The organism is Brevibacillus sp. Leaf182 (assembly GCF_001423865.2).
In the GTDB taxonomy this organism is placed as follows: domain Bacteria; phylum Bacillota; class Bacilli; order Brevibacillales; family Brevibacillaceae; genus Brevibacillus; species Brevibacillus brevis_C.
In genome coordinates this window covers 113,084-154,493 of the sequence record NZ_LMPN02000027.1, presented here as the reverse complement: position 1 = coordinate 154,493, position 41,410 = coordinate 113,084, and the positions used below count along the sequence as shown (strand labels likewise).

Genomic DNA, 41,410 nt, shown 5'->3' with positions numbered 1-41,410 from the left:
GCCATCTTTTCTTTTCGGATCATGCGATCCAAAAACCTATCCGGTATTAGCATAAGTTTCCCTTCGTTATCCCAGTCTGAGAGGCAGGTTGCCTACGTGTTACTCACCCGTCCGCCGCTAGCCTCCGAAGAGACTCGCTCGACTTGCATGTATTAGGCACGCCGCCAGCGTTCGTCCTGAGCCAGGATCAAACTCTCCAATAAAGTTTGAAGATGAATCTGACTTCAAGTAAAACACAAGCTTATTTCACAGATTAATTCTATTCCGGTTTTCAAGGAGCATTTTATTCCATCTGTGCCTCAAGCAGAGGCGACGTTTTTTAATATAGCATAGACTAAAACCTAATGCAATAGGGAAATCTAAATAAGTTAAAAATAACGTCAAAACAAAGGAAGTGAACGAGGGTGCGTGTAGTCAGCTACAACATTCATAGCGGCCGTGACCTCTGGTGGCGAAAACGCCTGAACGAAATGACTTTGACTTTAAAGGACTTGAAACCAGACATCATCGGCCTTCAGGAAGTCCACCAAAACGGGAAGTATGGGTATCAAGCAAGCTACATCGCTGATCAATTACAATATCACCTGGCCTTCTCCCCTTCGATCGCGATAGGAGACGGGTATTACGGCAATGCCCTGCTATCGAAGTACGCGCTTGAAAATGTCGACGCCATTGTTTTGCCGGCTAGAAAAGAGCAGCGGACACTCCTGTATGCATCCTTTCAAGGATTCGGTCGTACGATTACGCTTTGCGTTACACACTGCAGCTTAAATCAAGTAAGCAGACTGGCCCAGCTACAGCTCATGTCGAATTTGATACAGCAACACGCAAAAGCCCCATTACTTCTAATGGGGGATTTCAACGCGAGTAATGTGTCCTTTACTCCGCACCTGATGGACTGTGCTCTTATCTCAGGTCAGGAAAAAAGACCAACACTTCCAGCCTTCCGCCGTCGTCTGGACTATATTTTTGCTTCTCATCACTGGAATATTGAGAACTACGAGTTGCTACCGGTCAATTGGTCGGATCATGTCCCCGTCATTGCGGATTTGAGGCTGACGGAATCCCCAGCTCTCGAAGAATAAAACCTTTGACATCTACCAGTCTTGCCGGGAGCGGAAACATCTCCGAAGCACCTGCAATCACTAACGGAATTAGCGAATCTTGCTTATGCAGTGATCCGTGACTTCCTCCACCTAAATGCGTAGGAGCACTTTCCGATAAAAATTCATAGCTCTTGGCAGCAGTAACGACTACCACGTCAACGCTCTGCGAGAACAGCGACCCATATAGTCGAGAAAAAGCATCTGGATATGTATCAAAAGAAAGACACTCTCCATCATATTGCACATCCAGCACGGAAACGTCCCCTTCAACAGACCAAGAAGAACCGTACGCATCTTGATACTCCCCATTGCGCCAGAAACACATTTCCTGTTGTGTTCCACCCCGACGCACCTTTACCTTCTCGCCCTCTTTCCAAGCAATTAAATCAATTCTTTCTTCCACACTAACCGCTTCTACAATAGAAAGTGGATCCGTTCCATTCACTGGGTACAAAAAAGTCATACGCTCATTATTGCAAATGACCACTTCCACGTCCGGAGTCACGTCAGTACCGAGCGCATGGATCGAAAAATTCGCCAGGAGATAATCCAACGGAATATTGTGGTCTTCACTTTCTCCAATGACGGTTTGTCCATGATCACTAATCAAAATACATACGTTTCTCTCCAGCATTTGTTCCCATGACGCGAAGCTATCCAACAAACGGGCCAATTGCTTGTCCACATCTGCCAAGTGCTGTACGGCATCCTCCGGGGAATTGTGGAGTTTATGATCATTCTCTGGCAGATAGACCAGCGTAAAATGTGGCTGCTGACCGCTGCGAATTACCTCAATCATAACATCGATTGCATACGCATCATTAATTCCATAGCCTTCCAAAGTGGATTGGGAGAAATCCCACGGGACGGTACGAAATAACGCCGGGCGCACCAGCGTCCCCATACTCATGATCGTTGGACCACTCACATGCTCTCTCAGGGAAAAAGATGTGATTGCATCAAGCAAGGTCGGCATTTTCACCTTATGCTGCTTATGTCCCCGATGGGCGATAACGTTGATGGAACCCGAGACGAGATTATTTTCTTCCAGCACCTCATGAATGGTTTTGACATCCTTGCTAAGATGACGTTCATTCAAATCAAACAGGACATTTTCTGCACAACTCGAAACCCCTATTTTTCGGACGGAATTGGCTCCATTAATATAATTCACCATCTTTTTCTGCTCTGCATCATACCAAACTAACCCCGGTACTTTGTGCTGATCGGGGTAAACACCCGTAATGAGGGAGCAATCTATCGAAGCCGTCATCGTAGGGAAAACGGTCACACAATCTGGTATGTACTGGCTATGCTCCATGAAAAACCGAAGTGCCGGTGCTTGATTGGCAGCAATGCATCGCTCCAGAACATCAGGCATCATGGAGTCGATCAGGAAAAGTATGACCTTTTTCATCCGGCTGCCACCCTTCTTGTCGTAGTAGTCATAGTCGCACTTGATAGTGTTCGATTTTCCATTACCGAGTATACGCCATGAAAAAGAAAAAGCCCCTGTTCGCCTAAAGCTACAGGGGACCATGCTCACGAAGTAAATGTGAGGGTGTTGATACCATTATTCGTTTGCAGTTTTAGTGCAGGGTACTTCTTCAAGTACGGAGCAAATTCCACATAATCTTTTTCACCAATGGACGGATCACCCAGTAGATGCGAAAGTACAGCAGCTCGGATATGCAGTCCTTGAGGTGTTTGTTTAAAGAGAGGATCTACCGTCGGGAAAGGAATTCCATTGATGACTGTATCACCTTCTGCATCACTGAGTTCCCACGTAGTGACGTTCAATGAATGGAGAGCTTCTACTACTTGTGCTCCATAATCCTCCACAACCATATCTGGTTGGAGCCCTACGTGGTTCACCACAGTATGCTTAGGAGTAAAATATTCATTCAGTGTAAGCTTCAGTGCGTCACCGTCCGACAACGGAATAACTTGTTGGGCGCTCCCTTTTCCAAATGTTTTGGTGCCCACAAGTTTGGCGATGCCATGATCACGCAACGCACCTGACAACAGCTCAGATGCAGAAGCTGTTCCACCGTTTACCAAAATTCGCACTGGAATGCCGATATCCTGCCCATTTCGAACCCACGTCTCTACCTCTACCCCATTGCGATTCGTGGTGTACATAAGCAAGCCTTCTTCCATAAAGAGGCTCGCGATGTCCCGCGCTGTCGACAAGTATCCCCCGCCATTATCCCGCAGGTCTAACACCAATCCGGACAACGGTTTTTGCACACGGGAAAGCTCTGCAAGCTTATCCCTTACCTGGATGGCTCCTTCTGATCCGAAAGTTTCAAGACTGATATAACCAACTGCGCCTTTCGTAAACATCTGTCCTTCCGCTTCCGGCAAGGTCATGGAGGCACGCTTCAGCTTTACCTGGTGCTCCCGTTTGTCGGATGGACGATACACAGTAAGAACGGCTTCGGTCCCTTCGTTGCCCTTCAAATAAGCATACGCTTCTTCAAAAGTCTTTCCGACCAGCGAGGTCTCATTTACTTTGATTAATTGATCGCCTCGTTGCAAAGAAGATGCTGCTGCTGGAGAATTCGGAACGATTTCACGGATGATAATATGTTCATTTTGCAGCCGCAGACGAAAGCCGAATCCAACAAATTGATTCTCAACGTCAGATTGGAACAAACGCAATTCATCTTGAGTAAAAAATACGCTGTGCGGGTCATTGAGTGTGGAGAGCATTCCTTCAATCGCCCACGTGTTCATCGTCGGCGTATCAAACCCGCCTTTCTTCTGCCATTCTGCAAGCCTCAATTCCAACTCGTCCCACGTATCATCTTCTTCAGAAACTTTGAACTGAAGCTGTTTTTTCTGATTAGCCTGCTCACTGACCACCTCTAGAGCCCCTTTTACCAATTGGTTGGCTGCCGGTTTGCTCAAGTGGCTCTCCATGACGTGCTGGAACACTTCTTCTGTTTCTTCGTAAGGATACTCTGCCGCTTGCACAGGAAGAATAGTTGTGAGTAGCAGGACAGTTGCTACTGCCCATTGACTAATTCGCTTCATGGTGCCACCCCTTTTCGAACATCATCAGGTATCGAGAATGCAACATTGCTTGTAAAGTCGTAATTGTCGGTACCCGAATAGGCTACATATTCGTCGCCCTCATAAATCTCTTCATAACGCCACGTATGTTTAACAATTTTGTCGCTAACCCGATCAATATAATACTTGTTCATGAACAACGGAACATCTTTCACTTTTCCTTGTCCAAGCGTGACCTTCTTGGATTTCTCTACTAGCATAGACCCCGGAATCCACTCCGTAATGACATCGTACTCCCCGTATGATTGTTTGTAGTAGCGAGCATGAAGCTCCTTGGCACGATCGGCTACCTTGACAGCACCAACCCACTCGTGCAAAAAGTCAACGTTGTCCGTTCTATTCTTGTCCCATGTATGCCGATCCGTATCATACGAGTATTGCGTATTTGTTTTCCCGTCTGTATAGGAGAGCAACTTGTCTGATATTAGTTTTTGCGGAGATTGATAAAAGCCGGATATTCTGCTTATTTGTTTCTCCTTGTTAATATCCTGCGTGTATGAGAACGTCAATCCACTCAACACCGCTTCACCCTTCACCTGGTAGGTGTCGGCATTGTCCAACTGGCGCAAAGAGTATCCCAAATCAGAAATAATAGCTGGCTGTTCTTTTAAAGACGCGAACTCTTGACGCAACATTTTGTGCAACTGATTCATTCTGCTGTCTGACGCTTTCGGCTTCATCGCAGCAAGAACTTCTTCTGCTTCCTGAATACGCCCTTCCTGCAAATAATAGTAGGAAGTATTCAACAATGCCTCCGGGCTCCTGTCGGCAAATCGCTGGTAACGTTCCAACGCCAGTTCTATCTGACCACTCCTGATTTCCAGTGCCCCGACATACAAGGCGAGCGTTTCCCATTCTTTGGAATCTTGCTTCACTTTTTGCTCATAAGCACTGAGTCGGTCGAGTACTTTTTTGTATTGGCTTTGATCCTTGTTCCCTAGCTGCAAGGCAATATCATACACATTGGCACTCAATAGCCCGAGTGTATCAGGGAGAATGATTTTGTCTTCGAAGTAAGCGTCGATAGCAAGGAAAGCTTGCTCCAGATTGGTTTCAATCGGTGTTTCAGGATTCCAGCTTAATAAATAGTGAACACCTACTTGATTCGGGAAAGAGGAATCGGCCAGCTTGCGTAACTGTTCGAATGTCTCCTCACTATCATTTCTACTGCGAATAGCGGCAGCCGCATCTACATAAATCTGCTCTTCTGTTGTTTTGGGATCTGTATAGGTTGCGAATAACGGCAATACCTCTTCGATATCCGGGACCATCGGGAACTTTTTCCCATCGTAATCCAGCAGAGGCATGATTCCATCCTGAAGGAAATAATTCACCATGCGATCAGCTGCGACAGCAGCATCTCCCCGCTTCACCCGATCCGTTTTTTCTCCCTCTAGCCATCCCCAGGAGCGCACTTCTTCCCAAGCATTTTTACTATCTGGAGACATCGTGAACATTTGCAATATCTTGGCAGCCTCTTCGTTGGTGATCGGCTGATTCGGCTTCATCATCTCACCAGGAAATATGTACTGAATTGCATTTGGACCGTACAGTCTATCCAAGATCGTGGAAATGCGCAGCGTTGGTTTGTACATCCATGTCAGGCGATCGACATCTTTATACGGCAAATACGGTTCCTGAAAACCTTCTGCTCGCGCCCACTCCGAATGCTCGGATAAGAAAGTAAGCGGATAGATATGGTACTGTCCACCGTAATAAAGACGATCGATCATAGCGAGAAATTCTGCACGCGTCATATCACGATTTGGGTAAAACTTCGAAACATTTGGACCAGCTTCAAACAAACCGAGCTGCACACCTTGAATGATTGCGTTTCTCGCCCAGTGCTTGCTGATGTCATTGTATGGCAATAAGCCCCCAGCCGCTGATGCGACGCCGGGGGTGAGTAAGCTTAACGTCAGTAATCCACAAGAAATCGTCCGGATTAGTTTCTGCACATAAAATCCTCCTACACTTCATCTGGCAGGAAACATAAGGTTCATCCTGCTACGTCTTATACAAACTGGAACGGATCTGTGTGCACGCGCGAAGGAATAACCTCTGTTTCGTAACCATTTGCCTGCAATTGTTCAAGTAAGATGGTCGCCAGTTTTTCCTTCATGATTTTTTCGATATTGTGACCAGCATCTACGATTGACAAGCCTTCTGCTTGCGCATCGTGTGCGGTGTGGTAACCAATGTCTCCGGTTAAATAAACATCCGCGCCTTTAAAAATAGCTTTGGAAACAAAAGAGCTACCGTCGCCACCTACTACCGCTACTTTCTTGACTGTCGCATCCAAGTCACCAACAACGCGCAGGCCATGGAGGGAAAACCGTTCTTTGACGAGCAAAGCAAACTCACGCAGCGTCAGTGGTGCAGGCAGAGTACCGATTCGCCCAATGCCGTATGCAGTTCCGGACTGCTCCAAGGGAATGATGTCATAGGCGACTTCCTCGTAAGGATGGGCAGCAAGCATTGCTTTGACCACAGCCGATTGCTTGGACGCGGGAACTATCATCTCGATGCGAACTTCCTCTGCTATTTCCAGTTGACCTGTCGAACCGATATGGGGATTCGTTCCTTCCCCAGGTAAAAAGGTTCCAGTGCCTTCTGTCTGAAAAGAACAGTGGCTATAGTTGCCTACATGCCCTGCACCCGCTTCAGCAAGTGCCGAAAACACTACTTCCTTATGGGTAGCGGGTACGAATACGATGAGCTTCTTCCAAGCCTCTCGTGAAAGAACATCTAATACATCTACGTCAGTGAGTCCAACCGCTTCTGCGAGCCAATCGTTCATTCCCCCATACGCAACATCCAAATTGGTATGGGCCGTGTATACCGCAATGTCGTGCTTGATCAGCTTTTCGAACACGCGTCCTGCGGCGAGATCCGTCCGGAGGTGTTTGAGTGGTCGATAAATGACGGCATGGTGAGCCACAATTAGGTCTACACCCTCTGCAATTGCTTCATCCACCACAGATTCCAGCACGTCTAGTGCGATCATCACTTTTTTCACCTTTTTTTGCAAGGTTCCAACATGAAGGCCAATCTTGTCGCCTTCCATCGCCAACGATTTAGGTGCCAGACGTTCTACATATTGGATTACTGTTTGTCCGTGCGCAAGCATGCGATCACCTCATCGATCCATTTTACTTCTGCTTCGATTTCTTTAATTCGTTCTGCTGCTTCCGGCTTGTCCGAACGCTTTAATTGAACGATGACCTTTTGCCATTTTTCTTGCTCATGCAGCCATTTCTCTCGTAAAACCTCTGATTTTTCTTCCCAAAGAAATGGACCAATGCGCAGGAGCTCATGCTGTGTACGATCTTTGCCCTCATATGGCAAGATAGGATTGCCTCGTTCTGCGACGAGAATCTCATAAATCACGCCGTCCTCCTGCAAAATGGACTCCGCGATTAACTGCCAACCATTCTCTATCATCCACAGGCGAACCGCTTCTTCCCCTACGTTTGGTTGCAGAATCAGGCGTTGCACACCTTCCAGTTTGTCTTTTCCTGCTTCCAAAATGGAAACGATCAATTGGCCTCCCATTCCAGCAATGCAGATCACATCTGCTTCGCCAGGCTGTACTACCGCGAGCCCGTTTCCTTTACGCACCGAAGCGCGATCTTTAACCTGCAATGTATGTATTTGTTTTTGTGCCGCTTGAAAAGGCCCTTCATTCAACTCACCTGCGATCACGAAAGAGGCAATTCCTTTTACAAGCAAATAAGAAGCCAACAACGCATGATCCGACCCGATGTCGGCGACGCGGGCTCCTTCTGGACAATAGCGGGCAATCGTTTGTAGCCGCTTGGATATTGATACTGATGTCATCTGTATATTCACCTTCCGTTGCCTCTATTCTACCCTATTTGGCAGCAATTGCGAAATGCTAATTCCCTAACAGATGATCAGCAAAGAACGACAAAATCCTCGCTCTTGCACCCGGCAGGGACCAGGCACTAACCGGGACCCTTGGATAGCAGTCGGGAGGCTTACAGGTGGCCATACCTTGGATGAAGTGTTCGGAATTATAAGCAATTTTTTTAAATATAATCATGTTTTATGGTATTTTATGTAATTTAACTTAATTTTTAGGAAATTGTGAACTTTATTTTAATAAATAAATATTTACAAATTTTTTACAGATATGTATATTAACGCCATGCACATCATGAACTACACAAACTAAATATCTTTAAGGAGGAGATTAGTTTGAAAAAAAGAACCGGCAAGTGGTGGGCAATGGGATTACTTTCTTCGGCGCTAGTGATGAGTGTCTTCACTGGTGTGGGGGCAGCCAGCAATGATTCAACCAATGAATTCAGTGGATTAGGTAGTGCACGGGTATTAATTCAGTCAGATTCGGATGTGAGAACGGGTTATTTTGCTGGACCGTTGGAAGTACGCCATGATTTTGGAGGAGAGGGCTTTACCCTCGATGTAGATAGCGATCAACTTAACCAACTGAAAAGCGATCCCAACGTAAAAATTACCGTGTTGAAAAAATTAAAGATCGCTGAGTATATAGAAGAAGATCAGGTAAGCGAGCCAGAATTCTCTCCTGCGGCAGTCGTTCCGTGGGGAATTAAAGCAATCTATAAGAACCAGTCCCTCTCCGCTGCTACTGGCGGTGCAGATGTTCGTGTAGCAGTCCTGGATACTGGCGTGTATACACAGCACCCCGACCTAACCGCTAACGCAGAGCAGTGCAACGATTTCACACAAGCTTCTCCTGTTGTTACTGGTGCTTGCAATGATGCGCATGGTCATGGAACACACGTCGCTGGAACTGTACTCGCTGACGGCGGCGGTGGCGCTGGTATTTATGGTGTAGCACCAGATGCGAAGCTATGGGCATATAAAGTATTGGATGATTCTGGCTCCGGCTATGAGGATGACATTGCCTATGCCATTCGTTACGCTGCGGACCAGTCCGCTCAATTAGGCGTGAAAACGATCATCTCTATGTCCCTTGGCTCTAGCGGTAAGAGTACCCTAATGGCAAATGCCATCACTTATGCAAACCAAAAAGGTGTATTAGTCGTCGCTGCGGCTGGTAACTCTGGACCGACAGTGAATAGCATTGGCTACCCTGGAGCATTAGTGAATACCGTTGCCGTGGCAGCGTTAGAGAATGTTCAACAAAACGGAACCTACCGTGTGGCTGACTTCTCTTCTCGTGGCAAGAGCGGGCAAGCGGGAGACTACGTGATTCAAGAGCGCGATGTGGAAGTATCGGCACCAGGACGCGCGATTCAGTCTACATGGAATAACGGAGGCTATAATTCCATTAGCGGAACCTCCATGGCAACACCGCACATTTCAGGTTTGGCTGCAAAAATCTGGGCATCCAATCCATCTTGGAGCTATCAAGATGTTCGCGTAGAATTGCAAAAACGTGCGAAAGCAAATGACATCAAAGGTGGCTCAAACTCTGCTGTAGGCGACGATATCGCTAGCGGATTTGGATTCCCAACTGTCCAACCTGGCGATCAATAAAAAGTAAAAAACAAAAAAAGAGCCATGGCTGTCAGTTTTCGCTGGCAGTCATGCTCTTTCATTATCAAACACGAAAAGGCTAGCAACCGATTTCTCTTGCGATGACATTACGTAAAATCTCTGAGGTCCCCTCGCCGATCTCCAGCAGCCGGGCATCACGGAAAAATCTCTCTACCTGATACTCCCGCATATAACCATAGCCACCGTGAATCTGAATGGCCTGATGAGTAGCAGACATGGCAATCTCCGAAGCATACAATTTTGCCATTGCTGCTTCTTTCGTAAATTTGCGACCATGATCCTTCAACCACGCTGCTTTATACACCATCGTTCTCGCCAGCTCAATTTGCATCGCCATATCCGCCAGCTTGTGCTGAATCGCTTGAAAATGACTCAAGGAGTTACCAAAAGCCGTACGCTGCTTGGAGTATTGCAGCGCCTTGTCGTAGGCAGCCTGTGCAATTCCTACTGCCATAGCCCCGATCCCGATTCGCCCACCATCAAGTGTAATGAGGAACTGCTTGAAGCCTTCGCCCCTCTTCCCAAGGACGTTTTCCTCTGGCACCCGGACATTTTCAAGAACGAGCTCGGTCGTATTGGAGCTGTGTAAGCCTAGCTTTTCATAGTTCGCCAGCACTTGAAAACCAGGGGCATTTGTCGGAACGATAAAAGCAGTAATACCACGTGAGCCCTGCTCTTTGTCAGTCACAGCTGTCAAGGCGAGAAACGAAGCATAGGAGGCATTGGTAATGAAGCATTTGGAGCCGTTAATCGTCCACTCCCCGTCAGCCAAGACCGCATTCGTCCTCGTACCACCTGCGTCAGACCCTGCATTCGGTTCCGTCAAGCCAAACGCACCAAAGCTTTCGCCCGAACAGATTTTACTTAAATAGTTCAGCTTCTGCTCTTCCGTTCCGAACAAAGCAAGTGGAGCGCCACCTAACGAAATATGCGCCGAATACGTGATTCCTGTAGATCCGCATGCACGACTAAGCTCTTCTACAACGATCGCAAAACTCGTAGAATCGGCTCCCGCACCCCCGTATTTCTCAGAGAAAGGAAGCCCCATCAAGTTCAGCTCGCTCATCTGCTTGAATATTTCGACAGGAAATTGTTTAGTTTGATCGCGTTCATCTGCTCCTGGTGCCACTACCTCATCAGCAAATTCGCGCATCATTTTTTTCAACATTTGTTGTTCTGAAGTCAAATCGAAGTTCATAATCTCTGCCCCCTTGAAAACGCTTTAGTAAAGAACCATCAAGAAACACACAATTTTGACTGAGCGTTTGTTCAGAATACTCTTACCATTATACACCACGATTTGAAATTCATGTGGTAAATTCTCAAAAAAAACACGCCTATGATCGGCGTGCTCCTAATAAAATCGCTCCCAAAAAAGATACAGATGCTGCTATGAATCCGAGACTGTATGTATTTACACCTATAAACTTGGCTACTGTTTCTCCACCCAGAAAAAAAGCCGCTAGCAAAATACCGATTAATACTTTCCACTTGTTGTTCATCTATTCACCCCGTTTGCTCTCTTCTGAAATTGTAACAGATAAGCAGGGGGAGGAAAACGAGAAGTCACGCAGAGTGCTACAGTCGCAACCACGCATACCAATATCCTCGCGTGAAGAAAAACAAAGTTGATGCGATGAACACCTTAATGAACAGCAGTAATTGAATCATGTCCCGCTTCGCTGCTGGAATATACAGCGCCTGTATCTCTGCACCAAAGAAAAAGGCAAGTCCACATACAGCAAATACTCCCGCCCATTTCGCATTGGCCTTGTTCATCAAGAAGCCCATACCTGTGAGTAAGCACGCAAGCGGTACCCAGTACAACTCCGATGTCCACCACGTATAATCCATCCCTACCCGATGCACGGTCGTAATGCCATACAAGATAGCCAAACCCAGTAACCCTGCATAGAGCAAATAAGCATATCCGAAGACTATGGCGCTGATGCACAGTAACATGCAAACGAAGCCTAAATAGAACAGGACAAACGGCGCGCTACCTTCCAATTTTTGGATACAATAAACGCCGCCCGCAATCAAGATCAGAAAGGACAAAGCCAGGAATAAATGCGTTAATGGCGGGGCCGACCTTCGATATGCAAGTCCCAGAATATAGAAAAAAAGAGCGAAACAGGCAAAGATGGTAATTTGCATTGGGGTTTGAAAACGGTTAAAATGAAAAGCAAGTAAGATCAAACCAGCAATGACAAAGGCACCAAGGAGCCATGCCACTACCATTTTCCCCGTCACTGGAGAGACAGTTCTAGGTGCATATGTATTTGTGACAGACGATGTTGAATTGACTTTTCCTGACAGCACACCCGGTGCCGTTCCCATTCGCTCATTCCCGCCTGCGGACGCCGGTGTATTTGGCCGATCCCCTTCTGTATACAGATTTAACAAGAAGATGCAGTAATGTTCAGGCAGTAAATGGTTGCGCCGCCAGTTTTCAATTTCGGCGATAATCGTGCGCTTGCGCTGGTCGTCCAACGCGGCCCCTCCTAACTACGACAAAAAGTGTTTACTTTCATGAATAAGAAAAGCCTACGTCGGCTAACGTAGGCCACATACTTCTTATATCGGTTATTCCAAGAAATCTTTTAAGCGTTTACTTCTACTCGGATGACGCAATTTGCGAAGCGCTTTTGCTTCGATCTGACGAATCCGTTCACGGGTTACGCCAAACACTTTCCCTACTTCTTCTAACGTCCGTGTACGACCGTCATCTAATCCAAAACGCAGACGCAGTACATTTTCTTCCCGGTCTGTTAATGTATCCAAAACGTCTTCCAACTGTTCTTTCAAAAGTTCATAGGCAGCTGCATCAGATGGCTCCAATGCATCCTGATCCTCAATGAAATCACCTAAGTGGGAGTCGTCTTCTTCCCCAATTGGAGTCTCCAGGGATACTGGTTCTTGAGCAATCTTCATGATTTCCCGAACTTTTTCCGGAGTGAGATCCATTTTTTCAGCGATTTCTTCTGGCATTGGTTCACGACCTAGCTCTTGCAGAAGCTGGCGGGAAACGCGGATCAATTTATTGATCGTTTCCACCATATGAACCGGAATCCGGATCGTTCTAGCCTGGTCTGCAATAGCACGGGTAATCGCTTGACGAATCCACCAGGTCGCATACGTACTAAACTTGTAGCCTTTGCGATAGTCAAACTTTTCCACCGCTTTAATCAGACCCATGTTCCCTTCTTGAATCAAGTCGAGGAATAGCATGCCGCGTCCTACATAACGCTTCGCAATCGATACAACCAATCGCAAGTTCGCCTCAGCCAGACGTCTTTTGGCTTCCTCATCACCTTGTTCAATTCGCTGTGCCAGTTTAATCTCCTCTTCTGCGGAGAGCAGAGGAACTCGACCAATTTCCTTCAGATACATCCGTACAGGGTCATTGATCTTGATTCCAGGCGGAACGGAGAGATCGTCAAAATCAAATTCTTCGTTGTCCTCGTCCTTGATGATCATTTGATCGACTTCATCGTCGTCATCTTCATTCTCATTGTTGTTAATCTCAATGCCTTGATCACCAAGATATTCAAAAAACTCATCCATTTGATCAGAATCCTGCTCAAAACCTGCCAGACGAGCAGTAATCTCCTTATACGACAGTGCGCCGCGTTTCTTACCTAATTCGACCAGTTGTTCCTTCACTTGTTCGATGGACGTTGCTTCCATGTCGGAAGTAATATTTTGCTTGTTCATCTACTTTCCCTCCTTCCCCGGGAATGATCTGAAGCTACCCTTCTTTTAAAGCATTTTCCAATTCAAGAATCTTCATCCCTGTAACGGCTGCTTGAAGTTCAAGTTGTTTGCGCGCATCCTCGCTGTCCGCTGCGGCCGCTTGGAGGTGTAAGCTCCGCTGCTCATCGCGCAATCGTTCCAACTCGGCACGCTTCGGGTAGTTATTCACTTGTTTGATGTAGTCACCGATCTCTAATTCAGATACGTCGTTGTTGCACTCCATCATGGCCAATCCCGAGGCTAATTGCTTTAACAAATCGTCTTGCACATAATGTATAAACTTTCCAGGGTCTTCCGGGTTTCCCTCTGCATAGTAGGCGTACAGGTAGGCAGCCAGCGCATCGTGTTCATCCACTTGAAAGTGGGCGCTGCATTCATGTTGGACTCGGGCGGCTATTTCTTCGTTCCGCATCATGTAGTAAAGCAGCATGCGCTCAGCCGTGTGATAAGCGGGTGGCAGTGTTTTCGCGAGCGTAACTTTGCCATTATTTATACTATTATTCCATGCTGGCGTCACTTTATCCCTTTGGCGCTCACTTTTTTGCTGATTGTAAGCACGTTTGGACTCCCATTTGAGATCACCGAGAGTAAGGGAGTATTCTTCTGCCAATTGCCGTTGATACATGTCCCGTTCCACCGGGCTATTGAGTTCGTTGATGATTTCGACCGCCTTCGCGATTAAGCGAGCTTTGTCCGTCTCATCTTTTATTACGAACTGACTGCGTAAATGTTTCAGACGGAAAGCCGTAATTGGCATCGCCTGTAACAATACCTGCTGGGAAAATGCTTCAGCCCCATGCTGGCGGATGTAATCATCCGGGTCCACTCCTTGTGGAAGTGGAGCTACTCGAACGATCAAACCGGCTTGCTGCAAAACGTGAATCGCTTTGCTCGTTGCTTCTTGTCCTGCAGCATCTCCGTCATAACAGAGTACAACTGACTCTGTATTGCGACGAAGAATTCTGGCCTGCTGCTCCGTCAAGGCTGTTCCCAAAGTGGCAATACCTTGCATAAAACCCGCCTGCCATGCCGATATGACATCGACATATCCTTCAAACAACAGCGCCTCTTTTCTCTTTCTAATAATGGGGCGCGCACGATGAAGATTAAACAGCGTAGCGCTTTTGTTGAACAAAAGGCTTTCCGGGCTATTCAGATACTTGGGTTGAGACTTTTGGTTGGAATTGGGCTTCGATCCTTGCAGTAACCGCCCACCAAATCCGATGACGTTACCTTGGGAATCCTGGATCGGAAACATGATACGACCTCGAAAGCGATCAAAGATTTTTCCTGCATCGCTCCTGGCCAAAAGCCCTGCCTCCACCATCAATTCCTGTGAAAATCCCCGCTTTGTCAACTGCTGCGTCACGAAATCCCAGGAATCCGGGGCGAATCCGATTTGGTATTCGGCGATTGTCGCCTCAGACATTCCGCGCTTTGCGAGATACTTCATCGCTTCTGCGCCATAAGGAGTTTTCGTAAGCACGTAGTGGTAGAGGCGTGAAACGAACGTATGCGCTTCCTGCATCGCATGTTTCATCCGTTTTTCAGGTGATTCCTCTACCTGCTGCGGCTGGGGCACAGATATCCCGGCACGCTCCGCCAATTTGTGCAGTGCCTCTGGAAAAGTCAATTGCTCCAGTTTCATTAAAAAGGAAAAGATATCCCCGCCTGCTCCACAGCCAAAGCAATGAAAAAACTGTCGCTCTGCATTTACGTTGAAGGAAGGGCTCTTTTCAGAGTGAAACGGACATAGACCGAGAAAGGCACGACCGCTTTTTCTCAGTTGAACGTACTCTCCTACAACGTCTACGATGTCGACAGCGGCACGCACTTGATTTACAAATTCATCTGAAGTGGGACCAGTCATGTCTTTCCACCTTTATAAGGAGAATCGCACGTGAGAATATTTAGTTCGTCAAAATTCGTCAATTTCCTTCTTTGCATCAAACTTCTTTTCTTCTTTTCTACTTTTCCACATTTCTAAGGGCAATAAACGCTGAGAAACTCACGCTATGATAAGTACCTCGGCTAATTGATTTTCTACAAAAAACGCCAAAATCCTTCTTTCGGCCTATTTCCTTTCATTACGGAGATTGTTTTTTCGAATCATCTCCAAAATGATGTTTGCCGTTTCTTCCACTGCCTTGTTGGAAACATCAATAACGGTACATCCGAGGCGCTCAATAATGCGCTTGGAATAAGCCAGTTCTTCGGCAATCCGTTCGAGATTGGCGTAATTTGCTTGTGCTGTCAATCCCAGTGCCTTCAGACGCTCTGTTCGAATGCCGTTCAGTTGCTCCGGATTGATGGTAAGCCCAATACACCTTTCTATTGGCAGTTGGAACAATTCTTCTGGCGGCTCTACCTCAGGGACAAGCGGAACATTGGCAACCTTAAGTCGTTTGTTAGCCAAATACATGGAAAGAGGCGTCTTGGAAGTCCGCGAAACGCCAATCAAAACCACATCTGCGCGCAACAGGCCGCGTGGGTCCCGTCCATCGTCGTATTTGACGGCAAACTCGATGGCGTCTACTTTGCGGAAATACTCTTCATCCAGACGGCGTACCAAGCCCGGTTTTCCTGTTGGTGGCTCTTTCAACATGCCCTGCAATGTATTCATCAACGGCCCCATAACATCGAGAGCCGGAATTCCGTGAAGAGCAGCTTGTTGTGTAATATACGCATTCAGCTCTGGAATGACCAGAGTGAACACGATCATTGCCCGCGATTCTTTTGCCGATGCAATGATTTCATCAATCGATTCCTTGTCTTCTATATACGGATACTTTTGTACATCAAACAAAAAACGATCAAACTGACTAGCTCCTGCGCGAACGACAAGTTCGGCCGTTTCGCCGATGGAGTCTGAGACTACATAGATGAGCTGTCCTTGCTGTTTACCTTGCATCGCTTCTCCTCCTACACTTTCGGTTCGCTACCCAATTCTACAAATGCTTTCGCGATCGTCGTCTTGGTGACGCGCCCCAACAGCTCCATTTGCTTTGGATCTTCCTCGCTAGGCCTTACGACAGGCAGCGAATCAATCTGAAAATCAATCAGCTTTTTAGCGGCTGCGTACAAGGTCTCATCAGGTGCGCATGTAATGATATTCGGCATCCTAGACATGATAATGCTGACCGGCACATCCTCCAGCGTCTTATTGCCTAAAGAAGCCCGCAGGAGGTCTTTTCGTGAAATCACGCCAGCCAAATATCCTTTTTGATTGACGACGAATAATGTGCCAACATCCTCCAAAAAGAGGGTAACGATGGCGTCGTAAGCCGAGGCGGATTCGGAAACCACAATCGGTACCGCCTTGTAGTCATTGACGAGAAGCTTGTGAAGCCGTTCACTTATGACTGAGCTTGCGGGTCTGCCGGCATAAAAATACCCGACCCGAGGTCTGGCTTCTAAATATCCTGACATTGTGAGGATGGATAAATCAGGGCGAAGCGTCGCGCGAGTCAAATTCAGTCGCTCCGCGATATGCTCTCCTGTTATCGGTCCGTCATCCTTCACTATCTGTAAGATGTGCTCTTGTCGTTTGGTAAGCTCGATGACCAATCACCCCGGTTCTGTCTTTACCTCTTCCTAGTATTACTCTATTCGACGGGATATTCCTTCTTTCACGCGGAAAAAAGGTGCCCCCGCCTGATTTTCAGACGAAGGCACCGGTTATATTTTGTTTACGCGAATACAACTTTGGAAAAATCTGCGTAGCGATAAAGCACACGAGAAAGTTGCAAGAGAAGTCCCAGACGATTCGACCGAACAGCCTGATCTTCGGCCATGACCATTACCTTATCAAAGAATGCGTTGATCGGCTGACGCAAGGTTGACAAGGTTGCGAGCACCTTCTCTTGATCCTTCAGACCCTCTACATCCTTCTGAACAGCTTGGAATGCCTGATACAAGGCACGTTCTACATCTTCTGCAAACAGAGCTTCGCTGACTTGGTCTGCTTCCGCTTTTTGTGCCAGATTGTTCACCCGGTTAAACTGCTCCACAATCAGCTTGAATTCTTCTGTTTGTACCGCTCCCATCAATGCTTTTGCTTTTGCCAGCACTTCTGGAACCAGTGTCAGGTCGGCAGCAAGAACGGCGTCGATGACATCGTAGCGCACGCCATGATCCTGCAAGACGTTTTTCAGACGGAGTGCGAAGAAGTCTACAAGGTCCTTTTTCACGTCTTCTGCTGCTCGCTTGTTTACGCCTTGCACTACATAGCCTTCCAGCGCGGCATTCCACAGATCGGCAAGAGAAATTTGCCAGTCGCGCTCCACCAAAATCGTAACGATCCCCGCTGCCATACGGCGCAGACCATACGGGTCCTGTGAGCCAGTAGGCACAATCCCGATCGAGAAGCAGCCTACGATCGTGTCCATCTTGTCAGCCAGACTGACGATAGCGCCTTGAGCGGAAGCAGGCATTTTGTCCCCTGCAAAACGCGGGAGGTAATGCTCGAATACGCCACTTGCTACGAGGTCGGTCTCACCCGCTTTGCGCGCGTAATCTTCACCCATAATCCCTTGCAGTTCAGGGAATTCACCTACCATGTTGGTAACGAGGTCAAATTTTGCGATTTCTGCAATGCGGTCTACTTGTTTCGTCTCTTCCGCGCTCACACCCAGCTTACTTGCAATTTGCGCAGCAGTTTTGCGTACACGGCGAACTTTATCACCGATTGTTCCCAGCTCTTCATGGTAAACAATTGTCTCCAAACGTTTCAGGCAGCTTTCAATGGACAGCTTTTGGTCTTCCACGTAGAAGAACCGAGCATCAGACAGACGTGCGCGAAGAACTTTTTCATTCCCTTTCGCTACGTTTTCCAGAGCGCGGCTGTCTCCGTTACGCACTGTCACAAAATGATTCAGCAATTGACCCTGAGCGTTTTCAACAGGGAAATAACGCTGGTGCTCACGCATGGAGGTAACCAAAACCTCACGTGGAATGGACAGGAATTCTTGTTCGAACGTTCCGTAAAGAGCGGTAGGATACTCTACAAGATGGACTACCTCATCCAGAAGTCCTTCGTCCATTGGAATCGTCCAGCCATTTTCCTTCTCCAAGCGATGAATCTGCTCTACAATGGCTGCTCTGCGCTCGTCCGGTTTCACCATGACATATTGCTCAGCCAGCTTGCTCACGTATTCGCTTGGGTGATTCAACGTAACCTCTGTTCCCAAGAAGCGATGTCCACGAGAAACGCGTCCGCTTTTTACACCTGCAATCTCCAGATCGATCAATTCATCGCCGAACAAAGCAACCAGCCAACGAATCGGACGAACGTATTTCAAATCGCGTGCACCCCAGCGCATGTTTTTCGGGAAGCTCATGCTGGTAATTACTTCAGCCAGTTGCGGCAAAAGCTCGGTAGTCGGTTTTCCCGCTTCGGATTTACGAGCATGAACATACTCGATCCCGTTTACTTCTTTATAATACAGTTGGTCTGGCTCAACATTGTTGCTTCGTGCAAAACCGAGTGCTGCCTTGGACCAATTGCCCGCTTCATCTTGTGCGATTTTGCGTGCAGGACCCTTCGCTTCATCATTGCGGTCAGGCTGTTTTTCTGCCAATCCATTGATCAACAGGGCAAAACGACGAGGTGTCTCCAATGCCGTAATTTGGTCAAACGGCACGCGCTCAGCAGTCAGCCACTTTTCTACTTTTTCCTTGAATTGTGCCGCTGCCTGTGCGACAAAACGAGCAGGCATTTCTTCCAAACCAACCTCTACGAGTAGATCGCGCTTACTCATTTGTATCCTCTCCCTTCACCTGATTCACTTGATCCGCTGCGTCTGCATTGCCTTTTTGCAAAAGCGGGAAACCAAGGCGCTCACGCTCTTTGTAGTAGGTTTGTGCTACTTCACGAGACAGATTACGTACACGAGCGATGTAGCCTGTACGCTCCGTCACACTGATGGCTCCACGCGCATCAAGCAAGTTGAAGGTGTGGGAGCATTTCAGAACGTAGTCGTATGCCGGGTAAACCAGTCGCTCCGCCATCAGTCTTTTTGCTTCTGCCTCATACGTATTGTAGAGAGAGAACAGCATGTCGACATCAGACAGTTCAAATGTGTATTTGGAATGCTCGTATTCTGGTTGCAGGAATACATCTCCGTACGTATACCCGTTGCACCATTCCAGATCGAACACATTTTCTTTCTCTTGAATATAGGAAGCCAAACGCTCCAGTCCGTAAGTCAGCTCGACTGCCACTGGTTTACATTCCAGACCGCCCACTTGCTGGAAGTACGTGAACTGTGTGATTTCCATCCCGTCCAGCCAAACTTCCCAGCCTAAGCCCCATGCGCCGAGACCCGGGTGCTCCCAGTTGTCCTCTACAAATCGGATGTCATGCTCAAGTGGCTCAATTCCGAGTTCGCGCAAGCTCTCCAGGTACAGCTCCTGAATGTTGTCCGGTGATGGCTTCATGATTACTTGGAACTGGTGATGCTGATACAAACGGTTCGGGTTTTCCCCATAGCGTCCGTCAGCCGGGCGACGGGAAGGCTCTACATATGCCACATTCCACGGCTCAGGTCCAATGGAACGAAGGAAGGTCATTGGGTTTAGCGTACCTGCCCCTTTTTCAACGTCATACGGCTGGACAATGAGACAGTTTTGCTTTGCCCAAAAGTTTTGCAGCGTCAAAATGATGTCTTGAAATGTCATTTTCATGCTTTTTCCTCCTCTAAACTTTTTAGAACTTGGCTTTAAGTCGAAACTAAAAAACCTCCCGCCTCTACACTGCCTGATGCGACAGTGTAGGGACGAGAGGATTCTCGCGGTTCCACCCTACTTGGCGAATGACTTCTTCGCCCACCTTACAATTAAATTGCTCCAGAACGCCCTTCATCAGCATGGCGACCGGGCTTCCACTATCCCCGATTCGCTATTCACAGCCAGTGGCCGACTACTCTTTTCCTTCACGGCAACATTCGGTATACAAGTTTGGTTCTTATCATAACGAAAACAAATTCGTATGTCAATTAGTCCTGATCTGTTTGGGTCATTCTTTCCATACGCTCCAGTTGTTCCAGAAATGCTCGACTTTTCAGCCTGAGATCCAAATACTCGTCCATAAAGCTACGCAGTACATGCTTGAGCTGGTTGCGTGTAGCCGGTTTTACTTCAATGTCACCAAGCCGCTCCAAATCAAATACCTGGAACAGCCGCAACAACTTCCAGGTCGAGGGTGTAACTGCCATCGCATACGAATCGGAAGGCAAGCAAACTGGGCACAACAGGCCGCCCTGTCCCACACTGATCGCATAGGGCTCGCGCTGTTCGCCACAGTTTACACACGCTGTAAGCTGCGGGGAGATCCCCGCTACAATGAGCATCTTGGTCTCAAAAATCCGACACAGGATCTCGGCATCTCGTCCTTCATCCAAATGGCGGAACGTATGAAGGAGTAGCTGAAACAAGTAGGGATTGGGCTCCTTTTCCTGCGTCAATCGATCCAACAGTTCTGCTATGTATGCGGCATAAGCCGTAGCAGTCAGGCTTTGCCGCATATCCCGGAACGAATCCAACATATCTCCCTGAGAGAGATCGGGCATTCCTGTCCCGGGTCCTGCCTTGCATAGATAATAACTATGCGAAAACAACTGGGAGACGGCGGCAAGACGGCTTTTGGTCTTTTTGGCACCACGGGCCATCACGCCTAATTTGCCGTTCTCCCGGGTAAACAATGTCACCACTTTACTGGACTCACCATAGTCCACACTGCGAATGACAATCCCTTCCCACTTTACAAGCATGCCTGCGTGTCACCCAATTCTTCCTGGGCGAGATCAAACGAGGCTTCCTCACTGGAAACATCCGTTTGATGGTGATCACGGTAGAGAAGGTAAGCATGGATATCACCGGTTGAAGCGAAAACTCTCCAAGAAAAGTCACGAAGCATGGAGCATCATCCTTTCCTATATCGGGTCTATCCACTTCCTTCTTAGAATCACCTTTGCCCGTTATTCTATGCCTTGGAAAAATTAACACATCGCGCTGGGAATATTATTGCTCATCGTAGAAACCGAAGTTACGCAGCATCCGCTCTTGGTTACGCCAATCCTTTTTCACTTTGATCCAGAGCTCCAAAAATACTTGGTCCCCCATCAACCGCTCGATATCCTTGCGGGCACGTTGACCGATTTCTTTGAGCATCTGACCCTTTTGCCCGATCAAAATACCACGCTGGGAATCCCGCTCTACGTAAATGGCGGCGTAAATATAAAGCGTTTTACCATTTTCGCCTCGCTTCATCTCTTCAATTACGACAGCAATGGAGTGCGGTACTTCTTCTCTCGTCAAATGCAGAACTTTTTCCCGAATCAACTCGGCTGCTACAAAGCGTTCCGGATGGTCTGTCACCTGATCGGCAGGGTAATACATCGGGCCTTCTTCCATTTCGCCCAAAATAGCCTGCTGCAATGACCCTGTATTGTTACCTTCCAGTGCAGAGATTGGAACAATTTGCTTGAAATCATACAATTTGCGGTAATCGTCAATAATCGGCAGCAGTGCTTCCGGGTGCACCTTATCAATTTTGTTGATGACCAAAAATACTGGCGTTTTGACCTGCTTTAACCGCTCGATGATGTAGTCGTCCCCAGCTCCGCGTTTTTCTGTTGCATCGACAACAAACAAAACGAGGTCTACCTCGTTCAATGTATTTTCGGCAACCGAAACCATGTAGTTTCCAAGTTTGGATTGAGGCTTGTGAATCCCCGGTGTATCCAAGAAAATAATTTGACCCTCTTCTGTCGTATGCACCGCTGTAATTTTGTTACGTGTCGTTTGCGGCTTGTTCGACATGATGGCGATTTTATGTCCCACAATATGATTCAACAGTGTTGATTTTCCAACATTTGGCCGTCCCACAATAGAAACAAAGCCCGATTTAAACGATTGCTTGGTCTTGCGATTATCCACGTAAATCCTCCTTGGTGAATGCGCCTGGAAGCAGGGCAGATACTGTCGTTTCCCAAATGTCGCCTTTGAGATTCGTCAAAAATACAGGCATGTCCGGCGGGCACAGCTCTGCCATGACTTGTCGGCAAGCTCCACATGGTGATACAGCTTGCGGTGTATCGGCAGCGACGGCTAATGCCTTGTAAGTCCGATCGCCTTCTGAGTACGCTTTAAAAAGAGCCGTACGCTCTGCGCAGTTGCACAGCGAGTACGCTGCATTTTCAATATTGCCTCCCAAATAAACCTTGCCACTCTCAGCTAAAAGAGCTGCTCCTACCTGAAACTTGGAGTATGGTACATAAGCGAGCTTTCTGGCTTCGATTGCTTGTGCTAATAATGATTGCTTATCCATTCTCATCATTCCTCATATGGTTGATCTTTAACATCATTTCACAACAGAATGTGTCCAATGAGACACGAAGAAACCAGACTGAAAGGTCAACTACAATGACCCGTCCGGTACCTCATTTTGGCTTATGAAAAACCTTCTTCTTCTCTACTAGTAAAAACTATCCCCATACTTTTTGCAACAGTGGCTGTCCAAATACGAGAACTCCGATGATAAGGGACAGAATCGCCGCCACAAGTACAGCTCCTGCTCCCACATCTTTGGCAATCTTCGCCTTGACGTGCCATTCCGGGGAAGCTAAATCAACGACTGCTTCAATCGCGGTGTTTACCAGCTCAAGGGAGAAGACCAGACCGATAGAAAAAAGGACCAGCAAAACATCGCTGCGGGGTATCTGCAGCCACCACGCTGCCGCCAGCACCACAATGGCTGCGGCTACGTGGATTTGCATGTTTCGCTGTGTCCGTACGGTATAGGAAATTCCTTGCAGAGCGTAGGTGAAGCTGCGAGTCAATCGTCGCCATTCCTTCAACGTAATCTCCTACCTCGTCAAGCCGATTTCTTCCAGCACCTTTTCTTGACGTGAAAACATTTCCTTCTCTTCTTCTGGCGTCCCATGATCATAGCCCAGAAGGTGAAGAAAACCATGAACCGTGAGAAATCCGAGTTCGCGTTCGAATGAATGGCCATAGTCTTCGGCCTGCTCATGTGCTTTTGGCACCGAGATGATGATATCTCCAAGCATATTCGGAAACTCGCTCGCCTCATCCTCATCGATGAAGATTTCCATTTCCCCTTCGCCCGGCTCGTTCATCGCAAAGGATAGAACATCCGTAGGCCGATCAACGCCTCGATAGTCGCGATTCAGCTCGTGGATGCGCTCGTTGTTCACCAGCGTGACAACTACTTCTCCTTGTACGTCTTCCAGCTTTGCTGCTGCTTCCAGGCAACGGACAAGCAGGTTTTGCAAATTCTCATCGATCGGTTCGATTTCTTCATGAAGGATTTCTACAGATAACACAGGTAAACGATCTCCTTTTTGTGACGCCATTTATTAATAGCCGTGTTCTACTTCTTCCTTGGCATAGGCAGCGATGATTTTTTGTACCAGACTGTGACGAACGACGTCTCCCTCTTGGAAATGAATAAAGGCTACATCGGAAATCGGGCTTAAGATGCGCTGTGCTTCGCGCAATCCGGATTTCTTGCCTTTTGGCAAATCCACCTGGGTCACATCACCCGTAATGACCATTTTGGAACCAAAGCCAAGCCTGGTCAAAAACATTTTCATTTGCTCGGGAGTTGTGTTCTGGGCTTCATCCAAAATGACAAAGGAATCTTCGAGCGTACGACCACGCATGTACGCCAAAGGTGCAACCTCAATGAGTCCACGTTCCATCATTTTGGCGACTTGTTCATTGCCCAGCATGTCGTACAAGGCATCATAGAGCGGACGCAGGTAAGGGTCTACTTTTTCCTGCAAATCTCCCGGCAAAAACCCAAGGCTCTCCCCCGCTTCTACGGCCGGTCTGGTAAGAACGATCCGTTTGACACGCGCATTTTTCAACGCATTTACTGCTGTGACAACAGCCAAATACGTTTTTCCGGTCCCGGCTGGTCCAATTCCAAACACAATGTCATGCTTCTTGATCGCAGACAAGTAATGACGCTGGCCCAGAGTCTTTGCCCTGATTACTTTGCCACGTTGGGTACGAGCGACTTCTTCATCATACACATCGAGCAGTTGGGCACCTTCTCCCCGTTCAATCAACGACATCGCATAAGAGATGTCTCGTTCGGACAGGGCAATCCCTCTGCGAATCAACTGTAGCAGAATTTCAATCAACTCTGTCAGTTTGTCCACTTCCGGCTTATCCCCGCTAATAACCAGTTCGCCTTCTCGGGTCATGATTTTGGCGGAACTTCTTTGCTCGATCAGTGTTAGGTACGCGTCATGTGGTCCGAACAACAGCAAGGCCTCAGATGCGTCTGAAAACGGGATTCTTACCTCATCTTGTACGTGCAACAGGCTTCCATCTCCTTGCAACGATAATCAGCAATGCGTCATTAGCTTGCCATCCTCACTGCCCAACGAAAGGCTGTTCAATGGCAATATCTTCAATGACGGAAAAATGAATGCTTACGTAAACTTTACCATTCTCTGTTGTGACGTGCAAAACTTTTTCGTCCTGAATGAACGCATCTTTTCCAGCTTTTTTCAAGATATCCTCCCTAGCGAATTTTTTAGCCAGTTCCGTCGCTTCCTCCACGCTCATTTCTGTTTGAACGGGTGCTGTTTGCGCGTACGTTACTGTCTTCCAGCCAAGTGGAGAGGTATATCCCGCGTACGAGGGCAAAAAACGTTGTTCTGCCACTTCAGCTTGTGCAAAGGACTGTTTCTCAAATGGCCACACATAGATCGCATAGGGGCCTACAAGCAGGTATCGATGCTCCAGTTTTTCTCCCGTCAAACGATACATCGTTTGTTTTAGCGGGACTGATGTGTTACTCATATACCACACTTCCCCTTGCACCTTGCCTCGCGCTGATACAGCTTGTTGACGAGCGTCATTGCCAATGATCCCCGAAATGAGCACTTGGCCTTTTTCAACCAATTGATTGCTCACAACCTGACTGCGACCAACCTCCGGGAGAATTTTATGGACGACAGCCCTCTTTTTTGCTACAAGATGCCGTGGACCTGTTGCAAGCGGCTTTACGGGTGCCTCTTTTTCAACCACTTGAAGCATGACTTTGGTTCCTTGAATCTCGATTCCAACCCAAGATGCTTCAGGCAGCAGACTCAACAGTTCTTTTTGCAAAACCAACGGTTCTTTTAGTTTGACCTTCCATGCCCCTTCTTTAATCCCCACTTGTTCGGCGGCTTGAATCACTCGTCGCGGATCAACCATTTTGGTCCCACTCACTTCAACACTCCAAACAAAAGAGGAGAGCATGTACAATCCGATGAAAAAAAGAGCTGCCCCAATTGCCAATCCAGATCGTCTGCGTAACCGCAAGAGCCAAAAGGGCAGCCCGTCTCTTGCCTCGACGTGACTACGACAGCCTGTCTCTTTTAAAAGCGGTCGTAAACGAAAATAATCACGAATCAAAATATCGCAGCGAGTCACCTCTTCTCCTACTCTGCGAATATTCCAGATTCGAATTCCATCCCGTACGGCCATATTTAACATCCGCTCAAATCGTTTTCCCCGAACGGTAATGGTTACATGTCCATCCACCCACTCCTTGATTCCATACCGCATACGTGCCGCCCCCTCCCACTAAAAAAGATTACGAGCTCTGTGGTCCCGTCTCCAAAAATTTCACGCCACCGATTCTGCCTTCTAACAAAACCTCCTCAGGCAAAATCGCTCGGATGACAAGCTGTTCACCTGAAACAATCATTTGACCGTTCGTCAGCAGCAGACGAAGCTCTTTTTCGCTAAAATGCAAAACTCCTCGATGATTCTCTATATACATTTGCAAATGACCGATCATCGTGATACGCGGGACTTCCAGGACTACATCTTGCGGCAGATCCAACACCCCTCCGGCCAACTGGCGCAGACGGCGGCTCCAACGCTTCATGGATTAGCCCCCCTTCTCGTTCTATATATTGGCGAATATGACGATCTCATCTGTTTGCAGGTGCAAAACCATTCTTATCTATGCGTATGCGCGAGCACAAAGAGGCATTCATCAAAAACAGCCACAAAAAAGAGCCCTCAGCGCTCGCTAATTAGCAAGCAGGTGAGAGCTCCGTCTTTGGAATACTTCAACAAACTCCATTGATTATTTGCTTTCTTTTGCAGAAGAAACCAGCTCTTTTTCTTTTGTAAGCGCCTTCCATTTTTTCATGACTCGTTTTACTTTCTCAACCGAACAACCGCACGCGATCGCTGTTTCATATATCGATTTGTTTTCGAAGATGGCAAGCCGAATCACTTTTTGACGAAACCGCCCCATTTTTTCAAAAATTTGTTGATTCATCGCTTGACCTCTACCCCTTCTTCTATTGGGAGAATTTTCTTTACATTCAGGATAGTCAACAAGGATACGAGAAACAAGACAAGTTATTCGATATATTTCGACATAAGACGTTGCTTATCAATAAAAAAACAGGCGAACCGAAGTTCACCTGTTTGACTGGCTACTATTATAAAATTTTTCTTTGCCGAACCTGCTGGGCATACGGAGCTTTTGAGCGCGGTTCTCCAAAAATGAGCGCCCATTTCATCCCATCACGCGGATTGCCGTGTTTCGATGGGAGTGTTCCTACTCGTTCCGAATCAGCGACCTTCATCGTTTCCGATTGCTTCACTCTGATGGTGGGACCCGTTGAAGCACGAGCTGTACTGGAGAATGCCCATTCCTGCTCGACTCCAATCCCTTCCATCGATTCTTGCTGAAGTGGCTCGTATTTGGAGGATGCCCGCACCGTCTCTCTGCCGTAATCCTCTGTTTCCATAGGGATATCCGACGTCGTGGCCGGGGTAAGCGGAGGCATTTTTTTGCCTTGAGACATCTTCTTCTTCCCGGCTTTGCCAAGAGCTTTATATCCTAAGTAACCAAGGATGACAAACCAGAACTTGCCGATGAGCGGGATGATCCACTCGACTAAACCCAATAAATCTACGACGAGATCCATGAGATCTTCCATGGCAATCGCCCTTATTCTTTCTCGTCTGGCAAAGCAGGCTCTTGTTTGTCACCTGCATGCCCGAAGGATTGACGCATTTGTGTATCAGCAGCAATGTTTTGCATGTTGTAATAATCCATTACGCCCAATTTGCCACTTTTCAATGCCTCGGACAAAGCGAGTGGTACTTGTGCTTCGGCTTCTACTACCTTTGCCTTCATCTCTTGTACGCGCGCAATCATTTCCTGCTCTTGGGCTACAGCCATGGCGCGACGCTCTTCCGCTTTCGCTTGGGCAATACGTTTATCCGCTTCCGCTTGGTCGGTTTGCAATTGTGCTCCGATGTTCTTCCCTACATCCACGTCCGCAATATCAATCGAGAGAATTTCAAAAGCAGTTCCGGCATCCAAACCTTTATTCAATACCGTTTTAGAGATCAGATCCGGATTTTCCAATACGTCCTTATGTCCTTTTGACGAACCAATGGTCGATACGATCCCCTCGCCTACACGGGCGATGATCGTTTCTTCACCAGCACCACCGACCAATCGATCGATGTTGGCACGAACCGTTACTTTTGCACGAGTGCGCAGCTCGATACCGTCCTTTGCCATTGCTGCTACCACAGGTGTTTCAATCACTTTCGGGTTAACGCTCATTTGTACCGCTTCCAATACATCACGACCAGCCAGATCAATGGCTGCTGCTCGTTCAAAGCCAAGTGGAATATCTGCACGTTGTGCTGCTACGAGCGCATCTACTACACGGTCTACGTTACCGCCTGCGAGATAATGGCTCTCCAATTGGTTTGTATCCAGTTGCAAGCCCGCTTTACGCGCTTTAATCAACGGATTCACGATACGGGATGGTACAACGCGACGCAAGCGCATAGCGACGAGGGTAATAATCCCGATATTCACACCGGAAGCCAGTGCAGAAATCCAGAGCATGACTGGTACGAACGAGAAGAAAACAGAAAGTACGACGATGGCTACTGCCACCATAAAAATAAGGGGAATCAAACCGCCTTCAAACATGAAGTGCTCACTCCTTTTGTTCTAGTTCGGCAACGACGATACGCGTGCCTTCTACTTGCACTACGGTGATGGCCGTACCCGCTTCAATGAAACCACCAACCGATACTGCATCCACACGTTTTCCTTCCACCTTGACGACCCCTGCCGGGCGCAATGGTGTGAGGGCGATGCCTGATTTTCCTTCCAGCTCACGCTGATCGCGCGGAGCAACGTAGCCTTCTTCATTACGCTGCGTGTCACCCAGGACAAACTTGTTGAAGAGACCTTTGACCCCGTATTTCTTCACTAGCATGAACGTTACAATTGCCGTGATCAAAGCGGCCACGCCTAGCGATGCGAGCCCTTGCTGCGTGTCATAGGCTGCCATTACAAGACCTGTCACAATACTCACGAAGCCAATCGCACCGACAATGCCGCCCGGAAGAAAAATTTCCAGAAGCATCAGTAAGATTCCGAAGACAAACAGTCCGATGTGCAACCAGTTGGCAAATCCCGCTACATAATGTCCAAAGAAATATAGACTGAACGCGACGAGTGAAATTGTCCCTGCAACACCAAAACCAGGGGCAAACAGTTCTACTACAATTCCGCCCAATCCAATGATGAGCAGAAGACTCATCACAATGGGACTCGTCACCCATCTAGCGACTAGCTCTCCACCTGTTGGCTCAATCGCCTGAAGGGAATCCGGCTGAATACCGAGCTTTTTGAGCAGCTCTTCCTTATTGGACACCACATCATCCGCATAACCTAACCGTTTCGCTTGTTGGGCATCGAGAGACAGCACCGTGCCTTTTGGCTTTAATCCGGGGAATTCTGTATCGATTTCCACCATCGCGCGAGCAACGTCAGGATTGCGATTGTTCAACTCCGCTGCCGCCATCATTTTATTGCTCCAACCGGAAATGAACTTGATATCTGCTGCATTCCCTGCCAAGTCAATCGGTGCGGCTGCCCCCATGCTACTGCCTGGAGTCATAATAATTTCATTTGCATTCAGGGCGATGTAAGTTCCCGCTGAAAAAGCCTGGTTATCAATGTAGGCTATCACATGCATGGGAGCCTGACGGATCAACTGCCCAATCTGGTCGGCAGCGTTCACTTCTCCGCCTGGCGTATTGATATGCAAAATAACAAGGTCTGCCTGCTGCTCCTGTGCGTCAGCAAATGCTCTGTGCAAAAAGCTCTCCAACCCTCGCTCGATCGTGCTATCTACTGGAATCCAGACAGCTTTTTGATAGGTCTGGGCTGTTGTGGATGCGGGAGCAAGAAGCATCGTCATTCCCATAATCAGGCAAAGAAGTGAAAAAAGCAATCGCATGCGGCTTTTTACTAGCCTTGCTGCACTCATTGCATATACCTCCTTTCCTTCTATCAGCTTCAACGTATGTGCAATAAGGTATACGAAAGAGGGTGGCAATCGTTTCATATTTATTTCACATTTGGAAAAAAAGAAAAACCCAACCTTTACAGGTTGAGTTTTTCTGTTCGTATCTATATGAGGTGTTACTCTCGTCTACGATGGTAGTTCCTCAGATACAATCTTTTGCACGAGGTTTCCGTCTGCTCTGCCTTTCACTTTCGGCATGATCGCACCCATCACTTTGCCCATCTCCTTTTTGGAGGAGGCATTGGTAGCTGCGATACCTTCCCGAACGATATCACGAATTTCGTCTTCGCTAAGCTGAGCGGGTAAGTAAGCGGAGAGCACGTCGATCTCTTCGCGCGTTTTCGAGGCAAGTTCCACGCGGCCTGCCTTCTCAAATTCGTGGAGGGATTCACGGCGTTGTTTTAACTCACGAGTCAAGATGGTCAGCACTTCGTCTTCAGACAAAAGTCTGCCCTTGTTAATCTCTTCGTTCTTTAATGCGGCTTTCACCATGCGAATAACAGAGAGTTTTAGAGCAGCTCTGTCCTTCATTGCTTGCTTCATATCTTGATCGAGTCGCTCCATTACACTCATGATGAGCCCTCCGTCAATTAAAACTTGCGCTTGCGAGCTGCTTCGGATTTCTTCTTGCGCTTAATGCTAGGCTTCTCAAAGTGGCGACGTTTACGCAGTTCCGCCATCACCCCGGATTTTGCGCTTTCACGCTTGAAGCGGCGAAGTGCGCTATCCAAAGACTCGTTTTTCTTGACTCGAATTTCTGCCATTTGTCTTCCCTCCCTCCGCTAAAACCGTGGGACGCCTGAGTCGAACGTACGAACAGACTGTCACACTTCATTATAGGATAGATGACTAAAGAAGGTCAACCTTTAGTTCAATTTTATTCGTAAAAACCGGACAAAAGGTGATAATGGATGTGGAAAACCTCTTGTCCACCCTCTTTACCACAGTTGTTAATCAGGCGAAAACCTGGCAGTTCCAGCTTTTTCGCCAAGAGTTGTGCTACATGGTGGATATGCCCGATCAGCGGCAGGTCCTCGGCCCTTACTTCCATGAGCGTGGGAATTGGCTTACGCGGGATAATCAACAAGTGAACGCGTGCTTTTGGTGCAATATCGTGGATGACGATGACGTGCTCATCCTCATACTCGATACGAGCAGGAATTTCACCGTCCATGATTTTGGTAAAAATACTTTTTTCCATGGGAGACTCCTTTCTTCCTCTGTATGTGGATAGTTATGTATGTAAGAATTGATCCTATCACATTCCCTCACTTTTGTCTTGCGGCGCTACCTGACGCATGGTAGCATGACTTCGAGGTTGAAACAGGATAACAAGAAAAAGGAGTTCGTGCAGATGAAACCAATTGCACTGGATCAGGCAGCAATCAACGCAGAAGGGATTTTGCTCGCTGGTTCCCCAGGGCTTGCCTTGTCATCCGTTCACTTTGATACCCGCGAGCTGACTGCGGGATCTTTGTTTGTAGCGCTGACAGGCGGCGCACGGGATGGACATGATTTTTTGTTACAAGCAGTTGAACAAGGAGCTGTAGCTGCACTCGTTTCGAATCAGGAGAAGATTCCTGCGAACTTGCCAAATGATTTTGGGTTAATTCTCGTCAATGATACACTGCGTGGCTTTCAAAAGCTGGCTGCTGCTTATCGGAAAAGCTTTTCGTTCCCTCGCATCGCCATTACAGGAAGTATCGGGAAAACAACCGTGAAGGACATAGTGGCACACGTACTTGCGAGCCGTTCGCCCGTATACAAGACGTATAAAAACTTCAACAACCACATCGGTGTACCTTTGTCGTTATTGCAGATGGAAGAAAAACATCATGCTGCTGTACTAGAGCTCGGGATGAACCACGCTGGGGAAATCGATCTGCTCGCATCGCTGGTCCAGCCAGATATTAGCGTGATTACTTTTATCGGGGAATCCCATATTGAATATTTTGGCACGCGCGAAAAAATTGCTCTCGCAAAGGCGGAGCTGCTTCCTCATACCGCTCTTGACGGGCTCGTGCTGCTCAACAAGGATTCGGAGTATCTACGGATGATAGCCCATCTGTATCCAGGTGAACTCCTATACTACTCTGTTAATGAGAAGGCGGATATTTGGGCGGAGCAAATCGAAACGGTTGAAGGCGGGACTCGTTTCAACGTATGCTTTGCCTCCGGGGAGCATTTCGAGGCATTCCTGCCGTTGCATGGCCGCCACAGTGTCTTGAATGCATTGCCTGCTGTCGCGATTGCCAAGAGGCTCGGAATGGATACGGAGCAAATCGCTTACGCCTTGTCCACCGTTCAGCTCTCCGCCATGCGGTTTGAGCAAATGAACTCCAAGCACGGTACTGTGTATATCAGTGATGCGTATAATGCCAGCCCCGTCTCCATGGAGGCTGCTGTACGGACGTTTGCTGAGCTGTACCCTGAGCGCGCAAGAGTCATCGTGTTAGGTGACATGTATGAGCTCGGTCCAGATAGCGGGGCTATGCACGCGGGCGTAGGAACCTCGATTCAAGACATCGCTGAGAGATTCAAGCTGCTCGTGACAGTCGGTGAGGATGCACGCCATCTCCATGATGCTTACACGGGGAACAAGCTGCATTTTGCCACAAAAGCAGAGGCACTGGCTGCTCTACTGCCTTTGCGGGATGAGAAGCATGCATTTTTGTTCAAAGCCTCGAAAGGTATGTCCTTATGGACGCTTATTACTGATCTGGAAGGTCACGAATAATAGAAAAAGAACAGCCGCCTCTCGTATTATACGGGAGACGGCTTCTTTTTTAGTGATTGTCATTCCAAAGACGTTCTACCTGGATTAATTGATCTTCCTCAAAGCTTAGTTTATAAATATCGGGCATCGAGGTCTTTTTCCAAAAAGAGAAATCGTACGATGGATCGTAATGATTCATGATGATCGTCATGATGTTTCCATGGATGCCAATCGCGACTTTTTTGCCTCGATGGTGATCCAAAACTTCCTGCAAGGCAGCGAGTCCTCTTTCCCCCGCTACCGCATTCGATTCTCCCCCTGCGAAAGCGAACTCACGGTTTGCAAATACATGCTCGACAGCCTGTGCAAAATGCTCAAAGCATTCTACCCAAGCACCTAATTCGCGCTCGCGAAAATCCGGTTCCAGCTTGATTTCCCGATTCGCTTGCTTCGCCGTAGTTTCAATTGTCTGGATGGCTCTTGCATAAGGGCTGGAGACAAACACGTCAATTTGTTCTCCTTGCAAGATATCTGCTACACATTGCGCATCTTGCCAGCCCTTTTCCGACAATCCGCGTGTTTTCTCCTGATCCTGAATGTATGGAGATTCTGCGTGGCGGATCATATAGACATGTGTGAGCATCCTAGCACCTCTTCCGTTTTGGCGGATTTCGATCGAGCAATCATCGCAGTTCAATGACATTGTTGGAAGGACCCAACTTTTCAGACGGAAAAGCGCTATAGTGGATCGATGCGAGATCAGCTACATAGTACGACTTCCCGTCCTTTGCCCAGCCGATGATACGATGATTGTCACTTAAATGATAATAGCCAGGCATTCCCTTGTCAGGAGAGCCGAATGAATAACCGCATTTCGTGACCTGCTTGCATGATTGAATGTACATATAGGAATCTTGAGAATTGGAAGTACGAGAGTGTTGTTCTACTGCCATCTGACTTCCTGATGGCGACCAAACAATCTTGTCCAAGTAGCTCTCAGTGAACACGGAATCCTTCAAATTGACTTTTTTCCCTGTCTGCAAATCCAGCATGTATTCTTCTGTAGTGGTTCGCATGTAACGGTACTTCATATCGTTGGAGTAAGAAGGAAATGCCGTCATTTTGTGATCGTATTTCAGACCAGTCGGTAAGTCTAACTCCTTGATTGCGGTTTGCGTTTTGTAAAATAGCTTTTTTGAATTCGGCACCCAGTAATACATTTCTTCTTCTGTTCCACTTGGCCATTCATACTGATCATTCTTTTTCATTTTGAGTGTAGGCAGGTGCTGCAAGATCAGGTGACCGCTTACTTTGGAATTGGAAGAGAGCATGTCCATCCGGGTGAACACCATGTACTGTTCATCCGGTGAAACGGAAAAATCAAGGACAGGATACTGAGCTGCTGCCGGAACGAGCACAGTTTTTTTGCCGTCGGGCAGATTGAGCTTCACGATACCGCCATTTTCACGAACGTAGAGCGCGTCCTGCTTCGGTGACCATTTGCCATAGCCGGATAGCTGCGTCATCTTTTTTGTTTGCATATCGTACAAGTACGGTATGGTTCGGTCTGTCTTCCCATATCCGATCCGCTCACCGTATACAAACCTGCCCGATGGCGACATGCTCGCCCGGTGGATCAAGGGCATGTTCGTAACGGTTTTTGTCACTTTTCCATCTACCGTTACTTGATAGATGACGACCGGCTCTGGCTTACGAGGGTCTGCCTTCGCAGGAGCAGCGGCATTGATTTGTCCAGGGACAAGGATGCCCAGCAAGGAAATCAGCAGGCAAGAGAGCAATAAGGGCTTTTTCATCAGGGTCCTCCCGAATAAGTAATCAATAACGTAGACGCTCGCGGGAAGCACTTGGTTTCTTTTTACACGAAAAAAGGTCGGAAGCACCCCTGCGCCTCCGACCTTTTTCACTTACGCACGAACCATCATTGCCTTTCGCAACCACTCTACCTCTTCAGCTAATACACGCTGTGGACTCTGACCAAACCATTCAATCGATGCAAAATAATCCGTTTCCGCAATCTTTTCTAAAATAGGCCCATAATCTACAACACCTTCACCGAGCAGTACCATTCCCTCCCGATCGCCGTTAGGGGCATATACATTATGCGGAGCGAATACTGGCAGATGATTCGGTGAGGAAATATTTTTCAAATGATAATGAGCTACCCACGGTCTCAATTGCTCGTACGCGTCGATTGGATCAGCACCTGATTCCCAGACATGAAGAAAATCAAGATTAACTTTTAGTGCAGGATGATTGACTTCCTGCAACAAAGCAAGTGTAGAACTCATAGAATCCGTGAGCGTGTTTGGATGTGTTTCGACCAAAAGCTGAATCCCGTGCTCTTGACACAGCTTACATAAGATTTGCAGATGATGCACATAGCGCGCCCGCTCTTCTGGCCCCACTTCTTGACTCGCTTTCTGTCCAGCAAACGTCCTGATTTGCTTTACATGTAGCAATTTCGCCAGTGAAATGAGTCTTTTTGCTTTTTCCAGTGTACGCTGAAAACCAGATGAAGTAGCAATATCCAAATAATCGCTAAGCATGGAGATACTCATGCCTTGATCCCTGACTAGCCTTACCTGTTCCTCCATCTCTAATCGATCATGATCGTACAGATGCTGGGCGTGGGTTCCCCATAACTCGATTCCATCAAAATGATGACGATGAGCAAACTGAACAATTTGTGCTAACGAAATTAACTGGTGGCGAAAAGTGATTGTGCACAATGAGAGTTTCATTTAACTTTACCTCCACCCTTTTTCATCTACAGTGACGAGACTTTTATCCATTTGGGTCCACAAAACAAACTGACGCTCCAACTCTTTTTTCACTTCAAGCTCGATCAGATCAATCTCTTCTAACGCTTCGATAATCGGAGGTAACAACGCCATATTCTTGGTCATCGCCATTTTGACTGACAAGTACTGAGCTGTCGTAAACCCTTGGTAGATGTCCTCCACTTTATAGGCGATGCGCAAAAACTCATCACGATGGTATTGCAGGTAATCTTGCAGATATAGGAATGCATACTCGTAGCTGTATTTACGGATCGCAATCACCTTTACCTGAGTCACTGCCGGGAGCAGCATGTCCAAGTTGTATCCATTGCGCCCTTCTGCCATGTCTGTAATCAATTGCTTCAACTCAAGGGTAAATGGATTATGATCACGTTTGAGTGCGTCGTAGAAATAGTCGTGGATCATTTCATAGGTTGGTTCCTTAATTTCACTCGCATCCACCATAAAGCCGCCACCAAACGGATTTTCTAAGAAGGCTTTGATCACCGTCTCCTTCTTCACATTGCCCTCCCAACGAAAATCCGGGTCAAACATAAACCACTCATCTTCGTTCTCCGTCTTTGAAATCATCAAAAAATGCGGGAATGGCTTCAACGCAAATTTATTATCTCGCTCTGGAACCAGCGACATGTCTATCTGAACAAGGACAAACTGATCCTGGGTACGCTTATCAATAAGCGCTAAGAACATGTCCAGATTGGAGGCTTTATCTTGGGAATGATCATACCATTCTGTTACTTTCGCTCGGAAAAGTCGTTCATATCCCTTGATAATCTCTTCGTGGTTATCAATGTAATAGGTGACCACACCTTGATCCGTTATGGAGTACTCGGCATCCCAAATGCCAAAATAATAGGGACGATAATCAATCTTTGTGCGCCGCTTAATCACTTCGCATAGGCATGAAATAATGCAATGGACCTTAACCATTCTGTATCCCCCACTCGGTGTTTGTATAGACGCTAATTCGATACATGCTGCGGTTCCAACTGTTCAACAAAAGTAAGGAGTGATCCAACCGTTTGGAAGATTCGTGGATCTAACTCGTGAGCAGGAACTACCAAATGCAAATCTTCCTCGATATAAACAATCAGTTGCAATAGCATAATCGAATCAATATGTAGATCCTCGTTCAATCGCATGGACTCCTCTAGCGGGAGGATATGTGATAATTTTAATTTTTCGGTCATGATCGTATGGATTTGCTCGATTCTTTCTGTTCGTGTCATTTGCTGATCGTCTCCATTTCTAATAATCGACGGCTGATTTTTCCTGTGGCTGTCTTAGGAATGCTCGTCACACATTGGATTTCGAATGGGACTTTATAGCCTGGCAAACGATCTTGGCACCATTCCCTGATTTGTTCAGGAGTAGCTCCTCCCTCGGTAATAACCTGCGCCTTTACAATTTCTCCCATGACCGGATGACGCCCACGATACACAACCACTTCTTTCGTCCCACTCATTTTCAAAATGACGTCCTCGACCTCCAAAGGAAATACCTTTAAGCCAGAAACGTTAATCACATCATCCATCCTGGATACAAATTGAATATGTCCTTCTTCTGTCCAGAAACCTAAATCCTGCGTCGCTATTTCGTTCTGTCCGCTCCAAATCTTTATTTCACCGGGTTGTTCTTCCTTTTCACCTGCTGTCATTGTTACATGGGATAGGGGCACCCCCAGATCTGTATGCGACCGCATCTGTTTACTCATACTGACGCACCCCGCCTCGGAGCATCCATATTGTTGCATCAAGGTGTCGCTCATGCCCTGCAGCTTTAGAAACAAGCCTTCTGGCATCGGAGCTCCAGATGTCATTAACCGGTGAAAGCGTACCTGCTCTCGCGTAAAGCTTGATAGGATGTGATAAAAGACTGGCAGACCATACACTATATGCCGGGGAGTACCTTGAATCACTTGCAAAGCAAACTTCGGATTTTTGTGCGTCACAATCGAAGGCTTGCTTCCCCGCTCCAGTGCTGCCAAAACTCCACATATCAATCCATACGAATGCGTCACCGATGCCAGCACAATCGGGGTTAACGCTTCCTCTCCCTGAAACAACTGGTTGTAGGCATGAATTTCTGTTTGAATATCATCCCAGCTTCTCCCGATCAGCTTCGCGTCCCCTGTAGTACCTGAGCTATATTGGTAGAGCGATGGTTTCTCACTCTGTTGTTTATCCGTGATGGACAAGAAGTGCTTCGTCTCCTGATAAACAAGCCCATAACATCTTGCCTTCACTGCCATCTGATAGGCTGTTTCCATTGGGGTTTCTCCGTGAATTAACAGCACGGAGGCATTATGTTCACGTAAAAATGGAACAAGACTAATCACGTCAAGTGGGTCAGCTATGCAGACGGCGTACCGCTTTCCTTCCGGCTGTCGAAAATGATCCATGCTTTCGAATCCTTGCTTATGTCTCTCCATCTCATGCACAGAAATCTCATTTTGATTCACAATGAACATGCTAGTAACCTCCCACAGCCATGGAATGAAGCCTTTTTCTTGCCTCGAACAAAGGATTGGGAACTTCATGTAAATGATAGTTCTCGCTTGTTGTATATAGCTTTTTCTTGGTCAATTTCTCTACCTGCACGCTTGGAACAAACAGATCAAATCGCGTAAATCGCTCCGCCAATTCCGGGAATCGTTGCTGATGACCCTCCAATACCTGAACGGCCATCTCCCAGAATTGCTCTTCGGTATATGCGTAATGTTCTTCTAATAGCCGTGCTAATTGCCCCAGATTGATCAGAAATAAAGTCTCCAATGTCAAATCTCTGACTGTCGATGTTTCATTCATGTGAAACATCACATCATCGGGCTTCGTTGCGTAATATTCATGCACTTCCGCGAAATTCGGGCATTTATCTGGCTCACTCAAAAACGGTTGGCAAAAAATCAAATCTTCATGAAAATCCTTCAATGCGACCCGAGAAGGTACACCCTCCCGATGCACCAAGATCATATTCTGCGCGTGGGTTTCCATTGCAATTCCGTGTTTCACAAGAATATGAACGACTGGCAATACACTGCTTTCCAATAATCGCGCAAGCCAATTTTCTAGCCCTTGTTCACGAATCCAACGATCAATGAATGGCACCCCATCCACCTCTACTGCCGCTAATACGTTATAAGGAACTGCCTCTTCTCCCGCCTCGAGATGCGGGATGAGACTTTCTCTCCACATGCACCCAATTACCCCGAATGTAACCATTTCCACCAGTTCAGAAGCAGGGGGAGGATCGTATGCCACTGCTGCAAACTCTTGAAGCATGATCACTTTTTGCACGTCTCGTAAATACGAATCTGCGTCCGTAATCCCCTTGAGCCACCTCGAAACAATGGGGGCACTTGCCAATGAGTGCGGGGTGAGATGACGCGGCGCTGAAGTATTCACTACGTTGATCGAGAGTTTCAGATATGGTTTATGCGGATTACTGTTGTTAGCAAAGGTGCGGATGGATTGTTGTGGACGATGACCATCAGAGCCTACCCCTAGCACAATGATCTCTTTGCGATGGATATCGTCTTGGAATCCAGGCACGATATGATTACGCCACTGCCAAGGATGGACAGGCACGAAGGCATACTGATCAGGAGCGCATCCATGATTGATGATGATTTGTTGAAACACTTCTTTTTGTTCCTGGCCTATTTCTTCCAAAAGAAGGTCATCGAAATTTCTGTCTTGATCAATGGACACTTGAGAATATTGTTTATGTATCGCTAACCAAAGAAAATGAACTTCCTGCTTAAATTCAGGACCATAGGCAAAATGATCTACGTAGGTAAATCCAACACGTGATTTATAGCTAGGGTGATAAGGGTGACCGTCCATCAGATCACCTTCCAGCTCATCGTACGATTTGCCTTGCATCCGAATATCATTTTGTACCCGATAGTATTGGGACAATGTATCCTTTAACAACGTTTGTTCCAAATCATTGGCAAATAGCTTCAGTCTTTGTTCATCTACGGTATTCATTCGGAAGACTTCCACTAAAAAACGAGTGAGGGATATCGCTTCAGATTCGTGCTGTGCGACTCCGCTGTGATCGTAAACAACACGAGTAACAGGGTCCTTCCCTAAACGAACAAGCCCAAAACTCGCACTCCTCCGCCCTTGGCAACGATAGCGAACAGGCAGATCCCCCTCATCAAGCCCATGTAGGGTGTAAATCGTCTCTTCACCCTCTTGGATGGTCGTCTCAGGAATCAAAATCCCCTCATATAACAAAGACTCGATGCATTGTCGAAACACCCTTCTTCTCACCTGCACATACTGCGTTGAGTGAAGTGCCTCTTCAATCGAGAAATCTTGTTTTGTTAACTCCATACCTTATCCTCCAAATCTCTTCAAGCTAGATGCTAGTAAGCTATCCAAAAGCATGCAGCTCAGCCTTTTCGGTCTGCTTTACTTTTGCTAAAGGATTATCTATGTAAACAAAAACAGATGATCTCTCTTCCGGTTGGGTTAATTCATCCAGATCATAGAAGCGCGTGAGCAGATTCGCCTTACACGGAAGCTGTTCGCGAGTAAGTAGATTCTCCAGAAACTTCGACGCCTCTCGATTCATAGGTAAAAACTCCGTCAAAACCTCATGCATCTCTGCCAATAAGATTTGTTCGTCAATTAAACCTTCCGTTCCAAATCCATTAATGAGTCCAAACATATGGTTAAAAATCATATAATAGGTGATTCGCTCGTCTACAAGATGGTCTTTGTAAATGTTTCTACTCGCCTTGCCAATCCCAGGTAATTCTGTCTCTAATACTTCTTGCATCGATTCTGAGAAATAGTAGCCTTGATTATCACGATAAAAGAACTGATCCGGGTATCCGTCTTTGAGCGTGACAACACTATTCTGTTGATGGGCTTCCAAGCCGATTCCGTACTTTAGATAGAGCCATACCATTGGCTTCAATGAAATATCTACATACCGCTTAAACCATTCCAAACTAACTACTTCCAGTGCCTTCCCTTCTTTTTGTGCCAGATGGTGAATGATCGTTGCCAACCTATTCTTGTACCCAGGAAGTGGATCTTGCACGAGTGCCGCGATTTGCGTGACTTGCCCTGCATTACTCCCCATAAAGGGATTATCACGCAGGATTACTTCAAATCCCGTTTCTTCCTCCTGCTCCAACATGATCGTGATGTAAGCCGGATCAGAGATAAAGCCAAAGCCTGGATACTTGCGACTCACCTCACCGATCCCTGTTTCAAAAAGTTGCTTCGCCTCTAAACCAATTTCCATCTCACTTAACTTGTTGATACGTAAAGAATTCGTAACTTTGATAGGGACGGACAGCTTGAGCATATATTTCTTTTCAGGATGATAAACCGTTCTAAGAGAGGATGTTGCCATATACTCCTCACCCGCTGGACCCAGGTAAAGAAGTAACCCTTTCTCGATCAAGGATTGTATGGCTACCTGTTCTAGCAACCATTCTGCTTGAAGCGGATGAATCGGGACGATTGAAAATGATGGATCGACATCAGCTCTCGAAGGAAACTCACCCTTCAGTAATTGCGTAGCGGATTCTTTTAGCCCAGATTTTTCGTGAACAATCGACGGATGGGCAGCAAACAAGTGAAGTTGAAACTTCCCGCAACACTCCGGTGCATACAACGCTTGCTTGGCCTCAGGAATTCCTTGCTGACTCTTCGGGGTTGGATGGAACAAATGACCGAATAAAAGCGCCTGCTCTGCTTCGATGAAGCTTTGTTCCACGCCATATAAAATCTCGGCATTACTTTGGCGAGTCCGAACAAATTTCTCAATGCTTTGGCAGCTTTGAATCATACGCAAGACTAATTCATCTGGAACTGCATTTTCCCCATGCTGAAGCGTTAGTTCTTTAATCAAAAGAACCGCTAATGTCAAATAGTCCGCCTGTACGAAACGAGTACAGTCACCACTTCGGTAGCAAGCTGGATAATGAAACAAATGCCTGCCTGTCACCGAATGATATTGGACACCGACATAGAGGGAAATCCC

41 protein-coding genes and 1 rRNA gene (1 of these 42 only partly in view) are annotated in these 41,410 nt (G+C 47.2%); 3 read left to right on the top strand and 39 right to left on the bottom strand.

Going from position 1 to position 41,410, the window contains the following annotated elements; genetic code table 11:
* Positions 1-203 (bottom strand): 16S ribosomal RNA (locus tag ASG16_RS20130); the annotation flags it as partial.
* Positions 204-404: 201 nt separating this feature from the next.
* Here ASG16_RS20130 and ASG16_RS20125 point away from each other — a divergent pair.
* On the top strand, positions 405-1,085 hold the full coding sequence (locus ASG16_RS20125; RefSeq protein ID WP_056491157.1) for an endonuclease/exonuclease/phosphatase family protein: 681 nt from the start codon (positions 405-407) through the stop codon (positions 1,083-1,085).
* On the opposite strand, the gene ASG16_RS20120 is transcribed toward ASG16_RS20125, so the two are convergent.
* The 5 genes from ASG16_RS20120 to ASG16_RS20100 form a co-directional block, all read right to left on the bottom strand.
* On the bottom strand, positions 1,039-2,523 hold the full coding sequence (locus ASG16_RS20120; protein ID WP_056491155.1) for an alkaline phosphatase family protein: 1,485 nt from the start codon (positions 2,521-2,523) through the stop codon (positions 1,039-1,041). The two genes, ASG16_RS20125 and ASG16_RS20120, sit on opposite strands and share 47 nt — an antisense overlap.
* 125 nt (positions 2,524-2,648) lie before the next feature.
* Complete coding sequence (locus ASG16_RS20115; RefSeq protein ID WP_056491152.1) at positions 2,649-4,145, bottom strand: S41 family peptidase; 1,497 nt, start codon at positions 4,143-4,145, stop codon at positions 2,649-2,651.
* Positions 4,142-6,142, bottom strand: coding sequence for an S-layer homology domain-containing protein (locus tag ASG16_RS20110; protein ID WP_056491149.1), 2,001 nt, complete (start codon positions 6,140-6,142; stop codon positions 4,142-4,144). The genes ASG16_RS20115 and ASG16_RS20110 overlap by 4 nt, the downstream gene beginning before the upstream one ends.
* A 56-nt stretch (positions 6,143-6,198) precedes the next feature.
* Entirely contained in the window at positions 6,199-7,314 is a 1,116-nt protein-coding gene (locus ASG16_RS20105) for a Nif3-like dinuclear metal center hexameric protein (RefSeq protein WP_056491146.1), read from the bottom strand.
* The gene (locus tag ASG16_RS20100; RefSeq protein WP_056491144.1) at positions 7,290-8,024 is read right to left on the bottom strand and encodes a tRNA (adenine(22)-N(1))-methyltransferase; all 735 of its coding nucleotides are present in this window, start codon (positions 8,022-8,024) and stop codon (positions 7,290-7,292) included. The genes ASG16_RS20105 and ASG16_RS20100 overlap by 25 nt, the downstream gene beginning before the upstream one ends.
* Positions 8,025-8,405: 381 nt before the next feature.
* Between ASG16_RS20100 and ASG16_RS20095 the strand changes: the two genes are divergently transcribed.
* Complete coding sequence (locus ASG16_RS20095) at positions 8,406-9,692, top strand: S8 family peptidase (RefSeq protein WP_056491142.1); 1,287 nt, start codon at positions 8,406-8,408, stop codon at positions 9,690-9,692.
* Positions 9,693-9,771: 79 nt separating this feature from the next.
* On the opposite strand, the gene ASG16_RS20090 is transcribed toward ASG16_RS20095, so the two are convergent.
* The 25 genes from ASG16_RS20090 to ASG16_RS19975 all read right to left on the bottom strand — a co-directional run bounded on the left by ASG16_RS20090 (position 9,772) and on the right by ASG16_RS19975 (position 31,064).
* On the bottom strand, positions 9,772-10,911 hold the full coding sequence (locus ASG16_RS20090) for an acyl-CoA dehydrogenase family protein (protein WP_056491139.1): 1,140 nt from the start codon (positions 10,909-10,911) through the stop codon (positions 9,772-9,774).
* Between the two features lie 139 nt (positions 10,912-11,050).
* Positions 11,051-11,215, bottom strand: coding sequence for a hypothetical protein (locus ASG16_RS30970; protein ID WP_198674245.1), 165 nt, complete (start codon positions 11,213-11,215; stop codon positions 11,051-11,053).
* Positions 11,216-11,291: 76 nt separating this feature from the next.
* A complete protein-coding gene (locus ASG16_RS20085) occupies positions 11,292-12,206 on the bottom strand; it encodes a hypothetical protein (RefSeq protein ID WP_056491137.1) in 915 nt (304 codons plus the stop codon).
* A gap of 93 nt (positions 12,207-12,299) precedes the next feature.
* On the bottom strand, positions 12,300-13,430 hold the full coding sequence (gene rpoD, locus ASG16_RS20080) for an RNA polymerase sigma factor RpoD (RefSeq protein ID WP_012685780.1): 1,131 nt from the start codon (positions 13,428-13,430) through the stop codon (positions 12,300-12,302).
* A gap of 34 nt (positions 13,431-13,464) precedes the next feature.
* Entirely contained in the window at positions 13,465-15,339 is a 1,875-nt protein-coding gene (gene dnaG / locus ASG16_RS20075) for a DNA primase (RefSeq protein ID WP_056491136.1), read from the bottom strand.
* A gap of 204 nt (positions 15,340-15,543) precedes the next feature.
* Positions 15,544-16,380 carry a pyruvate, water dikinase regulatory protein gene (locus tag ASG16_RS20070; RefSeq protein WP_007727584.1) on the bottom strand — a complete coding sequence of 279 codons (837 nt, stop codon included), beginning with the start codon at positions 16,378-16,380 and terminating at the stop codon, positions 15,544-15,546.
* A gap of 11 nt (positions 16,381-16,391) precedes the next feature.
* The gene (gene ccpN, locus ASG16_RS20065; protein WP_012685777.1) at positions 16,392-17,036 is read right to left on the bottom strand and encodes a transcriptional regulator CcpN; all 645 of its coding nucleotides are present in this window, start codon (positions 17,034-17,036) and stop codon (positions 16,392-16,394) included.
* Positions 17,037-17,158: 122 nt separating this feature from the next.
* Complete coding sequence (gene glyS / locus ASG16_RS20060) at positions 17,159-19,228, bottom strand: glycine--tRNA ligase subunit beta (protein ID WP_056491133.1); 2,070 nt, start codon at positions 19,226-19,228, stop codon at positions 17,159-17,161.
* The gene (glyQ, locus tag ASG16_RS20055) at positions 19,221-20,147 is read right to left on the bottom strand and encodes a glycine--tRNA ligase subunit alpha (protein ID WP_012685775.1); all 927 of its coding nucleotides are present in this window, start codon (positions 20,145-20,147) and stop codon (positions 19,221-19,223) included. Before glyQ ends, glyS begins: the two co-directional genes overlap by 8 nt.
* A gap of 317 nt (positions 20,148-20,464) precedes the next feature.
* Entirely contained in the window at positions 20,465-21,238 is a 774-nt protein-coding gene (gene recO, locus ASG16_RS20050; protein ID WP_048032297.1) for a DNA repair protein RecO, read from the bottom strand.
* Entirely contained in the window at positions 21,229-21,384 is a 156-nt protein-coding gene (locus ASG16_RS20045) for a YqzL family protein (protein WP_007727602.1), read from the bottom strand. The genes recO and ASG16_RS20045 overlap by 10 nt, the downstream gene beginning before the upstream one ends.
* A 104-nt stretch (positions 21,385-21,488) precedes the next feature.
* Complete coding sequence (gene era / locus ASG16_RS20040) at positions 21,489-22,406, bottom strand: GTPase Era (protein WP_047072508.1); 918 nt, start codon at positions 22,404-22,406, stop codon at positions 21,489-21,491.
* A complete protein-coding gene (locus ASG16_RS20035; protein ID WP_048032296.1) occupies positions 22,399-22,797 on the bottom strand; it encodes a cytidine deaminase in 399 nt (132 codons plus the stop codon). Before ASG16_RS20035 ends, era begins: the two co-directional genes overlap by 8 nt.
* Positions 22,798-22,954: 157 nt before the next feature.
* Positions 22,955-23,326, bottom strand: a complete 372-nt coding sequence (locus ASG16_RS20030; RefSeq protein WP_048032295.1) for a diacylglycerol kinase family protein — start codon at positions 23,324-23,326, stop codon at positions 22,955-22,957.
* A gap of 9 nt (positions 23,327-23,335) precedes the next feature.
* Complete coding sequence (gene ybeY, locus ASG16_RS20025; RefSeq protein ID WP_370444408.1) at positions 23,336-23,845, bottom strand: rRNA maturation RNase YbeY; 510 nt, start codon at positions 23,843-23,845, stop codon at positions 23,336-23,338.
* 3 nt (positions 23,846-23,848) lie between these two features.
* The gene (locus tag ASG16_RS20020; protein ID WP_048032293.1) at positions 23,849-24,820 is read right to left on the bottom strand and encodes a PhoH family protein; all 972 of its coding nucleotides are present in this window, start codon (positions 24,818-24,820) and stop codon (positions 23,849-23,851) included.
* A 55-nt stretch (positions 24,821-24,875) separates the two neighbouring features.
* Positions 24,876-26,060 carry a sporulation protein YqfD gene (yqfD, locus tag ASG16_RS20015; RefSeq protein ID WP_056491130.1) on the bottom strand — a complete coding sequence of 395 codons (1,185 nt, stop codon included), beginning with the start codon at positions 26,058-26,060 and terminating at the stop codon, positions 24,876-24,878.
* 28 nt (positions 26,061-26,088) lie between these two features.
* The gene (gene yqfC, locus ASG16_RS20010; protein ID WP_007727617.1) at positions 26,089-26,385 is read right to left on the bottom strand and encodes a sporulation protein YqfC; all 297 of its coding nucleotides are present in this window, start codon (positions 26,383-26,385) and stop codon (positions 26,089-26,091) included.
* A gap of 204 nt (positions 26,386-26,589) precedes the next feature.
* Positions 26,590-26,787 carry a hypothetical protein gene (locus tag ASG16_RS20005; protein WP_056491127.1) on the bottom strand — a complete coding sequence of 66 codons (198 nt, stop codon included), beginning with the start codon at positions 26,785-26,787 and terminating at the stop codon, positions 26,590-26,592.
* 166 nt (positions 26,788-26,953) lie between these two features.
* Positions 26,954-27,457 (bottom strand): hypothetical protein, encoded by a 504-nt coding sequence (locus tag ASG16_RS20000; protein ID WP_056491125.1) that lies wholly within the window; start codon positions 27,455-27,457, stop codon positions 26,954-26,956.
* Between the two features lie 11 nt (positions 27,458-27,468).
* Positions 27,469-28,473 carry a flotillin-like protein FloA gene (gene floA, locus ASG16_RS19995; RefSeq protein WP_056491122.1) on the bottom strand — a complete coding sequence of 335 codons (1,005 nt, stop codon included), beginning with the start codon at positions 28,471-28,473 and terminating at the stop codon, positions 27,469-27,471.
* 7 nt (positions 28,474-28,480) lie between these two features.
* Positions 28,481-29,824, bottom strand: a complete 1,344-nt coding sequence (locus ASG16_RS19990) for an NfeD family protein (RefSeq protein WP_056491119.1) — start codon at positions 29,822-29,824, stop codon at positions 28,481-28,483.
* A gap of 165 nt (positions 29,825-29,989) precedes the next feature.
* Complete coding sequence (locus ASG16_RS19985) at positions 29,990-30,436, bottom strand: GatB/YqeY domain-containing protein (RefSeq protein ID WP_007727628.1); 447 nt, start codon at positions 30,434-30,436, stop codon at positions 29,990-29,992.
* 17 nt (positions 30,437-30,453) lie between these two features.
* The gene (gene rpsU / locus ASG16_RS19980) at positions 30,454-30,627 is read right to left on the bottom strand and encodes a 30S ribosomal protein S21 (protein WP_007727630.1); all 174 of its coding nucleotides are present in this window, start codon (positions 30,625-30,627) and stop codon (positions 30,454-30,456) included.
* Between the two features lie 113 nt (positions 30,628-30,740).
* Positions 30,741-31,064, bottom strand: coding sequence for a histidine triad nucleotide-binding protein (locus ASG16_RS19975; protein WP_056491117.1), 324 nt, complete (start codon positions 31,062-31,064; stop codon positions 30,741-30,743).
* Positions 31,065-31,217: 153 nt separating this feature from the next.
* Between ASG16_RS19975 and ASG16_RS19970 the strand changes: the two genes are divergently transcribed.
* A complete protein-coding gene (locus tag ASG16_RS19970) occupies positions 31,218-32,600 on the top strand; it encodes a UDP-N-acetylmuramoyl-tripeptide--D-alanyl-D-alanine ligase (RefSeq protein ID WP_056491114.1) in 1,383 nt (460 codons plus the stop codon).
* A 49-nt stretch (positions 32,601-32,649) separates the two neighbouring features.
* Here ASG16_RS19970 and ASG16_RS19965 read toward each other — a convergent pair whose 3' ends face one another.
* The 8 genes from ASG16_RS19965 to ASG16_RS19930 form a co-directional block, all read right to left on the bottom strand.
* Positions 32,650-33,222, bottom strand: coding sequence for a histidine phosphatase family protein (locus ASG16_RS19965; protein WP_056491111.1), 573 nt, complete (start codon positions 33,220-33,222; stop codon positions 32,650-32,652).
* Positions 33,223-33,262: 40 nt separating this feature from the next.
* Entirely contained in the window at positions 33,263-34,393 is a 1,131-nt protein-coding gene (locus tag ASG16_RS19960; protein ID WP_056491108.1) for a TolB family protein, read from the bottom strand.
* Positions 34,394-34,504: 111 nt separating this feature from the next.
* Positions 34,505-35,341 carry a sugar phosphate isomerase/epimerase family protein gene (locus tag ASG16_RS19955; RefSeq protein ID WP_056491105.1) on the bottom strand — a complete coding sequence of 279 codons (837 nt, stop codon included), beginning with the start codon at positions 35,339-35,341 and terminating at the stop codon, positions 34,505-34,507.
* A gap of 6 nt (positions 35,342-35,347) precedes the next feature.
* Positions 35,348-36,331, bottom strand: a complete 984-nt coding sequence (locus tag ASG16_RS19950; RefSeq protein ID WP_056491102.1) for a DUF6005 family protein — start codon at positions 36,329-36,331, stop codon at positions 35,348-35,350.
* Between the two features lie 32 nt (positions 36,332-36,363).
* A complete protein-coding gene (gene asbD, locus ASG16_RS19945) occupies positions 36,364-36,630 on the bottom strand; it encodes an AsbD family acyl carrier protein (protein ID WP_056491098.1) in 267 nt (88 codons plus the stop codon).
* Positions 36,627-37,871, bottom strand: coding sequence for an AMP-binding protein (locus tag ASG16_RS19940; protein WP_056491095.1), 1,245 nt, complete (start codon positions 37,869-37,871; stop codon positions 36,627-36,629). Before ASG16_RS19940 ends, asbD begins: the two co-directional genes overlap by 4 nt.
* 1 nt (position 37,872) lies before the next feature.
* Positions 37,873-39,744 carry an IucA/IucC family protein gene (locus ASG16_RS19935; protein WP_056491092.1) on the bottom strand — a complete coding sequence of 624 codons (1,872 nt, stop codon included), beginning with the start codon at positions 39,742-39,744 and terminating at the stop codon, positions 37,873-37,875.
* A 40-nt stretch (positions 39,745-39,784) separates the two neighbouring features.
* Positions 39,785-41,410, bottom strand: the 3' portion of a protein-coding gene (locus tag ASG16_RS19930) for an IucA/IucC family protein (RefSeq protein ID WP_056491089.1). Its footprint extends 180 nt past the window's final position; the window shows 1,626 of its 1,806 coding nt (coding positions 181-1,806); its start codon lies beyond the right edge, outside the window; the stop codon is at positions 39,785-39,787.

What these genes read in the sequence shown, in the direction of transcription:
- ASG16_RS20120 (WP_056491155.1), bottom strand. Translation starts at nt 2,523, where the DNA reads ATGAAAAAGGTCATACTTTTCCTGATCGACTCCATGATGCCTGATGTT.
- ASG16_RS20115 (WP_056491152.1), bottom strand. Translation starts at nt 4,145, where the DNA reads ATGAAGCGAATTAGTCAATGGGCAGTAGCAACTGTCCTGCTACTCACA.
- ASG16_RS20105 (WP_056491146.1), bottom strand. Translation starts at nt 7,314, where the DNA reads ATGCTTGCGCACGGACAAACAGTAATCCAATATGTAGAACGTCTGGCA.
- ASG16_RS20100 (WP_056491144.1), bottom strand. Translation starts at nt 8,024, where the DNA reads ATGACATCAGTATCAATATCCAAGCGGCTACAAACGATTGCCCGCTAT.
- ASG16_RS20090 (WP_056491139.1), bottom strand. Translation starts at nt 10,911, where the DNA reads ATGAACTTCGATTTGACTTCAGAACAACAAATGTTGAAAAAAATGATG.
- ASG16_RS30970 (WP_198674245.1), bottom strand. Translation starts at nt 11,215, where the DNA reads ATGAACAACAAGTGGAAAGTATTAATCGGTATTTTGCTAGCGGCTTTT.
- rpoD (WP_012685780.1), bottom strand. Translation starts at nt 13,430, where the DNA reads ATGAACAAGCAAAATATTACTTCCGACATGGAAGCAACGTCCATCGAA.
- dnaG (WP_056491136.1), bottom strand. Translation starts at nt 15,339, where the DNA reads ATGACTGGTCCCACTTCAGATGAATTTGTAAATCAAGTGCGTGCCGCT.
- ASG16_RS20070 (WP_007727584.1), bottom strand. Translation starts at nt 16,380, where the DNA reads ATGCAAGGTAAACAGCAAGGACAGCTCATCTATGTAGTCTCAGACTCC.
- glyS (WP_056491133.1), bottom strand. Translation starts at nt 19,228, where the DNA reads ATGAGTAAGCGCGATCTACTCGTAGAGGTTGGTTTGGAAGAAATGCCT.
- glyQ (WP_012685775.1), bottom strand. Translation starts at nt 20,147, where the DNA reads ATGACATTTCAAGACATCATTTTGACGCTGCAAAACTTTTGGGCAAAG.
- recO (WP_048032297.1), bottom strand. Translation starts at nt 21,238, where the DNA reads ATGCTTGTAAAGTGGGAAGGGATTGTCATTCGCAGTGTGGACTATGGT.
- ASG16_RS20045 (WP_007727602.1), bottom strand. Translation starts at nt 21,384, where the DNA reads ATGCTTCGTGACTTTTCTTGGAGAGTTTTCGCTTCAACCGGTGATATC.
- ASG16_RS20035 (WP_048032296.1), bottom strand. Translation starts at nt 22,797, where the DNA reads ATGGATAAGCAATCATTATTAGCACAAGCAATCGAAGCCAGAAAGCTC.
- ybeY (WP_370444408.1), bottom strand. Translation starts at nt 23,845, where the DNA reads ATGGCGTCACAAAAAGGAGATCGTTTACCTGTGTTATCTGTAGAAATC.
- yqfD (WP_056491130.1), bottom strand. Translation starts at nt 26,060, where the DNA reads ATGCGGTATGGAATCAAGGAGTGGGTGGATGGACATGTAACCATTACC.
- yqfC (WP_007727617.1), bottom strand. Translation starts at nt 26,385, where the DNA reads ATGAAGCGTTGGAGCCGCCGTCTGCGCCAGTTGGCCGGAGGGGTGTTG.
- ASG16_RS20005 (WP_056491127.1), bottom strand. Translation starts at nt 26,787, where the DNA reads ATGAATCAACAAATTTTTGAAAAAATGGGGCGGTTTCGTCAAAAAGTG.
- ASG16_RS20000 (WP_056491125.1), bottom strand. Translation starts at nt 27,457, where the DNA reads ATGGAAGATCTCATGGATCTCGTCGTAGATTTATTGGGTTTAGTCGAG.
- floA (WP_056491122.1), bottom strand. Translation starts at nt 28,473, where the DNA reads ATGTTTGAAGGCGGTTTGATTCCCCTTATTTTTATGGTGGCAGTAGCC.
- ASG16_RS19990 (WP_056491119.1), bottom strand. Translation starts at nt 29,824, where the DNA reads ATGAGTGCAGCAAGGCTAGTAAAAAGCCGCATGCGATTGCTTTTTTCA.
- ASG16_RS19985 (WP_007727628.1), bottom strand. Translation starts at nt 30,436, where the DNA reads ATGAGTGTAATGGAGCGACTCGATCAAGATATGAAGCAAGCAATGAAG.
- rpsU (WP_007727630.1), bottom strand. Translation starts at nt 30,627, where the DNA reads ATGGCAGAAATTCGAGTCAAGAAAAACGAGTCTTTGGATAGCGCACTT.
- ASG16_RS19975 (WP_056491117.1), bottom strand. Translation starts at nt 31,064, where the DNA reads ATGGAAAAAAGTATTTTTACCAAAATCATGGACGGTGAAATTCCTGCT.
- ASG16_RS19970 (WP_056491114.1), top strand. Translation starts at nt 31,218, where the DNA reads ATGAAACCAATTGCACTGGATCAGGCAGCAATCAACGCAGAAGGGATT.
- ASG16_RS19965 (WP_056491111.1), bottom strand. Translation starts at nt 33,222, where the DNA reads ATGCTCACACATGTCTATATGATCCGCCACGCAGAATCTCCATACATT.
- ASG16_RS19960 (WP_056491108.1), bottom strand. Translation starts at nt 34,393, where the DNA reads ATGAAAAAGCCCTTATTGCTCTCTTGCCTGCTGATTTCCTTGCTGGGC.
- ASG16_RS19955 (WP_056491105.1), bottom strand. Translation starts at nt 35,341, where the DNA reads ATGAAACTCTCATTGTGCACAATCACTTTTCGCCACCAGTTAATTTCG.
- ASG16_RS19950 (WP_056491102.1), bottom strand. Translation starts at nt 36,331, where the DNA reads ATGGTTAAGGTCCATTGCATTATTTCATGCCTATGCGAAGTGATTAAG.
- asbD (WP_056491098.1), bottom strand. Translation starts at nt 36,630, where the DNA reads ATGACACGAACAGAAAGAATCGAGCAAATCCATACGATCATGACCGAA.
- ASG16_RS19940 (WP_056491095.1), bottom strand. Translation starts at nt 37,871, where the DNA reads ATGTTCATTGTGAATCAAAATGAGATTTCTGTGCATGAGATGGAGAGA.
- ASG16_RS19935 (WP_056491092.1), bottom strand. Translation starts at nt 39,744, where the DNA reads ATGGAGTTAACAAAACAAGATTTCTCGATTGAAGAGGCACTTCACTCA.